Raw genomic sequence first — 54,629 nt, 5'->3', positions numbered from 1 at the left:
TGAGGCTGTGGCGATTCGGGTGCTTCAGTACATCCGAATCAACGGATTGCTGCAGTGCGAGGAGTATGTGCGCGCGATGTTCGGTATCGGAGATGCGCGCAATCGGCCGAAGCTGCTCGCCGAGAGGGTTGCAGCCCGCATGGACAGGCAGAGGCGTTTCCTGGCTGCCGACGGGCCGACGCTCATTGTGGTGCTCGATGAGAGTGCCATCCGTACAGTCGTCGGTGGCCCGGGTGTGATGAGGAGGCAGATGGAGCACCTGCTCTCAGTGCCTGAACAATCGAACATCATCATCCAGGTGGCACCTTTCGGCAGCCCGGTGGCGACGATGCCATCCACCTCGGTGATCCTGCTGCTGATGCCGGACGGGAAGGAGTGGGTGTACTCGGAGAGCTTGTACCGGGGACATTTCAGTGATGATCCGTCAATCGTCGCTGATTCCAGGCGGGACTTCGACGTCCTGCGCGGGGGTGTACTCTCGCTGGGGGACTCTAGCGCCCTGATCGCCGATGCGATGGAGGAGTACCGCTTTGCAGAACGCCGATCTCAAGAAGGCTGCTTGGTGCAAGAGCAGCTACAGCGCGGGCGACGCGGGCGAGTGCATCGAGGTGGCCCTCGGATCTCTTCCGGGCGGCGTCCCGGTGCGTGACTCCAAGGACCCGCGCGGGCCGGTGCTCGTCTTCCCGGCCTCGGCTTGGACGTCTTTCCTCTCCTCCGTCCAGGCCGGTGACTTCCCGGAGTAGTGATCCGCTGACGGGGGCGCATCGCTTTCCGCGTGCGCCTGCCACCGCCCGGAACGCGCCTTCTGGCCAGGCGAAACGTGGATCGGTCCCTACGCTGGGTGTCGGCCCGCCAGCCTCGTCGAAGGACCGCGTATGCGCCGCTCCCGTCTCCTGCTGTCCCTGGCCCTGTCCGCCGTGACCGCCTCCGCCCTCGTCGCCGCCGATGCCGCGCCGGATGGGCAGGACGGGCCGGTCCCGTCGGTCAGCCTGCCGGTGCTCCGCGACCCGCAGGCCCAGCAGAAGCTCCACCGCATGACGGACCCGGTGCAGGACTGGGTGGAGTCCGGCGACCGGGCGGCGGACGGCTACGCCGGGACCGTGATCGACGCGTCGAACCAGCACGCCGACATCTACTGGAAGGGCGAGGCCCCGGCCGAGGTCCGGGCGCTGCTCGACGCGAACGCCGGCCCCGGCTACACCGTCGACGTCCACCAAAGCCCCTACTCCCGTGCCGAGATGCGTGCCGCGATCGACCGGTTCACCGCCGCTGTGGCGCCCGAGACATGGACGTCGATCGGCCCGCAGGAGGACGGCACCGCCATCGCGATCACGTACGTGCCGACGAAGGCGCCCCGGCCGACCGGCGGCGCCACGACCGAGCAGGCGTACTCCCGGACGGCCGCCGAGATCGCCGGGATGCCGGTGACGGCCACCGTCGAGGGCATCCCGGCAGCGCTGTCCGGCAGCCGGCACTCCGACAGCGCGCCGTACTACGCGGGCGCCGAAGTCAACACGGGCAAGGCCTCGTTCTGCTCGACCGCGTTCAGCGGTTGGAAGGACGGGACGAAGGTGCTGCTGACCGCCGCACACTGCGGCAGCGGCCGGTACTACAACGGCACCAGCGGCTACATCGGCGACATGTACGCGATCGGCGACGGTTTGGACGTCGGCATGATCGGGATCAACGGCAACGGCGCCGGCCGGTTCTACGACGGTGCCTGGTCGGACAGCGGCGGTTCGTCGCGACGCACGTACGGGGTCGGACGCAACAACGTGGGGGACCTCGTCTGCCTCAGTGGCGCCCAGTCGGGGTGGAAGTGCGACGTGGAGGTCAAGAAGGTCGATGTCGAGACGACGAACGACGAGGGGACGAAGATCAAGCCGGTGGACGTCGCGGAGTCGAAGGGTGGTGACCGTCGGGCGATCGGCGCGAAGGGTGACAGCGGCGGCCCCGCTCTCGCCAATCCGTCCGGCGCGAACGGCGACATGGAGGCTCGCGGCGTGATCGTGGCCGGAAGGTCGGCGGTCGGCTGCCCGGCTGGATCGACGGCCCACTCGACGACCTGCTACGCGCAGGTGCTCTACGTGCCGATGACGCCGGTGGTGAGCCAGATGGGCTTCTCGATCTCCTGACGGCAGCACGAGCGGGGAGCCCACCCCCGCCGAGGAGGGGTGTCAGTTCCGCGGGTTGAGGCGGCGGGTGGGCTCTGCCGTTGACGGGTCCTCGGGCCAGGGGTGGCGGGGGTAGCGGCCTCTCAGCTCTGCGCGGACGGCGCGGTAGCCGTTGTGCCAGAAGGATGCGAGGTCTCCGGTGACGGCGGCGGGGCGCCCGGCGGGCGACAGCAGGTGGATGGTGAGGGGGACGCGGCCGGCGGCCAGGGCGGGGGTCGCCGTCCAGCCGAAGAGTTCTTGCAACTTGACGGCGAGAAAAGGGCGTTCGGTGCTGTAGTCGACCCGTATCTTCGAGCCGGACGGAACGGTGATGCGTTCGGGGGCCAGTTCGTCCAGGCGGCCTGCCTCTCCGGTGGCCCAGGGGAGCAGGCGTTGCAGGGCGGCGGTCGTATCAATGCGGGCGAGGTCGGCGCGGCGACGGGCGCGGGACAGTTCGGGCTCCAGCCACTCCTCGGCGCGTTCCAGCAGCGCGGCGTCGGAGACGTCCGGCCAGGGTTCGCCGATGGCGGAGTAGAGGAAGGCGAGGCGTTCGCGCAGGCCTGGGGAGGGCCAGGTGAGGAGAGCGGAAACGCCCTCGCGGGCCAGGCCTTCGAGGATGGCCGTCCGGACGAGGGCCCGGTCGGGGCGGTTGAGCGGCTTCTCGGCGAGTTCGATCGCGCCCAGCGACTCGACCCGGCGGGAGACGACCTCGTCGCGACGGGTGTCCCAGTGGACTTCCTCGCGGGATTCGAGCAGCGAGGCGCCGGCGAGCCGGGCGGTGTCCTCGTCCAGTGCCGCAGCGTGCAGGATGCGGGCGGAGTGGGAGCCGGCCGGGCGGTCGGCGGCTGCGATGGCGAGCCACGGCAGTGCGCCGAGCGCAGTACCGGGGGCGAGTTCGGCGGCCGTCCCGGAGGCCATCAGGTACGGGCTGCGCTCGCCGGGGGCGGGGCGCTCTACCCGGGCGCGGGCGATGCGTTCGGGGAAGGCGAGGGCGACGACTAGGCCGGCGGCGGTGGTGTCGGGTAGTTGAGTGGCGGGTTCGGAGCCGGCGGCGCGCAGGAGGCGGCGGACTTCCTCGCGCCAGCGGCCGGCGTACGGGTCGCTGGAGGAGCGGACCGTCCGCCAGACCGCGCCGAGGTCGTCGCCGAGGGCGCGCGGCGGTTCTTCGGAGAGCAGGGCGACGACCTCGGCCGCTCGACGGGCGCCGACGGCAGGGGCGCCGTCGACGAGGGCGCGCCCCAGTCGGGGGTGCAGCCCGGTGCGGGCGAGGCGCACGCCGCGCTGGGTGGCCCGGCCGGCGGTATCGACGGCGCCGAGGGCCTGGAGGGTCTGCCGGGCGGCGGCCATCGCCCCGGCGGGCGGGGCGTCGGGCAGGGCGAGGCCGGTGGCGTCCGGGTCGCCCCAGCAGGCGGCCTGGAGAGCGAACGTGGTGAGGTCGGCGAGGGCGATCTCGGGGGTGGGGAAGCGGGCGGCGAGGGCGTCCTCGGCCTCGTTCCAGCAGCGGTAGACGGTGCCGGGGGCCTCGCGGCCCGCACGGCCGGCGCGCTGGCGGGCGGCGGCGAGCGAGGCGCGGACGGTGACCAGGCCGGCCAGGCCCCGGGCGTGGTCGGTGCGCGGTTCGCGGGCGAGCCCGGCGTCGACGACGATCCGCACGCCGGGCACGGTGAGCGAGGATTCGGCGACGGCGGTGGCGAGCACGACGCGGCGGCCGTCCGAGGGGGTGAGGGCGGCGTCCTGGACGGCCTGCGGGGCGCGGCCGTGGAGTTGCAGGACGTCCGCCGCCACGGTGGACAGCTGCCCGGCGACACGGCTGATCTCGCCGACGCCGGGCAGGAAGCAGAGCACGTCGCCCTCCTGTTCGGCGAGGGCCCGCCGGACGGTGGCGGCGACGTGGTCGAGCAGCGCCGGGTCGACCCGGGTGCCGTGGGCGGGCCGGACGGCGCGCGGCGGCGGCGCCCACACCGTCTCGACCGGGTGGGAGACCCCGTGCGCCTCCACCACCGGCGCGCCGCCGAGGAGTTCGGCCCAGGCCTCGGTGTCGGAGGTGGCCGAGGCGCAGACCAGCCGCAGTTCGGGCCGCAGTGCCGCCCGGACGTCGAGGAGGAACGCGAGCGCGGTGTCGGCGTCCAGGTGCCGTTCGTGGCACTCGTCGAGGACGACCACGTCCACCCCGGGCAACTCCTGGTCGCGCTGGAGCCGTTGCAGCAGCACCCCGGTGGTGACCACCTCGACCACCGTCTCCGGGCCGACGCGACGGTCTCCGCGCACGGTGTAGCCGACCCGCCCGCCGACGGCCTCGCCGAGCAGCCAGGCCATCCGCCGGGCGGCGGCCCGGACGGCGAGCCGGCGCGGTTCGGCGACCAGCACGCGGAGCGTCGGACGCCCGGGATCGAGCAGCCCGGCGAGCGCGAGCGGCACCAGGGTCGTCTTGCCGGTGCCGGGCGGGGCGGCGAGGACGGCGGTGCCGGGCCCGTCCAGCGCGTCGTGCAGGGCGGGCAGGGCGCTGCGGACGGGCAGTTCGCGCCAGGCGGGGTTCAGCGAGCCGGGGTTCGGCAAGGCGTCAGCCCCATTCGGCGAGGCGGGGTTCAGCGAGCCGGGGTTCGGCAAGGCGTCAGCCCCATTCGGCGAGGCGGGGTTCAGCGAGCCGGGGTTCGGCAAGGCGTCAGCCCCGTTCGGCGACGAAGATCGCGGTGCCGGGGATCAGCCGCCCGCGCAGCGGGGACCAGCCGCCCCACTCCTGCTCCAGGCCGGCCGGCCACTCGGGCTCGACCAGGTCGGTCAACCGGAAGCCGGCGCCGACGAGTTCGCGGACCCGGTCGCCGATGGTGCGGTGGTGTTCGACGTAGCTGGCGCGCCCCTGCTCGTCCTCCTCGACGTAGGGGGTGCGGTCGAAGTAGGAGGAGGCGGCGGTGAGGCCCTCGACGCCGGGCTCGTCGGGGAAGGCCCAGCGGATCGGGTGGGTGACGGAGAACACCCAGCGGCCGCCGGGGCGCAGCACCCGGTGCACCTCGCGCATCAGGGCGGAGGTGTCGGCGCTGAACGGGACGGCTCCGTAGGCGGAGCAGGCGAGGTCGAAGGAGGCGTCGGCGAAGGGCAGGACGGCGGCGTCGGCCTGGACGACGGCGACGGGGGTGGCGCCGCGGCCGAGGTCGATCCGGCGGGAGTGCTGGAGTTGGCGGTGGGAGATGTCCAGGGCGACGGGGCGGGCGCCGCGGCCGGCCAGCCAGCGCGAGCACTGGGCGGCGCCGGCGCCGATCTCCAGTACGTCCTTGTCCGCGACCTCGCCGAGGAGGTGGGCGTCGGCCTCGTCGAGGCCTTCGGGGCACCAGGTGAAGCGGTCGTCGCCGAGGAACTCCCCGTGTTCGTCCTGGTACTCGTCGGCGTTGCGGTCCCACCAGTGCCGGCTGGCCCGGCTGCTCTCCCCGGTGCCGGCCGCGCGCCGTACCGCGTCGTCGCCGTCGCCGTCAAGATCATGCAGGTCGGACTGGGGGGTGGTGGCCACGGTGATAATGCCCATCGCGTAGGGTGTGGAGTGCGGAAGCGCCGCTGCCGAGACCGGGCCCGTCAAGGACCCGATCCTGGCGGTGGCATCCGGGGAAGGGCCCCCTTCGGGCGCCACCGCAAGGTGCGCAATCGGAGGATATGGCCTGATCCATACCGGGCTCCACCGTCTTGCCGCTCTTGGCGTTGACCGTGCCTGGCCGTCCCCGTATGCTACAAGTTGCGCTGCGGGCCTGCGCGCCTCAGACGGAGCAGGTCGCGCTCGCATCTGTCGAAGACCCCACGGTCGCAAGACGGACGCCGGATTTCTCGCTGTGCGGGAATGCCGGTGCGCCGTGTTCTTGGCTGTCCGGCTTTCGGTGGGAGCGATACGGGCCCTCCGCGTGGCATTACCTACGACTTTCATGTCCGTACCGGAGCCCTTTTCCTAATGACGAGCCCCACCGACTCCTCCCTCAGCACCACCCCGCAGGTCGCGGTCAACGACATCGGCGACGCCGAGGCGTTCCTCGCCGCCATCGACGAGACCATCAAGTACTTCAACGATGGCGACATCGTCGAGGGCGTCATCGTGAAGGTCGACCGTGACGAGGTCCTCCTCGACATCGGTTACAAGACCGAGGGCGTCATCCCGTCCCGCGAGCTCTCGATCAAGCACGACGTCGACCCGCACGAGGTCGTCGCCGTCGGTGACAACATCGAGGCCCTGGTTCTCCAGAAGGAGGACAAGGAGGGTCGTCTCATCCTGTCCAAGAAGCGCGCTCAGTACGAGCGTGCCTGGGGCACGATCGAGAAGATCAAGGAAGAGGACGGCATCGTCACCGGTACCGTCATCGAGGTTGTCAAGGGTGGTCTCATCCTCGACATCGGCCTCCGTGGCTTCCTGCCGGCCTCGCTCGTCGAGATGCGCCGCGTCCGCGACCTCCAGCCCTACGTGGGCAAGGAGCTCGAGGCCAAGATCATCGAGCTGGACAAGAACCGCAACAACGTGGTCCTGTCCCGCCGTGCCTGGCTGGAGCAGACCCAGAGCGAGGTCCGCCAGACCTTCCTCACCACCCTCCAGAAGGGCCAGGTGCGCTCCGGCGTCGTCTCCTCGATCGTCAACTTCGGTGCCTTCGTGGACCTGGGTGGCGTCGACGGCCTGGTGCACGTCTCCGAGCTCTCCTGGAAGCACATCGACCACCCGTCCGAGGTTGTCGAGGTCGGCCAGGAGGTCACCGTCGAGGTTCTCGACGTTGACATGGACCGCGAGCGCGTCTCCCTGTCGCTGAAGGCGACCCAGGAGGACCCGTGGCAGCAGTTCGCCCGTACCCACCAGATCGGCCAGGTCGTTCCGGGTAAGGTCACCAAGCTGGTTCCGTTCGGTGCGTTCGTCCGCGTGGACGAGGGCATCGAGGGTCTGGTCCACATCTCCGAGCTGGCCGAGCGCCACGTGGAGATCCCGGAGCAGGTCGTCCAGGTCGGCGACGAGATCTTCGTCAAGGTCATCGACATCGACCTCGAGCGTCGTCGCATCAGCCTGTCGCTCAAGCAGGCCAACGAGGCGCTGGGTGCCAACCCGGCCGAGGTCGAGTTCGACCCGACCCTGTACGGCATGGCTGCCTCGTACGACGACCAGGGCAACTACATCTACCCGGAGGGCTTCGACCCCGAGGCGAACGACTGGCTGGCCGGCTTCGAGAAGCAGCGTGAGGAGTGGGAGCGCCAGTACGCCGAGGCGCAGTCCCGCTTCGAGCAGCACCAGGCCCAGGTCATCAAGAGCCGTGAGGCCGACGCCGAGGCCGCTGCCGAGGGTGGCGACGCTGTCGCCGCCGCTGCCGGTGGCTCCTACTCGTCCAGCAGCGACGAGGGCTCCGGCGCTCTCGCCTCGGACGAGGCCCTGGCGGCCCTGCGCGAGAAGCTGGCGGGCGGCCAGAGCTGAAGCTCTGACCCGCTGCCAGTACCTGGCGCATAGCTGAACGGTGGGCCCCACCCGGAGAAATCCGGGTGGGGCCCATTTCGTTTTCCGCCTTTGGCCGGGGCCTTTTGCTTCACGTTCTTTCGTTTTTCGCCTTCACTTATTTGTGGTTTATGTGAAGGAATTATGTGAGATGTGGCTCATTGTCCGTCTATAGGTCGAACACCGGGTTGCACCTACATTGAGGGGAGCTGCCCGAAAGGCCTCCTTCATGCGCAACGCTCCCACCGCTGCCGGCGACCCCGCGGTCCCCGGGCGGCTCGCCGCCCTCGGCCGGTTCTGCTTCCGCCACCGCCGCTGGGTGCTCGGCCTCTGGGCCGTCGTCCTGGTCGTGGGCGTGCTGATCGGCGGCCGGGTCTTCGAAGGAACGGTGGCCGGCGCCTCCTCCGCCACCGCCGAAGCCGACCGGGGCAGCGCGGTGGTCGCCGCGACCGACCCGGCCCGCGGCACCGTCACCGCCGTCGTGGACGGGAAACCGGTCGACGACCCGGCCGTACGGGCCGCCGTCACCAAGGCCACCGCCGACCTCGCCGCCCTCCCCGGCGTCTCCTCCGCGCTCGACGCCTACGGCACCGGCCCGGCACCCGCCGCACTGCGCTCCGCCGACGGCACCGCGAGCCTGGTCACCGTACGGATGGCCGACACCAGCACCTCCGCCCAGACCGACGCCGTCACCCAGCGCCTCGCCGCCCTGAACGGCGAGGCCGGCGCCCACGTCACCGTCGGCGGGGACCTGGTGCTCCAGGACGAGGTCAAGAAGCAGACCGAACAGGACACCCGCTTCGGCGAGATGGTGACGCTGCCGCTCACCCTGGTCGTCATGGTGCTGGTCTTCGGCGGCCTCGCCGCGGCCAGCCTGCCGGTGATCGGCGCGGTCGCCTCGGTGGGCGGCGCGCTGCTGGCCATGTTCGGTTTCAGCCGGATCATGGACATCGACACCAGCGTGCTGCCGATCGCCACCGTGCTCGGGCTCGGACTCTCGATCGACTACGCGCTGCTCATGGTGAACCGCTTCCGGGAGGAACGCGGGCACGGCGCGGGCATCGCCGCCGCCGTCGAACGCACCGCCGCGACCGCCGGGCGCACCGTCGCCTTCTCCGGCCTCACCGTCGCCGTCGCGCTCTCCGGCCTGTTCGTCTTCACCAGCCCGGTGCTCGGCGCGGTCGCCGCCGCGGGGGTGAGCGTGGTCGTGATCGCGGTCGCCGCCGCGCTGACCCTGATCCCCGCGCTGCTCGGCTTCGCCGGCTCCCGGATCAAGGCGCCCGCCGCGCCCGTCCCCGACGAGGGCTTCTTCAGCCGGACCGTCCGCCGGGTCGGCAAGCGGGCGGTGCCGGTCGCGCTCGCCTGCGTCGCCCTGTTGATGGCCGCCGGCGCACCCTTCCTGCACGCCGACATGCGCAACTCCGGCGCCGCCGTGCTGCCCGCCTCCTCGGCCGGGCGGCAGGTCGCCGACGCCGTCGACCAGCGCTTCCCGCAGGCCGCGGCCGCGCCGATCACCGTCGTCGTCGAGGGCGGCGCGCCCGTCGCCCAGGCGTACGCGGACGACATCGTCGCCAAGCTGCCCGGGGTCGCCGGGGTGCGGGCGGTGAACCCGGTGAGCGACTCGGTGTCCACCGTCGACGTGCTCGTCCACGGCGACCCGCAGGGCCACCAGGCCAAGCAGGTCGTCCAGGAACTGCGGGACGACCGCGGCGGGCTGAAGACCTACGTCACCGGCGGTGCGGCCTCGGTCGTCGACTTCAAGGACGAGCTGATGTCGCGGGGCCCCTGGGCGCTCGGACTGGTCGCGGTCGGCACGCTGGTGCTGCTCTTCCTGATGACCGGCTCGGTGGTCATGCCGGTCAAGGCGCTGCTGATGAACCTGCTGTCGCTGGGCGCCTCGCTCGGCGCGCTCACCCTGGTGTTCCAGGACGGCTACTTCAGCGGGCTGCTCGGCTTCAGCCCCACCGGCGGGCTGGAGACCTTCATCCCGGTGCTGGTCTTCGCCTTCGCGTTCGGGCTGTCCATGGACTACGAGGTGTTCCTGCTCGCCCGGATCAAGGAACTGCGGGACAAGGGGCACAGCTGCACCCGGGCGGTGGAGCTCGGGGTCCAGCGAAGTGGCCGGATCATCACCTCGGCGGCGCTGCTGATGGTGATCGTGTTCGCCGGGTTCGCCCTCGGGGACATGCTCATGGTCAAGCAGATGGGCATCGCGCTGGCCGTCGCCGTCGCGGTGGACGCCACCCTGGTGCGCTGCCTGCTGGTGCCCGCCGCGATGAGCCTGTTCGGCGAGTTCAACTGGTGGGCGCCCGCCCCGCTGCGGCGCCTGCACCGGCGCTTCGGGCTGAGCGAGCACGTCGAACTGCCGACCGTCGGCGAGGCGGCTGTCGGCGAGGTGGCTGTCGGCGAGGCGGCCGTGGGCGAGGCGTCCGTCGGCGAGGCGGCCGTCCCGGCCCCGCGTCCGGAGGCCAGGGACCTGGTGGGTTCAGCGCAGTCGGCGCAGTAGGTCGACGCCCGCCCTCAGGGCCAGCCGCTCCTCGGGGGTGAGGCGGGCCTCGATGGCGGTGGCGATCCGCTCCTCCCGGCGGGCGCGCTGCTCCAGCAGGGCGGCGCGGCCCGCTCCGGTCGCGGTGACCAGCAGTTTCCGGCCGTCGGTGGGGTGGGGCTGCTGGGTGACGAGCCCGGCCTCGGTCAGCAGGGCGACGGTGCGGGCCATCGACTGGTGGCGGACGCGCTGGTGTTCGGCGAGTTCGGCGACGGTGCAGGCGCGTTCGTCGCGGACGAGGAGGCCGAGGACGCCGGCCTGGTTCTGCGGCAGCTCGTCGCCCGGGCGCAGGGAGCGGACCAGGTCGCCGATGGCGGCGCGCAGCTCGGCGGCGAGTTCGAGGGTTTCGGGAGCCGGACTGTTCATGGGAGAAGCCTACCGGGAATCTCCACAGCAAAACTGTGCAGTCCTGCTGTATGGTCGGCCGCATGAGGATCACCAAGTTCGGACACGCCTGCGTACGCCTGGAGCACGACGGGACGACCGTCGTCGTCGACCCCGGGGCGTTCACCGACCCCGCCGCGCTGACCGGGGCCGACGCCGTCCTGATCACCCACGAGCACATGGACCACTTCGAGGAGGCCCGGCTGCGCGCCGCCCTGGAGGCCGACCCGGCCCTTCGGGTGTGGACCAACAGCGCGGTGGCCGCCCAACTGGACGGCGTGGCGCAGCGCGTCGCCGTGGTCGGCGAGGGCGACGCCTTCGAGGTCGGCGGGGTCGGGGTGAGTGTGCACGGCGAATGGCACGCGGTCATCCACCAGGACATCCCGCAGGTGAAGAACATCGGCTTCCTCTTCGACGGCCGGCTGTTCCACCCCGGCGACGCCTTCACCGTGCCGCCGCACTCGGTGGACACCCTGCTGCTGCCGCTCGCGGCGCCGTGGAGCAAGGCCGGTGAGGTTGTCGACTACGTCCGGGAGGCGGCCCCGCGCGTGGCGGTGCCGGTGCACGAGGCGACGCTCAGCCCGATCGGGCACATGATCGCCACCCGGCTGCTCGGGCCCGACGGGCCGGGCACCGGCGCGGAGCTGACCGTGCTGGGGGAGGGCGAGAGCCTGGAGCTGGGCTGACGGTGCCGGGGGCCTGGGCCGGGTGGCCGGTCCATGGCGTCGGCGGTCCGGGCGCCGGTAGCCTGACGCCATGCTGAAGATCGGACTGACGGGTGGCATCGGCGCCGGCAAGAGCGAGGTGTCCCGGCTCTTCGCCGCCCACGGCGCGGTGATCGTGGACTCCGACGTGATCGCCCGCGAGGTGGTCGCGCCCGGGACGGACGGTCTGGCGGCCGTGGCCGCCGAGTTCGGGCCGCAGGTGCTGCGCGAGGACGGCGCGCTCGACCGCCCGGCCCTCGGCGCGATCGTGTTCGCCGACCCGGCGCGGCTCCAGGCGCTGAACGCGATCGTCCACCCGCTGGTGCGCGCCCGGTCCGCCGAACTGGAGGCCGCGGCCGCGCCGGACGCGGTGGTGGTGCACGACGTGCCGCTGCTCGCGGAGAACGGCCTCGCCCCGCTGTACGACCTGGTCGTGGTGGTCGACGCGGCCGACGACGTGCGGGTGGAGCGGCTGGTGCGGCTGCGCGGGATGGCCGAGGAGGAGGCCCGGGCCCGGATGGCCGCCCAGGCCTCGCGGGCGGACCGGCTGGCGATCGCCGACGTGGTGATCGACAACGGTGGGCCGCTGGAGGCGCTCGCGCCCCGGGTCGACGAGGTGTGGGCGGAACTGGTGAAGCGCGCCGCCGCTGCCTGAGGTTCAGGCGACGGTCAGCGGTAGGCGGGCCCGGACGGCGAAGCCGCCCTCCGTGGTGGGGCCGGCCTGCAGCGTGCCGCCGAGGTCGTCGGCGCGGGTGCGCATGCCGTCCAGGCCGTGGCCGCCGGAGGGCAGTTGAGGCCCGTCCGGGTCGGCCGCCGTGGCGGGGGAGTTGACGATGTCCAGGCGCAGCCCGTCCGGGTGGACCTCGACGGTGACGGCGACCTCGGCGGCCGGGGCGTGCTTGTGGGCGTTGGTCAGGGCTTCCTGGACGATCCGGTAGGTGGCGTACTGCACGGCCGGTCCGGGGGCGGGCAGTCCTTCGGCGGGGCCGGTGAGGGTGAGGTCGACGGCGAGTCCGGCCTGGCGGGACTCCTCGACCAGGGCGGGCAGTCCGTGCAGTGAGGGGCCCTGGTCGGAGGCCGGGGTGAGGACGCCGAGCAGGCCGCGCAGTTCGGTGAGGGCCTGGAGGCCGAGGGCGCGGATCAGGCCGAGGGTCTCCCGGACGGCCGTCGGGTCGTCGGCGGCCGCGACCTGGCAGGCGCCGGCGTGCAGGGTGATGAGGGAGACGCGGTTGGAGACGACGTCGTGCATCTCCCGGGCGAGCCGGGCACGTTCGGCGGCGGCGGCGCGCTCCTCGGCGTACCGGCGGGCCGCCTCCAGCAGTCGGTTGCGTTCGGCGAGCGCGGCGACGGCGCGGGCGCGCTGGTGGGCGGTGAGGCCGAGGGCGAGCGGGACGGCGCCGAAGACCAACGGGTCCTCGGCCAGGTTGGCGAGGGCGGAGAGGCTGCTGACGTCCCCGAGGTCCATGGGGACGAGCAGGCGCACCCCGGCCAGCGCGGCCAGGACGGCCAGCACCCGGGTGGCGCCGCGCCGTGTGGCCAGCCCGTAGAGGGCGACGGCGAGTGGGAGTTGGCCGCCCAGCAGGGTGACGGCGGCGACGGCCGCCGGGTACCGCCGCCGGACGGCGAGGGCGAGCGCGCCGGCCGCCACCAGGCCCGCGTTGACCGGCGCCGAGGTGGTCGGCCCGATGTCGGGGTCGCCCGCGGCGAGCGGGACGAGCACCAGCAGCACCAGGACGGTCGGGCCGAGTGCGACGACCGGGCCGGGCAGGCGCAGCGGCGGGCCCGGCAGCGGCACCGCGGCGAGGGCGGAGTCCAACTGGTCGGCGGCGTCGGTGTGGTGGGCGGCGTGGGGCTGGTCGGTGGACGGGTGGTGCTGGTGACGGGTGGGGTCCAACCGGCCGGTGGGGCGCCGGAGTCGGGGCCGCTGCTGGGTGGGCTGGCGCATGGGGGCATGCTCGCACACCCCGTCCGGCCCGGGGTGGCGAGCGGGCCGCAGTGGCCGGGAACAGCCTGGAATTCGCCTTCCCCGGAAGGGATCATGGTCGGATGGATGATCGTTTCTCTCCCGAGCCGCCGACCGTCGTCCGGCTGCCGCAGTACACCCGCGCCGACCAGAACGAGATCCTCGGCCCCGGCGACGACCCGTACGGCGTCGCCTACACCGGACTGACCTGGCTCCCCAAGGACATCCACTTCGGCGTCCGGGCCGACGACGGCCGGCTCGTCGCGCACACCGGGCTGCTGCCGCTCCCGCTCACCGTCGGCGGCACCGACCTGACGGCGGTCGGCGTCGGCGGCGTCGCCGTCGCCCCCGACCGGCGCGGCGCCGGCCTCGCGCAGGCCCTGCTCCGGGCCGCCCTCGGCCACGCCCGCACCCTCGGCCACCGCCACGCGCTGCTGTTCTGCCGCCCGCCGCTGGCCGCGTTCTACCGGGGGCTCGGATTCCGCGAGGTCGCGGAGGAGGTGACGGTGGAGCAGCCCGAGGGGCGGCTGGCGGTGATGCCGCTGCGCACCATGTGGGCGCCGCTGGCGGAGGGCGCCGGGTGGCCGGAGGGGCCGGTGCGGTTGCGCTCGCTGCCGATGTGACGTGCCCTGTGGGGGTGGGAGTGGGGGCGGGGGTTGGGCGGGCGCGGGGCCGGGCGGGGTCACTCCGGCCAGGCGGAGTTCTCGATCACGGCGACGAAGTCGGTCCGCTCGAAGTCCGGGTCGAAGTGGGCGAGGACGTCCGCCTTGACATTGCCGAAGGCGGTCTCCGGCTTGGGCGCGACGCCGTCGTGGAAGGCGCGCAGGATGCCGCGCTTGAAGTCCGGGCGCGGATGGGCGGCGACCACCGCGTCCCGGTCGGCGGCGGCGAGGTCCGCGTACCCGATACCGAGCACGTCCAGCTCCACCCCGGCGGTGGTCAGCGCGATCTCCGGCTCCAGGAACTCCGGGATGCCGGGCGTGGTGTGCAGGGCGATCGCCTCCCACACCAGGCGCACCCGCCGCTCGTCCACCCCGTGCCCGCGCAGGAACGCGGCGGCGGCCTCGGCGCCGTCCACCTCGAAGCGCCGACCGGAGGCGTGGTGCTCGGGGCCCAGGCCGAGATCGTGGAACATCGCGGCCAGGTACAGCAGTTCGGGATCGAAGTCGAGCCCCCGGCGGCGGCCCTGGAGGGCGCCGAACAGGTAGACCCGGCGGGAGTGGTGGTACAGCAGCTCGGTGGTGGCGTCCCGGACCAGCTCGGTGGCCTCGGTGGCGAGGCGGCTGTCGGGGATCCGGACTCCGGCGATCTCGGTGGCGGTCATGCGGTGGCCTCCAGAGTGGTGGTGCCCGGGTCGGTGCCCGGGATGGTGGCGGTTCGGTCGGCAGGGGTCGGCGAGCCCGCCGCGTGGGCGACGGCGGCGCCGGCCAGCGCGCGGATCATGGCGTGCGCCCGGGTGCCGTCGCCGGACAGCTCCGGCTGGAACAGCGAGGCGAGGAAGAACGGGTGGTCCGGCAGTTCCAGGACGCGCACCTCGCCCGCGCCGTCCGCGCCGCTGAACCGCAGCCCGTGCGCGCGCAGCCGGTCCAGGTAGTCGGTGTTGAGGCCGTACGCGCAGTGGTAGCGCTCCAGGGTGCGGGTGGTGCCGAGGACGCGCTCGGCGAGCGTGCCAGGGGTGATCGCGACCTCCCCCTCGTGGCCGACCAGGGAGCAGGCCAGCGGCACGATCACCTGCTCGTCCCGCTCCGGGTGCTCCTCGCCGTGGACGGCCCCGCCGAGGCCGCAGACGTTGCGGGCGTACTCCAGCACCGCGTGCTGGAACCCGGCGCAGGTGCCGAGGAAGGGGATGCCGCGCTCGCGGGCGGTCCGGACGGCGGCCAGCGCGCCCGCCTCGCTGCGGTAGGGGCTGCCGGGGAGCAGCCAGACGGCGTCGAAGCCGTCCAGGGCGCCGGGCGCCCCGGCGTCCTCGGTGGGGATCCAGTAGGCGTCCAGGACGAGCTGCTCGCGCTCGGCGAGGGCGTCGAGCAGCCCGGGGATGCGGGCGTGCGAGCGGACGGCGGGGGAGCGGTCGCCGACCAGGGCGATCCGCGGGGTGAGGTAGGTCATGGGGCTATCCTGACCCCGCACCCGAGATCAGCGCCAACGATGATTTCTTACCCATCGATCAGAAGAGTTGATGACTGCCGTGGATCCGCAGCAGCTGCGCACCTTCGTCACCGTCACCCGCCTCGGCTCCTTCTCCGAGGCCGCGCGGGAACTCGGCTACACCCAGTCCGCGGTCTCCCAGCAGATCGCCGCCCTGGAGGCCGACCTCGGGACCGGCCTGCTCAGCCGCCGCCCGGTCGGCCCGACCGAGGCCGGCCTGCGGCTGCTGGAGCACGCGGCGCCCCTGCTGGTCCGACTGGAGGCGGCGCGCGCCGACGTCGCACGCCTGGCCGGCGCCCCGAGCGCTCGGCTGGTGCTCGGCACCACCCCGCTGGCAGTCGGAGCGACCCTGGGGCGCGCACTCGGCGAGGTGCGCCGGGCCCACCCGGCGGCCGACCTCGTCGTCCGGGTCCTCGCCCAGGACGCGCTGCCCGCCCAGGTCGCCACCGGCGAGGTCGACCTCGCCCTGATCGACGGCCTCGCCGCCCCCAGCGACCCGCTGCCGCTGCCCGACGTCGGCCCGCTCACCACCGTCGCCGTCGACGAGCAGCCCGTCGCCGTCGCCCTCCCGGCCGGCCACCCCCTCGCGGGCCGCACCGGCGTCGCGCTCGCCGACCTCTCCGCCGCCCGCTGGCTCGACGCCCCCGACCTCACCCCGACCGCCGCCCGGCTGCGCGCCGCCGCCGGCGTCGACGGCTTCCGCCCCGCCACCCGCTACCGGGGCACCGACGTGCACGGGCTGCTCGCCCTGGTCGCCACCGGACACGGGCTCAGCCTGCTCCCGGCGTCCGTCCTCGCCGGGGCGCCCGGCGTCGCGTCCGTGCCGATCGCCGCCCCGCGGCTGGTGCACCGCACCGAACTGGTGCACGGCAGCCTGCCGGAGGGGCCGGCCGCGCTGCTGGCGCGGCTGCTGTCGGGCACGCCCTGAGCCCGCTCCCCGGATCGCGCCGGGCGCCCGCGGTGTTTGTGGAGGCGCGATCACCGGTCGTTCACGTCCTGGGACTGACGGTGGTCGCATGGGTGGTGCTGTCATGGGCACAGTCGTCCGGCGAGAGGCCGGGCAAGGCCTAGGAGATCTCCCCACATGATGCTCCGTCAGCGTCTCACCGTCGTCGCCGCGGCGGCCGTCCTCGCCGCCGCCGGGCTCGCGGCCGGCACCGCGCAGGCCGCCCCCGCGAAGGGCTCACCCGTCAAGATCCGTCCGCTCGCGGCGAGTTGTTCGCAGGCCTACCTGCCGCTGCCCGACCCGTCCTGCACGCCGGGCGCCTACAACCCGGACGTCACCCAGGCCACCATCGGCCAGACCATCTGCGTCTCCGGCTGGACCTCCACCGTCCGCCCGCCGACCAGCTACACCAACGCGCTGAAGGCGCAGCAGATCGCGCAGTACGGCTACGCGGACACCAACCTGTCCGACTACGAGGAGGACCACTTCGTTCCGCTGGAGCTCGGCGGCGCCCCGCGCGACCCGCGCAACCTCTGGCCCGAGCCCCGCTACGGCAGCCAGACCGCGACCGGCAAGGACGGCGTCGAGACCAAGCTGAAGAACGCGGTCTGCAAGGGCACGGTCGGCCTCGACGACGCCCGCAGCGCCATCGTGACCGACTGGACCACCGCGCTCAGCAGCCTCGGCCTCTGACCCTTTGGTTTTTGTGCTGGTGCGGCGGTCGGTCCGTCCGGTCCCCTGTGCCGGACGGGCCGACCTGCCGTCCGCCCCGTGCGCCGCCTCGGCGGTGCGCGGGGCCGTCTGTGGTGGTTCTGTGGTGGTGGTCGGGGCGTGGCGCCGGGTCAGCGGCCCGAGCGGGCCGAGTGGCCCGGGGCCGGGCCCGCGGTGCTCCCGGGCCGTGTGTGCGCGGCGCCGTCCGCCCGTTCCCGTTGCCCGGTCGCCTCGCGGATGCGGGCACTCGGCATGGCTGTTCCCTTCCCCCGTACGTTCTGCCGCCCGGCCGCCGGCCCGCTGCGCTCCTCTGTTCCGAGGGGCGGTCGGGGTCGGCTGCGTCGACGGCGGTCGAAACTTATGCCACCGGGCCGCCGGGAGCAAAGCGGGATACCGGCGGGTAGGCCGCCTTCCCCGGCCGCTGCGGGGGCGTTGGTGGTGAACGTGTGTGCGGGCGTGTCGGAAGGTATGGCGGGCCCTCGGCGCCCGACCGGTCGGCGGGACGGCGCGCGGTCGCGGATTCCCCCTGCCCGGCGGGGGTTTGCGGGTCGGCCGCAGCCCCGGCCGACCCGCCCGTGCGGGCCCGCGGCCGGTCACGGCGGACGGCCGATGCCAAGGCTTTCCCCCGACCGGATCCGCCGCCCTCCCGCCGGGTGGCCCGCCTGGCCCGGCCCGGCACGGCACGCCCCCGGACCGGTGGCGGATCAGGCGTGGGTGCCGGGGACGCCGAGCTGCTGGGCGAGCCAGGGGAGGGCCTGGGCGAAGGTGGCGGCGCCGGTCTGCCAGGTGTGCTTGCCGGAGCCGACGGCGGTGGTGGTGCGGATGCCGTCCTTCCGGGCGGCGTCGTTCAGGGCCCTGGCGGACTCGATCTGGCCGTGCTCCTCGTCGCCCTGCCCGAAGTAGCCGGAGACGCCCTGGTACTTGGGGTGGTGGGCGAGGACGGTCAGCGGGTCGTGGGCGGCCCAGGCGGCCGCGTCGCCGCCGTACAGCTCCTGGACGGTGTGGTCCTTGTCGCCGGTGGAGGGGCCCTTGTCGCCGGAGAAGTCGCCGAAGTGGGTGAAGACGTTGGGGTGTTCGACGGTGAGGTCGACGGCGCAGGTGCCGCCCATGGACCAGCCGGCCACGCCCCACTTGTGCGGGTCGGTGGCGGCGTTGAAGGTCTTCTGGACGAACAGCGGGACGTCCTTGAGCAGGTGGCTCTCGGAGTTGCCGTGCGGGCCGTCGACGCACTCGGTGTCGACCCGGAAGCCGCCGGTCGCGTCGACGAAGACGAGGATCGGCGCGAAGCCGTTGTGCTTCGCGGCGAAGTCGTCCGCGGTCCTCACGGCGTTGCCGGAGCGGATCCAGTTGTCGGGCGCGGCGAACTCGCCGCCGATCAGCTCCAGCGCCGGCAGCTTCGGCCGGTTCTGGCTGCGGAACCACGCGGGCGGCAGGTAGACGAGCTCCTGGCGGTGGGTGAAGCCGCTGGCCGTGCTCGGGATGTCCACCTGGACGATGCGGCCGGTCTTCGTCTTCCCGTGCAGGGAGCCGAGTTCGGCGAGCGTGATCTGCTCCGGCAGCGGCTGCCCGCTCAGTTCGCCGATCGCGTCGTCGAGGGTCGGGTAGTAGCCGGTGGCGATGTTCACGCTGTTGGCGGCGCAGAACAGAGCGAGCAGCGCGGCCGGCGGCGCGAGCGCCCGGCGCCACCAGCGGGCGCCGCGCCAGCCGAACCCGAGCGCGCTGACCGCCGCGACCGCGATCCCGCCCCACAGCCACACCCCGAACGGGATCGGATCGGTGATCCCGGCGAGCGTGAGCACGCCGACGGCGGCGAGGGCGGTGAGCAGCAGCGCCGTCCCGAGGGCGACCGGGCCCCACTTCAGCCGCCAGGCCCGGTCCCGCCAGCCGAGCGCGGCCAGGAACAGGGTGAGGGCCACGGCCTGGACGGCCCAGGGGAACCAGCCGCCGAGCAGGGAGACGTTCATCTGGCGGAGGCTAGGGGTGCCGGATGAGAAGTCGATGAGAGGCTGGCAGGCCGCTGGAAGGAGCCTGGGAGCGTGAGTCGATGCACTCGGAACGGTGTTGCGGACCGGGCGTGGACGTCAGTCCGGGGGCGGCCCCGTGCTCGGCATGGGGCCGCCCAGGACAGTTGAGGCTAGCGAGCTGCCGGGAGCTCGCCCGCCTGGACGGCGGCGATGAAGGACTGCCAGGCCTCGGGGCTGAAGCTGAGGGCCGGGCCGTGCGGGTCCTTGCTGTCGCGGACCGGGACGACGCCGGTGAAGCCGTCGGCTACTTCGACGCAGTTCTCGTTTGGGTTGCTGGCGGTAGCCTTCGACCAGTTCACCGGCAGTGCAGATGCGACGGGGTAGTGGGTCACTTGAGCTGGTCTCTCTTCTCTCGGATGACGTTGAGGGATTCGTCGAGGCCAAGGGCTGTCGCCATGATCTCGCCGAAGGCTGTTCGGTAGACATCTACGTGCTCCGGCTTCTCCACCCAGTTGCTGGCGAGCATGTCGCTGAGCAGTGCGAGGTCGAGATCTCGTTGCCGAAACTCCAGGAGGGTGAACGGTCCGTTCATGCCGGGGTGAGGTGGGGCGAATGCCGGCATGACCTGGATGCTGATGTTCGGGAGGCCACTCCACTGGATCAACTTGTCGAGCTGATCGGCCATCACGCCCTCTGCCGCCTTCATGGTCAGGGCGGACTCGTGGATGACAGCCCAGAGTTTCAGCGGATTCTCCGCGCGAGTGAGCACTGACTGACGGTTGATTCGCACATCGACACGAGCCTCAACACTGGGTGTCTTGAAGACGCCGCTGGAGATGATGGCGTGTGCATAGCGGCGCGTCTGCAGCAGTCCGGGGATGTAGGCCGACTCATACGACTTGTTGCCGATAGCCGTCTCTTCCAAGCGGATCAGGTCGTGGTAGAGCGGGTTCAGCTGTTCGAGGCCGGCTACCCAGCCGGGCCGATGCCGGTCACGAAGGATCTCGACGAGGACTTCCTTGAGCTCCGGATCGCACTCGTAGAAGTCGAGGAGCTTCTGAACGACATCCGGCTTGAGTTGGACCCGGGCGTTCTCGTAGCGGGACAGCTTCACGAGGTTGACGCCGTCGACTTGGGCGGCCACTTCCTCTGCCGACAGGTTCTTGAGCTCGCGGAGCCTTCTGAGCTCGGCTGCAATGCGGCGGTAGCGCACTGCTGGCACTGCAACTGCCATAGACGTAACCCCTTCAGACCTCTCGGCATCCAGTGTGCATGCCCTGTGTGATGGTTCGCCACCACCCGCGTGAGTCTAGGGGCCGGACCTTGCCCTGAGATCTGAAAGTTTTCATATTTGTCAAGCTCACCTTGCGCCGCGGATGTGATGTGATCCATGCTGTGAGTGATGGAAAGCTAGCCGACCGTGAACGTCCTGTGCGGTCTGCGGGCTTGCTTTCCGATGCATTGCGCCGGGCGCTCGCAGAGTCGGCAGCTCGGCCTTGGATCTTCTCCACTCGCTCCCGAAGGTGGCTTCGCCATGTTCGAATCGCCTGACAATCCCCCCGAGTTCGTGTCCAGCTGCTGGCTGCTGCGCAGTCGGCGGTCGCCGGCGAAGGCCCGGCAGGCGCTCTTGCGGCTCCTCGACTCGACCCCCGCCGGTGAACTCTTCGCGGACTCCGGTCTGTTGGTGGTCTCCGAGCTCGTCACCAATGCCGTCGTGCATGGCACTCCGATCGGCAACCGGCTGTGGCTCTCCCTCTCCCTCATCCCCTCGCGACTGCGCATCGAGGTGCACGACGCGCGCCGTGACCGCGCGCCGCTCCTTCGCCCTGCGTCCGCCGATGACGAGTCCGGGCGGGGCCTTCTCCTCGTCAAGCTCCTGTCCGAGCGCTGGGGTTGCTGCCCGCGCGTGCCCATCGGCAAGATCGTGTGGTCGGAGATCGGTTCCGCTGCCGCCTCCTCCGCCCCCGTGGAGCGTGTGGCGTGAACGAGGACCGCCTGGTCACCGCCGAGATCACCGGCGGTCTGATGCCGCCGACGATCTACGCCCTCCTCCCCAAGGCGCTCGACGCCCTCTGGCGTTCCCTCCAGTTCCAGCCCATGAGCCGTCCCCAGTGGCTGTGGTTCGAGCGCTACCTCACAGGCCCGTCCGCGGACCGCTTCGTCGCCGGCTACCTCGCCAGTGCGGGCCCGCTCGACCTCCCTGTCGTTCTCCCCGACTCCCTCCACCACCTGCGTCTCGGCTGGACGCCCCCCGGAGGCGAATGGTGAGCCGTCGCGCGACGGGCCGGCCCTGCCGCTCCTCCCGGCGTGCTGCGTGCTAGCTTTGAACGCGTTCAAATAAGTGGGCGCAAGGGGGAGCCGTGGCCGTGGTGCCGGGGAGTGCGAGGGTGCTGGCGGGGCTGGCGGCCGCGGTGTGCCTGCTCCCGCTGGCGCTCGTGGCGGTGGCGTTCGGCCTGGGCGGCTCGTTCTCGTTCCTGCACGTGATCGCGCTGGTCAGCGCTGCGGCCGCCGCCGTGCCGGTGTGCTACCGGGAGCTCGGCCCGTTCCGGATCGCCTGTGCGGCGGCGGGCGCGGTGGTGGCGGTCGCCTCGGTGCCGCTGCTGTTCGTGGGCATCTGGTTCGTGATCGGGTTCGGCGCGTGGCTCATGCTGGCGGCCTTCCTGTTCCTGCCGGTCGCCGCGATCCCCGCGCTGGTGGCCGCGTTCCAGCGCGCCCGCGGCCCCGAGTACGGCCAGACGGCGGCCGTACTCGGGTGGACCGTGGGGGTGCTGTCGCTGCTGGGCTGGTCGCTGGTCGCGCTCTACGCGGTGATGGGGCGCTGAACTCCCGGACGGCCCGCCGTCGTCAGCCGGCGAACCGCTCGCGCAGGGCCGCCAGGCCGGCCGTGAACACCCCGTGGAGGCGGTCGGCGGAGTCCTTGCGGTGCTCGGCCTCGACGTCGTACGTGGCGCTCCACTCCACGAAGCTGGCGTCGAGCGCGGTGACCGGGGTGACCCGCAGCGTAGCCCGGTAGCCGTACAGCTCGAACGCCCCTTCGGGGAAGCTGTAGGTGTAGCTGCGGGCGTCCTCGTCGTAGGCGAGCAGCGTCTCGCGCAGCGCCGCGCCGTCGATCTCGAACACCCGGACCGACCCGATCGCGTTGCCCGTCAGCTCGTTGCCGAGGCTGCTGGCCGGCAGGCCCGGGTGCCAGCCGCCGAGGTTGTGGAAGTCCCCCAGCAGCTCCCACACCTGTTCGGCCGGAGCCTCCACGACCGTGCTGACCTTCGTACCCGCCATCGTCATCGCCTTTCGCCGGCCTTCGTACGGACGGACACCATCCTCGGGCCGGCGTACGGGTGATGCCAGGGGGCCTGGCGATGAGCGCGGGATGTTCACCTTCCCGGCGCGGCCGCTTCGAGGTCGTCGACGGTGCCGGACATGACGGTGCGCAGGTGGCGGGTGAGGTGGTCGGTCGGCCAGTCCCACCAGGCGAGGGCGAGCAGGCGGGCGATGTCCGCCTCGGCGTAGCGGGTGCGGATGAGCTTGGCCGGGTTGCCGCCGACGATCCCGTAGTCGGGGACGTCGTCGACGACGACGGCGCCGGAGGCGATGATCGCGCCGTGGCCGATGCGCACGCCGGGCATCACCATGGCGCCGTAGCCGATCCAGACGTCGTTGCCGACCACCGTGTCCCCGCGGCCGGCGAGGCCGGTGACCAGGTCGAAGTGCTCGGCCCAGCTTCCGCCCATGATGGGGAACGGGAAGGTCGAGGGGCCGTCCATGCGGTGGTTCGCCCCGTTCATGATGAACCGGACCCCCGTACCCAGCGCGCAGAACTTCCCGATGACCAGCCGCTCCGGGCCGTAGTGGTAGAGCACGTTGCGCGTCTCGAACGCGGTCGCGTCGTCCGGGTCGTCGTAGTAGGAGTAGTCGCCGACGTCGATCAGCGGGGACGTCACCAACGGCTTGAGGAGCACCACGCGCGGCTGCCCGGCCACCGGGTGGAGAGTCGAAGGGTCCGGCGGGACGGAACTCATGGCGGTGCCACTCCTGATCGTCAGGTGTGAAGAGCGGAAAGGACATTGATCATCCCACGGGCTAGGATCGCGGCCCATGGATGCGAGCACCCGAACCGACCTGATCGCCGTCCCGCCCGGCCGCGTCACGCTGTCGGACCGCCGTACGCAGCGGAGCTGGACCGTCGAGCTCGCCCCCTACGAGCTGGCGGCCTGTCCGGTCACCCGCGAGCAGTACGGCGCCGGGGCCGGCGACCGGCTCCCCGCCGACAGCGTCTCCTGGTACGACGCCGTCCGCTACTGCAACGAACTGTCCCGGCGGGACGGGCTGGCGCCGGCCTACCGGCTCGACGGCGAGTCCGCCACCTGGGACCGCGCCGCCGACGGCTACCGGCTGCCCACCGAGGCCGAGTGGGAGCACGCCTGCCGCGCCGGAACGGACGGCCCCCGCTACGGGCCGCTCGACGAGATCGCGTGGCACCGCGGCAACTCGGACGAGCGCCCGCACCCGGTGGGCGGCCTGCGCCCCAACGGCTTCGGCCTGTACGACCTGCTCGGCAACGTGTGGGAGTGGTGCTGGGACGTGTACGACGCCGAGGTGTACGGCGGCTACCGCGTGCTGCGCGGCGGCGGCTGGTTCGACGAGCACTGGAGCTGCCGCGCCTCCGTCCGCCGCCGCAGCCACCCCACCCTGCGGATCGACGACGTCGGCTTCCGGCTCGCCCGGTCGATCACCGCCTGAAGGCGCGCGCCGTGGGGAACCCGGGCCCGGTCACGGACCGTTGGGCCCTGCATGAACGATGCACCGGTGTCCCTCAGACCGATCGGCGAAGCCGACCTCGCCCCGCTCGAAGCACTGCTGAACGACCCCAGGGCGTCGGGCCCGTTCCAGTGGTTCGGGTGGCGCGACCCCGGGCGGACCCGGCGTCTCTGGGCGGAGAACGGCCTGCTGGCGCCCGAGCAGTCGATGCTCGCGGTGCTGTCCGGGGGCGAGTTCGCCGGGTTCGTCGCCTGGCGGCAGGTCGGCCGGCCGGACCTGGCGCCGTACTGGAACCTCGGCATCATGATCCGCCCGGAGGCGCGCGGCCGGGGCATCGGCACGCGGGCCCAACAACTGCTGGTGGACTACCTGTTCGCCCACACCGTGGTGATGCGGCTGGAGGCGGACACCGAGGACACCAACCTCGCCGAGCAGCGCGCGCTGGAGAAGTGCGGCTTCGTCCGTGAGGGCGTCCAGCGCAGCATGGGCTTCCGGGATGGCCAGTGGCGTGACGTGGTCCGCTACAGCCTGCTGCGCACCGACCCCCGGCCGCTTTCCGACCGGACCTAGGCGATCCCGAACCACTCCTCCGCGAGGGCGTCCAGCGTCCGCGCGGAGGGCTTCAACTCCCGCAGGTACCACGGCAGGTGGCTGTACGCGTGGAGCAGCGTGTACGCCATCAGCAGGCGCGGGTCGAAGCCGCGCCCGTAACCGGCGAGGAGGCGGCCGAGCAGGCGGCGGTCGGCGCGGGTGGTGAACAGGCCGACGGCGACGAGGTCGTAGGCCGGGTCGCCGACCATGGCGGGTTCGAAGTCGAGCAGGCCGGTCAGGCGCCAGCCGTCGGCCGGGTCGACGAGCAGGTGCTCGCGCATGAACTCGGTGTGCAGCAGGGCGCGTTGCGGCGCCCGGGGCAGCGGCGCGGCGGCCAGGAAGTCCGGGATCTGCTCCAGCCAGGCTTCGGGCAGGCCGCGTTCGCGCTGGCGGGCCACCGCCCCGGCCCGCTGGCGGCCCAGGAAGGCGTCCCAGTCGCCGGGGCCGAGGGTGTCGGCGAGCGGTCCGGGGTCGAGGGCGTGCAGGGCGGCCAGGGCCCGGCCGCAGTCGTGGGCGATCCGCTCCCGGTCGGCCTGCGGGATCCGCGGCCAGGCGGGGGCCAGGCCCTCGCCGGACAGCCGTGACATCAGCACGTAGCGCCAGCCGTTGACGTGGGCGCCGGCGGCCCGTACCTCGGGGGTGGGGATCGGCAGGGCGCCCTGGAGGCGGGTGAGGACGCGCTCCTCGGTGACGCCGCCCTCGGCGCCGGAGGCGGGGAACAGCTTGAGGACGCGTGTGTCGCCCACCGCGTAGACCGGGACGGACCCTTCCGCGAAGCGCTCCAACGGCAGCCCGGCGAGTCCCAGTTCGGCGCAGAGCGCCTCGGCTCCGGGGCGCAGCACCGCCTCGTCGCGCACGATCGCGTCCCACTGTTCTTCCGTCTCCACCACCGGCAGCATGGGCGCACGGTAGGCAGGCTGGCGCCGCTGCGGCAAAGGCTTTTCAGCGGTTCAGCCGTTCAGCGGTTCAGTGGGGCCCGCAGGCGTCGGTGGCGGCGGGGGAGAGGGGTTCCGGGCCGCCGGCCGGGTCGCGGGTGAGGAGGTAGCGGGCGCCGGGGCCGGTGTCGGCGGCGCGGTCGGCGGCGTTGTAGAGGGAGCAGCGGGAGAGGGAGAGGCAGCCGCAGCCGATGCAGCCGGTCAGTTTGGCCTTGAGGCGCTGGAGCTCGGCGATCTGCTCGTCGATGCGGCTCTGCCAGGATTCGGCGACCCGGTCCCACTCGGCGCCGCTGGGGGCGGGGCGCTCGGGGAGCCGGTCGAGGGCGACGCGGGCCTCGTCGAGGGAGAGTCCGACGCGCTGGGCGGCGCGGACGAAGGCGATCCGGCGCAGCGTGCCGCGGGGGTAGCGGCGCTGGCCGCCGGCGGTGCGGGTGGCGTGGATGAGGCCGAGGCTCTCGTAGTAGCGCAGGGCGGAGGCGGCGAGGCCGCTGCGGCGGCCGAGTTGGCCGATGGTGAGCAGGTCGTCGCGGTGCGGGCCGGGTGCTCGGCCGTGGTCCGGGGTCGCGGTCATGGGCACCCACTCTAGCCGCTTGACCTCAAGTCGACTTTAAGTTGCACCATCGTGGTCATGACGACGAACGCAACCGCGGACCTCGCGGAAACCACCCGCTTCGAGGACCTGTCGGCGCTGATGGGCCTGATGACCGGCGACGAGAAGCACGGCCCGGCCGCCACCTCCACCCTGGACGCGCTTTGGGTGCTGTACGACCGGGTCCTGCGGGTGAGCCCGGAGCGGGCCGGGGCGCAGGACCGGGACCGCTTCCTGCTCTCCAAGGGCCACGGCCCGATGGCGTACTACGCGGTGCTCGCGGCCAAGGGCTTCATCGACCCCGGGGTGCTGCCGAGCTTCGGCGGCTACGACTCTCCGCTCGGCCACCACCCGGACCGGATGCTCGTCCCCGGGGTGGAGATCGCCTCCGGCTCGCTCGGGCACGGCCTGCCGCTGGGCGTCGGCACGGCGCTCGGGCTGCGGGCGCAGGGCCTGACCGACCCGGCGGTGTGGGTGCTGGTCGGCGACGCCGAGTTCGACGAGGGCTCCAACCACGAGGCGGTGGCCTTCGCCGGTGCGTACGGGCTGGAGCGGCTGCACGTGGTGGTGATCGACAACTCCTCGGCCACGCACGGCTGGCACGGCGGCATCGCGGCCCGGTTCGCGGCCGAGGGCTGGTCCACCGCGACGGTGGACGGCCGCGACCACGAGGCGCTGTACCGCGCCTACACCGCCGAGCACCCGGGCCGCCCGCACGTGGTGGTCGCCCGGGTCGAGCCCAAGGACTCCTGAGCCCGAGGCCTCCTGGGCCCGAGACGTCCTGGGCCCGAGAACCCTTGAGCCCGCGAACCCCCACGCAAGCGCCAAGCCAGCACGCACGCGCCAACCAGCACGAACCGAAAGGCACTTCACCGATGGACACCATGCGCGACCGCTTCATCGACGTCACCAGCCGCCTGCTGGACGAGGACCCCCGGCTGGCCGTGGTGCTCGCCGACATCACCGCGGCCGCCTTCGCCCCGGCCCAGCAGCGCCACCCGGACCGGGTGGTCAACGTCGGCATCCGCGAGCAGCTGCTGATCGGCGCGGCCGGCGGCCTGGCGCTGACCGGGATGCGTCCGATCGCCCACACCTTCGCCAGCTTCCTGATCGAACGGCCTTTTGAGCAGGTCAAGTTGGACCTCGTCCACCAGGGCGTCGGCGCCGTCCTGGTGAGCGCGGCCGGCTCCTACGACTGGCCGGCCGGCGGCCGCACCCACATGTCCCCGGGCGACGTCGCCCTGCTGGACACCCTGCCGGACTGGACGGTCCACGTGCCGGGCCACCCGGACGAGGCCGAGCAGCTGCTGCGCCACGCCGTCACGGACGGCGACCGCAACGTCTACGTCCGCCTCTCGGCGCACCAGAACACGCAGGCCCTGCCGGTCGAGGCGGGCCGGTTCACCACTGTGCGGCAGGGCTCGCGCGGCGTGGTCCTCGCGGTCGGGCCGATGCTGGACGCGGTGCTCGCGGCCACCGAGGGCCTGGACGCCACCGTGCTGTACGCGGCGACGGTGCGCCCCTTCGACGCGGCCGGGCTGCGGGCGGCAGCGGGGGAGCGGGCGGACGTGGTGCTGGTGGAGCCGTACCTGGCGGGCACCTCGGCGAACGAGGCGCACGCCGCCCTGGCCGACCGCCCGCACCGGGTGCTGGGCCTGGGCGTGCCGCGCGAGGAGCACCGGCACTACGGCTCGATCCCGGAGCACCTGGCCGCCTACGGCTTGGACGCGGCCTCGCTGCGGGAGCGGATCGGCACCTTCCTCTGGTGACGCGCGTGGCGGGTCAGACCGCGCCGACCGCCACCGCGTCGACCGCCACCGCGACGATGGCCACCGCGTCCGCCCCCAGCCGTACCGCCGTCCCGTCCAGTGCCGCCGTCCCGAAGGCCGCGACCAGTTCGCGCCCGGTCCCGTCCAGTGGCAGGGCGGCTTCGGTGGGGCCGAGGTTGACGGCGATCCGGTACGGTCCCCGGTGCACCACCAGCCAGCGCGCCGCCTCGTCGTAGGCCACCCGTACCGCGCCGAGGCCGGGGTCGGACAGCTCCGGCCGGTCGCGGCGCAGCCGGATCAACGTCCGGTGCCAGGTGAGGAGTTCGGCGTGCGGGGCGCGCCGGGGTTCGGTCCAGTCGAGGACGGAGCGCAGGATGGTGGCGGGCTCCTGCGGGTCGGGGACGGACTCGGCGGCCCAGCCGTGGTCGGTGAACTCCCGGCGCCTGCCCTGCCGGACGGCCTCGGCGAGCTGCGGGTCGGTGTGGTCGGTGAAGTACTGCCAGGGGGTGGCCGCGCCCCACTCCTCGCCCATGAACAGCATCGGGGTGAACGGCGAGGTGAGCACCAGCGCGGCGCCGCAGGCGAGCCGGCCGGTGGTGAGGCAGGTGGAGATGCGGTCCCCGAGGGCCCGGTTGCCGATCTGGTCGTGGGTCTGGAGGTAGCCGAGCAGCCGGTGTCCGCCGTCCGGCGGGAAGGGGCGGCCGTGGCCGCGGCCGCGGAAGCCGGACCAGGTGCCGTCGTGGAAGAAGCCGCGGGTGAGCGTCTTGGCGAGGGCGGCGAGCGGGTGGCGCGCGAAGTCGCCGTAGTAGCCCTGGGATTCGCCGGTGAGCGCGCAGTGCAGGGCGTGGTGGAAGTCGTCGCTCCACTGCGCGGTGAGGCCCTGGCCGCCGGCCGCGCGCGGGGCGGTGGTGTGCGGGGTGTTGAGGTCGGATTCGGCGATCAGGAACAGCGGGCGGTTGGTCGCGACGGCCAACTTCTCGACCTGGTGGGACAGTTCCTCCAGGAAGTGGACGGCCCGGTCGTCTGCGAGGGCGTGCACGGCGTCCAGCCGCAGGCCGTCGATCCGGTAGTCGCGCAGCCAGCCGAGCGCGCTGCCGATCAGGTAGCGGCGCACCTCGTCGGAGCCGGGGGCGTCCAGGTTGACGGCCGCCCCCCACGGCGTGTGGTGCCGGTCGGTGAAGTACGGGCCGTACGCGGGAAGGTGGTTGCCGGAGGGGCCGAGGTGGTTGTGGACGACGTCCAGCACCACGCCGAGGCCCTTGCGGTGGGCGGCGTCGACGAAGCGCTTCAGCCCTTCGGGCCCGCCGTACGGCTCGTGCACGGCCCACGGCGAGACCCCGTCGTAGCCCCAGCCGTGCCGGCCGGGGAACGGGCAGACCGGCATCAGTTCGACGAAGTCGACGCCCAACTCGACGAGGTGGTCGAGGTGTTCGGCGGCGGCGTCGAAGGTGCCGCGGGGGGTGAAGGTGCCGATGTGCAGCTCGTACAGTACGGCTCCGGGCAGCGCGCGGCCGCGCCAGCCGGTCTGCGACCAGCGGAACGCGGCGTGGTCGACCGGGCGGCTGGGTCCGTCGGGCCCGTGCGGCTGCCAGGGGGAGCGCGGGTCGGGCAGCGGCGGCCCGCCGTCGAGGCGGAAGGCGTAGTCGCCGGCCGGGGCGCCGCCGGTCCACCAGCCCGGGCGCTGCGGGCACCGGGCCAGCGGATGGGCGGAGCCGTCGACCTCGACCTCGACCCGGTCGGTGGCCAGGGGCGCCCACACCTCGTAGATCCGCACGCTCAGCTCCTCCTCGTCAGCAGCGCCACCGGCCGGTCCGCCAGCAGCCGCGCGACGGGCACCGGGCCCGCCGGGTGGGCCCGCAGCGTCAGCTGGTCCGTCCAGGGCCCGCCCTCGGGCAGCTCCAGGACGGTGCCGCGCCAGCCGCCGGCGCGCTCCAGCCCGTACGGGAGCCGGGTGACGGCGGTGACCACGTCGGCGCCGCGGGCGAAGGCCAGCAGGTGGTCGGCGGCGGGGCCGGCGGCGCTCAGCGGCCGGTAGGGCCCGAGCGGGCGGTCGCGCCGCAGGTGCAGCGCCGCCCTGGTGAGGTGCAGCTTCTCGCGGGCGAGGTCGCCGGGGCGCGGGGCGGCCGCGTCGGTGAGCCGGACGGCGAGCGCGCCGAGGTCCACCACGCCCCGGTTGTCCGGGTCGACGAGGGTGTACAGCGGCTCCTCGCTGCCCTGGTAGAGGTCGGGCACGCCCGGGACGGTGAGGTGCAGCAGCGCGGCGGCGAGGGTGTTGGCGCGGGCGTACGGGGCGAGGGCGTGCACCAGGCCCTCGATCCGGGGCAGCAGTCCGGGGTTGGTGTGGACGGCGCGGGCGCGCGCGGTGAGCGCCTGCTCGAAGCGGGCGTCGGGGGTGGTCCAGGAGGTGTGCAGCTTGGCCTCGCGGGCGGCCTTGAGGAGGGCGGCGACGAGCCGGTCGGGGTCGATCGGCCAGGCGGCGACGAGGGTGTGCCAGAGCAGCCAGTCGCCGTCGCGGGTACCGGGGTCGGGGCCGCTTTCGCCGTCGTGGCGGCCTTCGCGGTCGTGATCGCCGCGGGGGCCGGGCCCGGCGGCGGTGGACCAGGCGGCGGCCTCGGCGGCCCAGGCCTCGGGCTGCTCGGCGAGGACGGCGAGCCGGGCGCGGGCGTCGGCGCTGCGCTTGGTGTCGTGGGTGGACAGCACGGTCATGCTGTGCGGCCAGGCGCGCTCCAGGTAGCGGCACCAGTCGTGGAACCGGGCCGGGGGCAGCCCCGGCCGGCCGGGCTCGCCGCCGACCTCGTTGAGGCCGGGCAGCGCGTTCCACCGGTAGAAGGCGGTGTCCTCGACGCCCTTGGCGGCGACGGCGGCGGCGGTCTGCGCGAAGCGCTCGCAGAACTCGTCCTTCTGCGGCCCGCTCCCCAGCTCCCCGAGGGCCAGGGCGGCGACCAGCCGGTCCGTCGGGTCGGCCGAGCCGCCCAGCGCCGCGCGCAGCTGCTCGGCGGAGGCCGGCGGCACCGGCTCCCCGGGCCGGGCGTACGGCCGGTACGCCGGGTAGCCGGTGAACAGCCGCCGCAGCGCCGCGCGCAGCTGCCAGGGCGCGTGGTCGGAGTGCGCGGGCTCGGCGGCGCCGATCCGCAGCGCGATCCGCACCAGCCGGTCGACCTCGGCGGCCAGCTCGCCGTGCGGCGCGGTCATGTCGGCCCGCCCGCGCCGGGCGGCGGCGACCGCCGGGTGGGGGTCGGCGCAGGGTTGGCCGTCCGGCGCGGAGCCGGTCAGGAACGCCGCGTACGCCCCGGCCAGCCGGCAGGCGCCCGCGTGGTCGGTGAGCACGCCGTCGATGCGGCGCAGCGCGTCGTAGCCGGTCGTCCCGGCGACCGGCCAGTCCGCGGGCAGCCGCTCGTCGCCGGTGAGGATCTTCTCGACGACGGTGTACGCCCCGCCGGTGGCGCCGGCGAGGCGGCGCAGGTAGCCGCGCGGGTCGGCGAGCCCGTCGGGGTGGTCGATCCGGAAGCCGTCGACGACGCCGTCGGCGTGCAGCCGCAGCAGGGTGGCGTGGGTGGCGGCGAACACCTCGGGCTCCTCGACCCGGACGGCGATCAGCTCGTTGACGGTGAAGAAGCGCCGGTAGTTCAGTTCGGTGCGGGCCAGCCGCCACCAGGCGAGCCGGTACCACTGGCGGGCGAGCAGCTCGTCGAGCGGCAGCCCCGAGGTGCCGGGCCGCAGCGGCAGCTCGTGGTCGTGGTAGCGCAGCACCTCGCCGTCCACCACCAGCTGGTCCAGCACGGCGCCAAGTCGGTCGCCGAGCAGCGGCAGCAGCACCCGGCCGCGCGCGGGGGCGTCGACGGGGCCCGGCTGGGCCGCCCAGTCGATGTCGAACCAGCGCGCGTACGGCGAGTCGGGGCCCTCGCGCAGCACCTGCCACAGCGGCTGGTTGAGCCGCTCGGGGACGGGCACCGCCATGTGGTTGGGCACCACGTCGACGAGCAGCCGCAGGCCGTGCCGGTGGGCGGCGGCGGCCAGCGCGCGCAGGGCGGCCTCGCCGCCGAGCTGCTCGCTGACCCGGCCGTGGTCGACGGTGTCGTAGCCGTGGGTGGAGCCGGGGGCGGCCTCCAGCAGCGGGGACAGGTGCAGGTGGGAGACGCCGAGGGCGGCGAGGTAGGGAACGGCGGCGGCGGCGTCGTGGAGGGTGAAGCCGGGTTGCAGCTGGAGGCGGTAGCTGGCCGTGGGGGCCGTGGCGGTAGCGGTGGCGGATGAGGGGGAGGCGGCGGCCGGGCGGGGCGGTGCGGGCTCGGCGGCGGAGGTCATAGGTCCATGAGTACCCGGGGGAGCCCGCCGCCAAGACCCGCTGCTGGTCCGAACAGGTGAGCGCGGGGTGTCAGGCCGGCCGCTGGAGCACCATCAGCGAGCGGTCGGTGAGCCACAGCGCGTCCCCGGCCTTGACCCGCGCGCCCGCGCCCGGGGCGGGCAGCCGGGCCTGCGCGGTGTCGACCACGACCTGCCATTCCTGCCCGTGGTCGGCGGGCAGGGTGAACTCCAGCGGCTCGAAGTGCGCGTTGAACATCAGCAGGAAGGAGTCGTCGACGATCCGCCCGCCGCGCCGGTCCGGCTCGGAGATGGCGTAGCCGTTGAGGAAGACGGTCAGCGACTTGGCGTAGCTGGCGCCCCAGTTGCGCTTGGTCATCTCCTCCCCGCCGGGGGTGAACCAGGCGATGTCGGTGAGGTCGTCGTAGCCGCCCGAGTCGTAGCCGCCCGAGAGGTGGCCGCCCGAGGGGTGACGGCCGGAGGCGTGACCGCCGGAGGGGCGGCCGCCGGCGGCGAGCGTCCCCGGCCCGGGGCGCCCGGGGACCGGCCGCCCGTGGAAGAAGCGCCGCCGCCGGAACACCGGGTGGTCGCGGCGCAGCCAGATCATCCCCTGGGTGAACTCCAGCAGCCGCGCCTCGGGCCCGTCGCCGTCCGGCCAGTGCACCCAGGTGAGTTCGTTGTCCTGGCAGTAGGCGTTGTTGTTGCCCTGCTGGGTGCGGCCGAGTTCGTCGCCGTGGGAGAGCATCGGCACGCCCTGGGAGAGCATCAGGGTGGCGATGAGGTTGCGCTGCTGGCGGGCTCTGAGCTCCTCGACGGCCGGGTCGGCGCCGGGGCCCTCGACGCCGCAGTTCCAGGAGCGGTTGAAGGACTCGCCGTCGCGGTTGTCCTCGCCGTTGGCCTCGTTGTGCTTGTCGTTGTAGGAGACGAGGTCGCGCAGGGTGAAACCGTCGTGGCAGGTCACGAAGTTGATGGAGGCGATGGGGCGGCGGCCGTCGTCCTGGTAGAGGTCGGAGGAGCCGGTGAGCCGGGAGCCGAACTCGGCGAGGGCGGCGGTCTCGCCGCGCCACAGGTCGCGCACGGTGTCCCGGTACATGCCGTTCCACTCGGTCCACAGCGGCGGGAAGTTGCCGACCTGGTAGCCGCCCTCGCCGAGGTCCCAGGGTTCGGCGATCAGCTTGGCCTGGGAGACCACCGGGTCCTGCTGGACGAGGTCGAAGAAGGAGGAGAGCCGGTCGACCTCGTGGAACTGCCGGGCCAGGGTGGCGGCGAGGTCGAAGCGGAAGCCGTCGACGTGCATCTCGGTGACCCAGTAGCGCAGCGAGTCCATGATCAGCTGGAGCACGTGCGGGCTGCGCATCAGCAGGCTGTTGCCGGTGCCGGTGGTGTCCTCGTAGAAGCGCTGGTCCCGGGCGAGGCGGTAGTAGGAGACGTTGTCCAGCCCGCGCAGGGACAGCGTCGGCCCGAGGTGGTTGCCCTCGGCGGTGTGGTTGTAGACGACGTCCAGGATCACCTCGATCCCGGCCGCGTGCAGCGCCTTGACCATCGACTTGAACTCCTGCACCTGCTGGCCCCGATCGCCGCTGGAGGCGTAGGAGGAGTGCGGGGCGAAGAAGCCGATGGTGTTGTAGCCCCAGTAGTTGGACAGGCCCAGGTCGCGCAGCCGGTGGTCGCGGACGAACTGGTGCACCGGCATCAGCTCGATCGCGGTGACGCCGAGCTTGGCCAGGTGCTCGATCACCGCCGGGTGGGCCAGGCCCGCGTAGGTGCCGCGGATCTCCTCGGGGATGCCCGGGTGCAGCCGGGTGAGGCCCTTGACGTGCGCCTCGTAGATGACGGTGCGGTGGTAGTCGGTGCGCGGCGGGTGGTCGGTGCCCCAGTCGAAGTACGGGTTGATCACGACCGAGTGCATGGTGTGCGGGGCGGAGTCGAGGTCGTTGCGGCGCTCGGGCGCGCCGAAGTGGTAGCCGTAGACGGCCTCGTCCCAGTCGATGTGCCCGCTCATCGCCTTGGCGTACGGGTCCAGCAGCAGTTTGGCGCTGTTGTGGCGCTGGCCGAGGCCGGGGTTGTACGGGCCGTGGACGCGGAAGCCGTAGCGTTGGCCGGGCTGGACGCCGGGGAGGTAGGCGTGCCGGACGAAGGCGTCCGTCTCGCGCAGTTCGACGGCCGTCTCCGAGCCGTCCTCGTCGATCAGGCACAGCTCGATCCGGTCGGCACTCTCGGAGAACACCGCGAAGTTGGTGCCGGCCCCGTCGTAGGTGGCGCCGAGGGGGTAGGGCTTACCGGGCCAGACCTGCATGAGTCCTCAACTTCCTTGCACTCAAGGGAAACTGACGTGTAGTCCGATAGCGCGCCCGGACCCGGACGCTCTCTTCCCGGCCGGGCGGCCGGGCATGTGCGGCGCTCGCGCGCCGTGACGCACGGCACAGTGCGCATACTCCCCGAGCCTTCCCCCGGCGGCCGGGACATGTGCGGCCGGTTCGCCCGAACGGGTGTCCAGCCGGCATTCCTGTGATAAGCGGGGCCTGTGGCGGGTGGGGCTTGCGATGGGCGCGGGTCTGTGAAGGGTGGGCCTGGTGGTGGTGCCGGGCCCCGGGGGCCATCCGGCTGCGCACCGCTCGCGGCGGGCAGTACCCTTGATCGTCCGGCCGCCCCCGGGCCGGTGGCGCTCCATCAGCCGCGCAGGGGCGGAGCGTAGAGCAGCAGACCAGGTGAGGTGGCGCATGGTGTTCCCCGCCGGCGGTCGCGGCCCGGGGCCCGACGGCCCCGACCGGGGCGGCGCCCGCAGCGAGGCGCCCACGGTCGTCATGCGCCCCACCCTGTCCGGCCGCCCCCTGGTGCCCGCCCAGGGCGGCCCGGTCGAGATCCCCGCCCTCGCCTGGTCCGCCGCCGAATGGGAGGACGCCTACCAGCGGGTCCGGCTGTCCGGCCGCGCCTACGTCTGGCTCAACCTCGTCGAGCAGCGGCTGCGCTCCCTCGTCGACGAGGTGCTGCACCCCATCTACGCCCCCGCCCACGGCGAGGACTGGGTAACCGCCGCCGCCGGCCCCGCCGGCGAGGAGTGGGCGCACCGGGCCGGAGCCGTCCGCGAGGTCAGCCGCCGCAAGGGCTACCTGCTCGACCCGGCCGACGACGACCCGCTGGTCTTCCTCACCCTGCCCCAGCTGCGCGAGCTGATGGTCCAGCACTGGCCCTGCTTCGAGCCCTACCTGTCCGACCGGCGCGAGATCGAACTCGCCCTGGACGAACTGGAGGTGGCCCGGCACGTGGTCTCCCGCAACCGGGTGCTCACCCAGACCGTCCTCGCCCAGACCGAACGCGCCGCCGCCCGCCTGCTCGCCGTCCTGGACGGCGGCGCCGGCGGCGTGCCCGCCGACGTCGTCGAGTCGCTGGTGGCCGGCCGGTACGCGGACGTCGTCGCCGTGCACGCCGACCGCGTCCGCCTCCAGCGCGACCTGCCCGTCGAGGACCTGCTGGACGGCGCCCGGCGCCTGGACGCGCTCGGCATCGGCCTCGGCATGCTCTGCCAGAACTACACCGGCAAGCGGCTGGTGCGCCTGGCCGGCGACGGCTGCCGGGTCCGCCTGCTCTTCCTCAACCCGGCGAGCAGCGCCGTCCGCCGTCGCGAACGCGAACTCGGCCTCGGGCGCGGTGAGTTGTCGCGCTCCATCGAGATGAACATCATGCACGTGCGCCGGGTGCGGGCCCGGCTGCGCGACCAGGGCGGCTTCGAGATCCGGGTCTTCGACGAGACCCCGCGCTTCACCGCCTACCTCGTCGAGGGCCCCCGCCCGACCGGCCAGGTCGGCGGCCGCCGCCAGAGCCGCGACCTCGGCGTCATCCAGCCCTACCTGCGCCGCGCCCGGGGCATGGAGTCCCCGGCCCTGGTGCTGCGCGGCGGCGCCGGCCAGCAGCCCGGCGGCAGCGAACAGGGCCTGCTGGAGGTCTACCGCGAGGAGTTCGAGGGCGCCTGGGGCGACTCCCGGCCGGTGTCCTGAACCCGCACCCCCCGTTCCTGATGGATCGTCAATTACCCCTCTCCACCCCCGGGTGGAGACCCGGAACTCCATCCGTGCGGCGGCGACACCCCCGGGCCGAGCCGCGCAAGCTGGAGACGGGGTCGCGGCCGCACGAGCGGCGCGACGACGTCGAGGGGAGTGCGCCGTGGTGTACGGAACGAAGCGCGGGACAAAGCGCGGGACAGTGCGCGGAGCAGCATGGGGGGCCGCGCGCGGAAGGCTGCGCGAAGGGCCCGGGGCGGGGCTGCGCGGAAGACGGCCGGGAAAGGCCCGCCGAACCGTCCCCCCGCGCTGGCCGCTCGCACTGGCCGGTGTGGCGGCGGCCCTGCTGGGCCTGCTGCCGGCCGTCCCCGCCGAGGCCCGGGAGACGGGCGGCTGCCGTACGGCGACCTCCGTCGGCCGCCTGCAAGGGGTGTCCCAGGACGGCCGGTGCGCCTACCTGGGCGTCCCGTACGCGGCGCCGCCCACCGGCGAGCGCCGGTTCCGCCCGCCGCAGCCGGCCGCGCCCTGGCCCGCAACGCTGCGCGCCACCCGGGCCCGCCCCGGCTGCCCGCAGGACCTGAGCGCGGGCGGCGGCGGCACCGAGGACTGCCTGTACCTCAACGTGTGGTCGGCGCACGGCGGCGGCGCCCGCAAACCCGTCATGGTCTTCCTGCACGGCGGCGCGGACGAACTCGGCGCCGCCGGCCAGCCCGTCTTCGACGGCGGCCTGCTGGCCGAACGCGGCGACGCCGTCGTGGTGAACCTGGACTACCGGCTCGGCATCCTGGGCTGGACGGAACTCGGCGCGCTCGACCCGTCCTACGCCGGCTCGGGCAACAACGGGCTGCGCGACGAGAGCGCCGCGCTGGCCTGGGTGCGCCGGCACATCGGCGCCTTCGGCGGCGACCCGGGCAACGTCACCGTCTTCGGCCAGTCGGCCGGCGCGATCTCGATCAGCGCCCTGCTGGCCGGCGACCACCCCGAGCAGCTCTTCCAGCGCGCCATCGTCGAGAGCGGGCCCGGCTACCTGGTGCACACCGCGGCCGCCGCGCGGGCCACCGCCGCAAAGGTCTTCGCCACCGGCGGCATCCACACCGTCGCGGACCTCGACCGGCTGAGCACCCCACAGGTCCTCGACCTCCAGGAACAGGTCCAGCACGGGCTCTCCGGACTGTCCTCCGCGGTCTTCTTCGGCCCCTCCATCGACGGGGCGCTGGTACCCGGCCCGGTCGTCGAACGGATCGCCGCCGGCAGCGCCCGCGACGTCGACGTGATGACCGGCACCACCGAGAACGAGACCGACTACTGGGCGCTGTTCGACCCCACGCTGCCCGACCTCCCGCTGAGCGCCTACCGCACCCTGCCCCCGGTGCTCGCCGACCGCAAACAGCAGATGTACGACCGGTACGCCGCCGACCGCCCCGGGGCCACCGAGGGCCGGGTGGTGAACGCGATGCTCACCGACCAGACCGAGCGGATCCCCACCCTGCGCCTGGCCGAGGCCCAGTCCCGCTGGCGGCCCACCTACGTCTACCAGTTCGACTGGCACGTGCCCTACGTCCCCGGCCTGCCCGCCGCCCAGAACCTGGGCGCCATGCACACCCTGGAACTGCCCTTCGTCTTCGGCGGCCTGGATCTCGGCGCGATCCCGCGCGGCGCGCAGACCGTCGCCGCCCAGCGGCCCGAACTCACCCGGCTGTCCGCGCGGATGGCCGACGCCTGGGCCTCCTTCGCCCGCCAGGGCGACCCGGGCTGGCCGTCCTACACCGCCGACGCGCGGGCCACCCGGATCTGGGACCTGAACCCCGGCGTCCAGTACGCCCCGCACGACGACGAACGCGCCCTCTGGGACGACTACTCCTTCCCCGCACTGGACCTCGGCACCCGCTAGCCGCCCCCGCCTTCCCGCCTTCCCGCCTTCCCGCCGGCCCGTCGGAGCAGGGGGCCGGGCCACCGCCCGGCCCCTCGGCGCGCCCCGCCCCGGCGTCCGGCCCCCGAAACCCGCTGGCCAGGCCGGTGCGGCCGCTGCCACACTGCGGGCCGTGAACAGCCTCCCCGCCTGGACCCTGCGCCCCGCCACCGCCGCCGACGTCGAACCCGTCGCCGAACTCAAGGCCGTCGTGCTGCGCGCCGACCTCGAACGCCTCGGCCGCTACGACGACGACCGGGTCCGCCGGCGCCTGCGGGCGGGCTTCTCCAGCCGCCACAGCTCCGTCATCCTCGTCGACGGCGCCTTCGCCGGCTCCGTCACCGTCCGCCCCGCCGAGCAGGGCGGCCGCTGGATCGAGCACTTCTACCTCGCCCCCGCCCACCAGGGCCGCGGCCTCGGCAGCGCCGTCCTGCGCCACCTCCTCGCCCAGGCCGACGCCGCCGGCGAGCCCGTGCGCCTCGACGTCCTCCAGGGCAGCCCCGCCCGCCGCCTCTACGAGCGCCACGGCTTCGTCCTCGACCACGAGGACCCGATCGACGTCTACCTGGTCCGCGAGCCCGCCGCCTGAACCGGGCCCGCCGCCCGAACCGGGCCCGCCCCAGCGGTCAGGGCTGGTCGGAGCAGGGGCGGCCGTGGTAGTCATAGCCCCCGTGATGATCATGGGGGATGACGGGGCCGTACTGCGCCTCGAACAACTGCACCGCACCTACGGGACCGGGCCGGAGGCCGTCCACGCGCTCAGGGGAGTGGACGTCGACTTCGCCCGCGGCACCTTCACCGCCGTCATGGGCCCCTCCGGCTCCGGCAAGAGCACCCTGCTCCAGTGCGCCGCCGGGCTCGACCGGCCCGACGGCGGCCGGGTCGTCCTCGACGGGGCCGACCTCGCCGCACTCACCGAGAGCCGGCTGACCGTCCTGCGGCGCGAGAAGCTCGGCTTCGTCTTCCAGGCCTTCAACCTGGTCGGCTCGCTGACCGCCGAACAGAACGTCGGCCTGCCGCTGCGCCTGGCCGGGCGCCGCCCCGACCGCGCCGACGTCCACCGCGCCCTCGCCCAGGTCGGCCTCGGCGAACGCACCGGACACCTGCCCTCCCAGCTCTCCGGCGGCCAGCAGCAGCGCGTCGCCATCGCCCGCGCCCTGATCACCCGCCCGCAGGTGCTCTTCGCCGACGAACCCACCGGCGCCCTCGACAGCGCCAGCAGCCGCGACGTCCTCGCCCTGCTGCGCGAACTCGTCGACCGCGACGGCCAGAGCACCGTCATGGTCACCCACGACCCGGTCGCCGCCTCCTACGCCGACCGCGTGCTCTTCCTCGCCGACGGCCGCCTCGTCGCCGACCTCGACCACCCCACCGCCCCGCAGATCGCCGAGCGGATGACCGCCCTGGAGACGGCGGCATGAACGAGCGGAGCGAGTTCATCATCGAGAGGTGCGCGTGGGCGAATGCCCCCGCCGAGCGCAGCGAGGTGGGCGCATGAGATCCCTCGTTACTTTGCTGCCCGTCGCCGCCGCCGCACTGCGCCGCCGCAAGGCCGCCTTCGCCGGCTCCTACCTCGCCCTGACCCTCGGCGTCACCCTGGTCGCCACCACCGGCACCCTGCTCGACAACACCGCCGGCGACGACTCCCCGCTCGGCGCGCCCTCCCTCCACAAGGTGCTCCTGTTCAGCGCCGCGATGGCCGCCTTCGTCGCCGTCTTCGTCGTCGCCGGCACCTTCGCCTTCGCCGTCGCCCAGCGCCGCCAGGAGATCGCGATGCTGCGCGCCGTCGGCGCCACCCCCCGCCAGGTCGTCGGGCTGATCACCGGCGAGGCCGCCGTCGTCGCCCTCGCCGCCGCCGTCACCGGCTGCCTGCTCGCCCTGCCCGGCGCGCCCGCCCTCGCCGCCTGGCTGGTCGCCCGCGGCGCCGCCCCGGACGGCTTCGCGGCGCACCCGGCCCCCGCCCCGCTGCTCACCGCCGCCGCCGTCGGCCTGCTCGTCGCCCTGCTCGGCGCCGTCACCGCCGCCCTGCGCGCCGGCCGGGTCCGGGCCGTCGAGGCACTCGGCGACGCCGCCGTCGACCGCACGGTCATGACGCCCGTGCGCTGGGCCTGCGCCCTCGCCGGACTGCTCGCCCTGGCCGGCACCGTCGGCTACTACCTGGCCGCCCCGACCATGCCCGCCGCCCCCGGCGACCAGCCGGCCGACCCGCAGCTCGCCTCCCAGTGGGTCCTCGGCGCCGACCTGCTGACGATCACCGCCCTCGCCCTGTTCGCCCCGCTGATCGTCCCGCCCCTGGTCCGGGCGCTCAGCGCGCCACTGGCCCGCGCCGTCGGCGCTGCACCCCTGCTCGCCCGGCAGAACGCGCTCACCGCCGTCCGCCGCACCGTCTCCACCGCCACCCCCGCCTTCCTCACCATCGCCCTCACCGGCACCGTCATCGGCTCCACCGCCGCCTTCGCCGACGCCATGACCGCCCAGAACCGGGCCACCACCGCCGCCCGGTACGTGCTGCGCCCCGGCGCCACCCCGCTGCCCGACGACGCCGCACACCGGCTCACCGCCGACCGGCCCGGCCTGCGCGCCACCGCCACCACCCCCACCGTGGTCACCGGCCTCGGCGCCGCCCCCGCCGACTTCGCCGACCCCGGCGAGGACTCACCCGCCTCCGCCCCCTCCGCCGCCACCGTCGTCGACGGCGACCTCGCCACCGCCTGGACCCTGCCCGTCGTCCAGGGCACCGCCGCCGACCTGCACGGGCCCACCCTCGCCGCCTCCACCGACCAGGCCCGCGGCCACGGCTGGACCCTCGGCGACCAGGTCCACCTGCGCCTCGCCGACGGCACCGTCACCACCCTGCGCCTCGCCCTCGTCTACCGCACCCAGCTGGGCCTCGACGAGATCCTGCTCAGCGGCGACGCCACCACCGCCCACCTGGGCGGCGCCCACCCCGGCGCCGTCCACCTCTCCGCCGAACCCCCGGCCGCCGACCGGCTCGGCGGCGAACTCACCGACGCCCGCGCCCTGGGCCCCGACCCCGGCGCCCACTACGCGTGGATCGCCACCACGACCATCCTCGGCCCCGCCCTGCTGTACGCGCTCATCGCGATCGCCAACACCATGGTGATGTCCGCCGCCGACCGCCGACGCGACTTCACCGTCCTGCGGCTGGCCGGCACCCTGCGCCGCCAGGTGCTGCACATGGTCGCCCTGGAAGCCGTCCTGGTCGTCGCCACCGCCGCCGTCCTGGCCCTCGCCGTCACCGCCCTCACCCAGTACGGCACCACCGCCCTGCTCAACCACCGCATCCTGGCCGGCCAGGCCGCCATCGACCCGCACCTGCCCTGGCTCCCGCTCGGCGCCGCCGCGGCCGTCTGCCTCGCCCTGGCCGTCGCCGCCAGCGTGCTGCCCAGCCGGATCGCCCTCGCCCGCGCCCGGTGACGTTCGCCCGGTGACCTTCGCCCGGTGACGGTCTCCTGGTGACGTTCGCTCAGCGGCCCTCACCCGGGTGACCCTCGCCCGGGTGAGGGGAGTAGGCCGGACGGATGGTGACCGGCGGTCGGGCGCGGCGCTCACCCGAGCACCGGGCCCGACCGCTTGTTAGCGTCCCGTCCATGATCGACAGCCCGCACTCCACCGGCTCCGAACACCCCCGCGCCACCCGCCGCGGCCTGCTGCGCACCGCCCTCGGCGCCACCACCGCCGGAGCCCTCACCCTCACCGGCGCCCGCCCCGCCCAGGCCGCGCCCCGCCCCGCCACCCGGCGCATCGACTTCCACGGCCGCCACCAGGCCGGCATCACCAACCCGCCCCCCGGCTACGGCACCTTCCTCGCCCTCGACGTCAAGGCCCGCGACCGCAAGGCCCTCGAAACCCTCCTGCGCACCCTCACCGACCGCATCCGCTTCCTCACCACCGGCGGCACCCCGCCCGACCTCGGCCCCGCCACCGCCCCCTCCGACAGCGGCACCCTCGGCCCCGACCTGCCCACCGACGACCTCACCGTCACCGTCGCCGTCGGCGCCTCCCTCTTCGACACCCGCTACGGCCTCACCCGCCACCGCCCCCGCCGGCTCACCGCCATGCGCCCCTTCCCCGTCGACGCGCTGCGCCCCGCCGAATGCCACGGCGACCTCTCGCTCCAGATCTGCGCCGAGAACCGCGACACCGTCCAGCACACCATCCGCGACCTGCTGCGCAGCACCCACGGCCTGATCCGCCCGCGCTGGCAGCTCGATGGCTTCCAGAACCGCTCCCGCCCCACCGGCGCCGCCCGCAACCTGCTCGGCTTCAAGGACGGCATCGAGAACCCCGACACCGCGAACGCCCGCGAACTGGACGCCCTCGTCTGGGTTGGTGAGGGCGGCGACGAACCGCGCTGGGCCGCCGGCGGCAGCTACCAGGTCATCCGCGCCATCCGCACCCTCGTCGCCGGCTGGGACGAGGTGCCGCTCCAGCAGCAGGAACGCCTGATCGGCCGGCGCAAGAACGACGGCGCCCCGCTCGGCGCCGCCGGCGAGACCGACACCCCCGACTACCGCAACGACCCCGACGGCGCCGTCATCCCCCTCGACTCCCACATCCGCCTCGCCAACCCCCGCACCGACGGCACCCGCGACAGCCGCATCCTGCGCCGCGCCTTCAACTACGACCGCGGCCTCGACCCCGACGGCGAACCCGACCTCGGCCTCGCCTTCTGCTGCTACCAGCAGGACGTGGCCCGCCAGTTCGAAGCCGTCCAGACCCGCCTCAACGCCGAACCCCTCGCCCGCCACCTCCGCCCCACCGGCGGCGGCTACTTCTACGTCCTCCCCGGCGCCCACGACACCACCGACTGGCTCGGCCGCACCCTCCTCACCACCACCTGAACGCCCGTGTTCGCCCCGGTCCGCCCGAGCGGACCGGGGCGAACACGTGACGCACCCTCAGTACTCCCACGGGTTCAGCACGATCGCACCGGTCCGGGCGAGATGCTTGACGTTCCGGCTGGCCAGCGTCCAACCGTTCGCGATGGCAGTGGCCGCGATCAGCGCGTCGGGCGGATCGATGTTCGTCCCGGCGCTCTTGAGCCGGCGGTGGACAGCGAGGTACGCGGCGGCCTCCCGTTCACCGATGGCCGCGATCCGGCCCCGGTACTCCACCCGCATGCCCTCCAGGACATGCTCGAACACGGCTCGGCGTAGCGGATCGGACGTGGCCGCGACCCCAGCCTCGACTTCCGCGACGGTGATGACGCTGAGGCAGAGCGCCGTCGCAGGGACGGAGCGGGCCCATTCGACGACGGCGGGGGCCGGCTTCGGCCGCGTGGTGAGCTCGGCGACCACGTTGGTGTCCAGCAGATAGATCACTCGGTGCCCGCCGCGTCGTCGTAGGAGCGGGACCCGAACTCCAGCCCTTCGAAGGGCGTCGACAGGAGTTGGTCGAGGAAACCGTCGTTCCCCAGCGTCGCCCAGCGGTGCAGTATCGCCGGCAGCGCGTCGATGTCGGTGTCGGCGAGCTCGGCGTCGAAGTGCTTGACCTGCTCCTCGGGGAGGGACCCGCGGATCTCTCTGATCGTCCGCAACGGGTGGGGCTCGTCGGGCCGGTGAGGGGGCACGGGCAGATCCGGGGAGGTACTCATGGTCGGCTCCTTCGCTCAGGTCCGAGGACCAGACTAGGGCGCCGAGCAGCGGGATCAGCTCCCCCAGCGGCCGGGTTGTCGGTGGGGCGGGTGATGATGGGGGCTGTTTCGAGAGGCAGGACGGAAGGACACCCCCTTATGAGCTGGTGGCAGCAGCCACTGGTCGGCTTCGACCTGGAGACCACGGGCACCGACCCGGCCGTGGACCGCATCGTCACGGCCGCGCTCGTGGACACCGTCGGGGCCCGCCGGGTGGGGGCCGTGCACTGGCTGCTCGACCCCGGGGTCCCGATCCCGGCCGAGGCGGAGGCGATCCACGGCATCGGCGACGACCTGGCCCGCGGCAAGGGCCGGCCGGCCAAGGAGGCGGTGGAGGAGATAGCCGGCGCGCTCTGCGAGCGGCTCGCCGCAGGGCGCCCGGTGGTCGCGTTCAACGCGCCGTTCGACCTGTCGCTGCTCGACGCCGAGCTGCGCCGGTACGGGCTGGTGCCGCTCGCCGAGCGCCTCGGCGCCCCGGTCGGGCCGGTGCTGGACGCGCTGGTCGTCGACCGGGCGGTGGACAAGTACCGCAAGGGCTCGCGCACCCTGCAGCGGGTCTGCGAGGTGTACGGCGTCGAGCTGACGGACGCGCACGAGGCGGGCAGCGACGCGCTGGCGGCCGTCCGGGTCGCCGTCGCCCTCGCCGAGCGCTACCGGGCCGAGGTCGGCGACGTCGCGCCGGCCGAGCTGCACGGGCGCCAGATCGGCTGGTACCGGGAGTGGGCGGAGGGCTTGCAGGCGTGGCTGCGCCGCGGCAAGGACCCGCAGGCCGTGGTCGACCCGCGGTGGCCGATGAGGTAGCCGCCCCCGAGGTGGCCGGTGAGTCGGCTATTCGGCGGGCCAGTCGAAGGTGTAGCCCTGGGCGACCAGCCAGGGCAGCAGCTGCTTGAGCGCGGCCACGCTCTGGGTGCGGTCGCCGCCGCCGTCGTGCATCAGGATCACGCCGCCGGGCTTGAGCTGCTTCTGCACGGTGGAGACGATGGCGGGCACGCCCGGGCGGGACCAGTCGCGCGGGTCGACGGACCAGCCGAGCGAGGACATGCCGAGGCTCGCGGTGATCTGCTCGTTGTCGGCGTTGAAGCCGCCGCCGGGGGCGCGGAACCAGTCGACCCGGGTGCCGGGGCCGCCGGCCTTGACGATCATGTCCCTGGCGGCGGAGATCTCGTAGACGGCCTTGTCGTGGGGGAGCTTCGCGAACGGCTGCGGGTGGTGGACGCTGTGGTCGCAGAGCCGGTGGCCGGCCGCGAGGACGCGCTTGACCAGGGCCGGGTTGGCGGCGGCGTTCTGGCCGATCTCGCAGAAGGTGGCCTTGGCGTGGTACTGGGCGAGCAGGTCGAGGATCTGGCCGGTGGCGGGGCCGGGGCCGTCGTCGAAGGTGAGCGCCACGGTGCGGCCGCCGGAGGCGGTGGAGCCGATGACGGTGCCCGGCTTGACCGGCGCGGGCGGCGGCGCGGGGGTGCCCGCGGGCGTGGTCGCGGGCGTGGTCGCGACGGCCGTGGTGGTGACCGGGGTGCTCGGCGTGCCGCCGTGGGGCGCGGCGCTCGTCCCGGCCGGCGCCTGGGGCGTGTGCGGCTTCGGGACGGCCGGCGGGGCGGCGGAGGCGGGTGCGCCGTCGGAGTCGGGGGTGGGCGCGACGGTGGCGACGGGCCCGTCGGTCGGCCGGCCGTCGGTCGGCGCGAGGGTGATCGGGGGCTGGGTGCTGACGCCGGCCGTCGGCTGGAGGGCTCCGCTGGCGGTGCCGCACGCGGCCAGTCCCAGGGCGGCGGCCGCCACGACGCAGCCTGCGACCAGCCGACGGCGGGCCGTGAGCGCGGTACGGGTCGGGGGGGAGGGCCGGCGGGTGGCGGAGTGGGGCATGGCGGCGGCTCCTGTGGTGCAGAGGGGTGCAGAGGACGGGCGCCGATCCCTCGGTCAGGATGACTGTCCGATAGGACGCCGAGCGTACGTGCCCCGGTTGCGGAGCGGACCGCAGCGCCGTAGGAGTCTTCTCACACGCGCCCGGTTGGCGCCCCCGCGGCCCGCCGGGTATCCCGGGGGCCGTGCCGGGGGCGTCCCGGTACTTCAGGAGCCGTCACTTCGGAAGCTCGACGCCCCAGGAGCCCGACGCCTCAGAACGGGTACCAGCGCACCTCGGTGGCGCCCTCCCGCAGTGAGGCGACCCGGCGCCGGAACTCCGCCAGCGCGGCCGGGTTGCCGGGTACCTGCTGGGCGACCCAGGAGGCGCTGGCGGTCTCCCGGGCCCCGCGCAGCACCGCGAAGCCGGGCCAGGCGCGCACGTCCCAGCCGTACGCCTCGACGAAGGCCCGGTACTCCTCGCCGGGTACGCCGTACCGGTCGTGGCTGAGCGCGAGGACCACCAGGTCGTGTTCGCGCAGGTCGTGCGAGACGTTCTCCAGGTCGAGCAGGACGGGCCCGTCCGGGCCGACGTGGACGTTGCGGGGCAGCGCGTCGCCGTGGATCACGCCGGGGTGCAGGTGCGGGGCGAGGTCGGGCAGGGCGGCGGCGAAGCCGTCGCGGCGGTGGCGCAGGAAGGCGACGTCGGCCGGGTCGACGTGGCCCTCGGCGGAGGCCAGCCAGCGTTCGACGGGGGCCAGCAGGTCGCGGTGGGCGAGGGGGAAGGGCGGCAGCGGCAGCCGGTGCAGGGTGCGCAGCAGCGGGGCGAGGTCGGCGGGGCGGGCGGGGCGGACGGCGGGGGCGAGCCGGTGCCAGAAGGTGACGGGGTGCCCGTGGGCGAGCTGGGGCTCGGCTTCCACCGCGTCGTACGGGCGGACCACCGGGACGTCCTGGGCGGCGAGCCAGTGGGCGACGGCGAGTTCGTGCCGCGCCCGTTCGTACAGTTCGGGGCCGCGGCCGACCTTGGCGACGACGGCAGGGTCGCCGAGGTCGAAGACGGCGTTCTCGCCGAGTGCGAGCAGCCGGGCGTCGCCGGGGCCGGGCAGTCCGGCGGACTCGCAGGCGTGGGCGAGCAGCAGCCGGGCGCGGCCTTCGTCGAAGGGGATCATGGCGGTGCTCCGTTGGGGCGGCGTTCATCCGGAGGCCTCCGGACGGTGATCATCATGACGGACCGGGGTGGGGTTTTCCCTACCTTCCTACCCTGACATCTCCTCCTAGGGGGTAGGGGGAGAGATCCACCCTGAGGGGGAGCTGTCTCCACCCGGAGCACGAGGTCAAGGGTGGTGCGCCCGGGGGAAACTGGGCCGGGGCCGCTGAGCGGCGGCCCCGACGGGGGTTGGACCACGGGGGCTCCTTGCCGGTCGGCAAGCAAGTGCTCGTAGGATGACGCCCAGACCTACTTACCTGCCGACCGGCTAGGGAGCGCCGCCGCGCGTCTCCCACCGGTCCAGCCGTCGCCCGGCGTCCCGTCCCCCAAGGGCTGCGGTGAACCATGCCCAGGAGGCATCGAGCATGTTCCACCGACTAGGACAATTCGTCGTACGCCGCGCGTGGTGGGTGATCATCGCGTGGGTGATCGGAATGATCGCCGTCATCATGACCGCGCCGAAGGTCAGCTCGCAGACCGACGAAGCCGCGTTCCTCCCCAAGCACTACGAGTCCATCCAGGCCGCACAGGTGCAGGAGCGGGCCTTCCCGGCCGCCTTCACCCCGGGCGCGCTCGCACTCTTCGAGCGCAACGACGGCGCCGCGTTCACCGACGCGGACAAGGCCGCGATGGGCAAGCTCGTCCAGGACCTGACGGCCAAGAAGATCGACGGCGTCGAGAAGATCATCCCGCCGTCCGACCAGCTGGGCATATCCCCGGACCACAAGTACGCGATGGCCATGATCGCCGTCGACAAGTCGAAGCAGCAGGACCAGAACAAGACCGCGGACATCGCCAAGGCCATCCGTGACGACGGCAAGGCGCTGGCCTCCGGCACCGACCTGAAGTTCCAGCTCGGCGGCCCCGCCGCCCAGGCGCTCGACCAGAAGGAAGCCTCCGGCTCGGCCGAGGGCATCATCACCATGGCCACGGTGCTGCTGGTCATCGTGATCGTCGGCATCATCTTCCGCGGCATCCTGGCCGGCCTGCTGCCGGTCCTGGTCTCGCTGATGATCGCGCTGCCCGCCTCCATCGGCCTGATCAACTACGCGACCGACATCTTCGACCTCAAGAGCACACCCATCCTGATGGCGATCCTGATCGTCGTCGTGCTCGGCGTCGGCACCGACTACTTCCTGTTCCTCGCCTTCCGCTACCGCGAGCGGCTGCGGGCCGGCGACGACCGCAACGCCGCCGTCGCCAACGCGGTCGGCCGGGTCGGCGAGGCGATCGCCTCCGCCGCCGGCGCCGTCACCATCGCCTTCGCCGCGCTGATCCTCTCCAGCCTCGGCATGTTCCAGGCGCTCGGCCCCGCGCTGGCGATCGCGGTCGTGGTCACCGCCCTGGCCTCGATCACCCTGGCCCCCGCACTGCTCGCGGTCATCCCCGCCCGCGCCGTCTTCTGGCCCGGCAAGAAGTGGACGAACGAGCCGAGCACCGCGCGCTTCACCGCGCTCGGCCGGATCGTCCAGAAGCGCCCGGCACTGGCCGCCGTCGCCTCCGGCGGCGTACTGGTCGCCCTGTCCGTGGGCGCGCTCGGCTACAACGGCAACTTCGACATGGCCGGCAGCTCCATGCCCAAGGACAAGGAGTCGATGGTCGTCCAGGACACGATGGCCAAGGGCTTCTCCGCCGGTGCCGCCGACCCGAGCCAGGTCTACCTGAGCAGCACCGACGGCAAGAAGCTCGACCCGGCCTCCTTCCCGGCCTACGCCGACAAGCTGCAGGGCGTCGTCGGGGTCTCCAAGGTCTACCTGCCGAGCGCCGACGCCAAGAGCATCAGCGCCGACGGCGCCACCGCCCAGTTCACCGTCATGCTCAAGGACGCCCCGGCCAGCAACGAGGCGATCGACGCGGTGACCGAGCTGCGCACCGTCGCCCACGCGCAGGCCCCGGCCGGCAGCGAGGCCAAGGTCGGCGGCCTCACCTCGGTGTTCAAGGACATCAACCTGGCGATGACCCACGACTACAAGCTGGTCTTCCCGATCGCCGGGCTGCTGATCCTGCTCATCCTGGCCCTCCAGCTGCGCAGCGTGGTCGCCCCCTGGTACCTGATGGCCTCGGTCGGCCTCGGCTTCAGCGCCACGCTGGGCGCCACCACGCTGATCTTCCAGAAGATCGGCAACGAGACCGGCCTGATGTTCATGATGCCGATCCTCATCTACCTCTTCGTGGTGGCGATCGGGACGGACTACAACATCCTGATCATCGCCCGTCTGCGCGAGGAGGCCCGCGCGGGCCGCAGCCCGCGCGAGGCGGCCCGCGAGGCGCTGCGCCACGCAGGCCCGACCGTCGCCGCGGCCGGCTTCATCCTGGCGGCCTCGTTCGGGACGTTCATGCTCGCCGGCAACACCTTCATGATGGAGTTCGGCTTCGCCATGGCCTTCGGCATCGTGCTGGCGGCCTTCGTGATGGCGATGTTCTTCACCCCGGCGCTCACCGCGCTGATCGGCAACCGGGCCTGGTGGCCCGGCCACGGCGCCGACCCCGACCCCGAGCATGGCCACGGCGGGGGCCACGGTGCCGGCCCGGCGCCGGCGGCGGACGCGTACGGCGTGCCGGAGCCGGCCGGACGGCGCTGATCGCTTCGTTCGGACACGGGCGACGCCCGACCGACGCGCCAAACAGGCGGCGTCCCGCTTCGGCGGGGCGCCGCTTGCCCCCTTTTCCTGGCCGCCAAACGTGATCTGTCGAGCACAAAAGTCCCCGGTCAATCGGGGTGTCGCCGTGCTACAGTCGACCCAGTTGCAGTTTTGGTTCCCATGAACGTATGTGTGCGCCTGCTGGTTCCAACCAACAGGCGCATTTGTTTTGTCCGGTGTTTCAGTCTCCGGATGGGGATCGCGGCTACTCCGGGGTTCACGCGGTGTGAATCCCTGATGCCCCAGTTTTTGAGGAGACGGTTATGGCTACCGGCACCGTGAAGTGGTTCAACAGCGAAAAGGGCTTCGGCTTCATCGAGCAGGCCGAGGGCGGCCCGGACGTGTTCGCCCACTACTCGAACATCGTGGCGAACGGCTTCCGTGAGCTCGTCGAGGGCCAGCAGGTCGAGTTCGACGTCACCCAGGGCCAGAAGGGCCCGCAGGCCGAGAACATCCGCGTCATCTGACGTCAGCCTCCACGCTGACTCGCGATCTCGCGAAGCGGGGGCCCGTACCACACGGTGCGGGCCCCCGCGCATGCCGCCGTACGGCCGGGGCGGCGAATTTCCTACCGACGGCCGACCAGCCCCCACCCGGGGCTGCCGACCGACGTATGGAGACTTCGTGACCACCCCTGCCCGCCCGCCGCGTGACCGCGCCGCCCGCACCACCGACCAGGCCCGCCGCGGCGAGAACCCGCGCCGCAGCGCCGGCGCCGGCCGTGCCGAGAACACCGGCCGTGGCGAGAACGCCGGCCGCACCGGCGCCGGAGACCGCGCCCGCCGCGGCGAGAACCCGCGCGCCACCGGCGACGCCGAGCGCGCCCGCAAGCCGCGCGGCCGCACCGGCGCCCCCAAGAACACCCGCGCCGCCGCCGTGCCCGAGGCCGCCGAATTCACCGTCGTCGAGGGCACCCCGGCCCGGCCCCCGGCGGACACCTTCGCCGAGCTGGACCTGCCCAAGGGCATCCTCAGCACGCTCACCCGCGAAGGCGTCATCGCGCCGTTCCCGATCCAGGGCGCCACCCTGCCCGACTCGATCGCCGGCCGCGACGTGCTCGGCCGCGGCCGCACCGGCTCCGGCAAGACCCTCGCCTTCGGCCTGCCGCTGCTCGCCCGCACCGCCGGGCGCCGCGCCGTCGCCCGCTACCCGCTGGCGCTCGTCCTGGTGCCCACCCGCGAGCTCGCCCAGCAGGTCACCGACGCGCTCACCCCCTACGCGACCGCCGTCAACCTGCGGATCACCACCGTCGTCGGCGGCATGTCGATCAACCGCCAGGCCAACGCCGTCCGCCGTGGCACCGAGGTCCTGGTCGCCACCCCCGGCCGGCTCGACGACCTGATCGGCCGTGGTGACGTCAACCTGTCCGACGTCGCCATCACCGTCCTCGACGAGGCCGACCAGATGGCCGACATGGGCTTCCTCCCGCAGGTCAGCAAGCTGCTGGAGCAGGTCGCCGAGGGCGGGCAGCGGATGCTGTTCTCCGCGACCCTGGACCGCAACGTCGACCGCCTGGTCAAGCGCTTCCTCACCGACCCGGTCACCCACTCGGTCGACCCGTCGGCCGGCGCGGTCACCACCATGGACCACCACGTCCTCCAGCTGGACCAGGCCGACAAGGCGTCCACCACCGCGCACATCGCCTCCCGCGACGGGCGCGTGATCATGTTCGTGCACACCAAGCACGGCGCCGACCGCCTCGCCAAGCAGCTGCTCGCCACCGGCGTCCGGGCCGCGGCCCTGCACGGCGGCAAGTCCCAGCCGCAGCGCAACCGGGTCCTCGACCAGTTCCGCGACGGCCACGTCACCGCGCTGATCGCCACCAACGTCGCCGCCCGCGGCATCCACATCGAAGGCCTCGACCTGGTCGTCAACGTCGACCCGCCGGTCGACCACAAGGACTACCTGCACCGCGGCGGCCGCACCGCCCGGGCCGGCGAGTCCGGCACCGTCGTCACCCTCGTCCTGCCCGAGCAGCGCCGCGAGGTCAACCGGCTGATGACGGTCGCGGGCATCCGCCCCACCGTCACCAAGGTCCGCCCCGGCGACGCCGACCTCGCCAAGATCACCGGCGCCCGCACCCCCAGCGGCGTCGCGGTCGCCGTCGCCGTCCCCGCGCCCGCCGAGGCCCCCGCCGCCAAGGCCGACGCCAAGTCCGGCAACCCGCGCCGCCGCCCCGGTAAGCGCTCCGCGCTGCCCGCCGACGTCGACATGAACGGCAACCCGCGCCGCCCCCGCCCCAAGCAGCGCATGGGCGGCGCCGCCGCCCAGGGCGACCGCCCCCAGGCGGCCGGCTTCATCGGCCGCTCCTCCGGCCGCGCCAAGCCCGGCAGCGGCGCCAAGTCCGGCTCCAACTACGGCACCGGCCGCCAGCGCCGCGCCTTCGACTAACCCCCGGCGAACCACCGACGGCCCGGCCCCCTCACACCGAGGGGGCCGGGCCGTTTCGTCGTCGGGCCACCGGCGTGGCGGCCAGGGGAGGTGTACACCCCGGACGCGGTTTCGTAGCGGTTCCCGGCGCCGATGGGTGCGCACGGTCCGGCCGTGCGCACCCATCGGCGCTTCCGCGCGCCGTCACCCGTAGGTGTGGTGGCGGCTGGCCTTGCCCGTGAGGTCGGTGACACGGTGCCCACGGGGAAGCCGCCGGGGTGCCGGTGTCGTGAGCGGAGGGGCGGATGGCCGACAAGGACGCGGGGCTCAAGGCGGTCGCCGAGCACTACGGGACACACGGGCTGACCGAGGACGAGATCATGAGCGCCGAGCCGGCCGAGCCGCCGGCGGCGGAGTCGGTGATGATCACCACCTCGCTGCGGCTGCCCGAGCCGGTGATGGACGAGGTGCGGCGCCGGGCACGGGAGCGGGGGCTGAAACCGACGGCCATCATGCGGGAGTGGATCGAGGCCGCCGTCGCCGACCTGGAGCAGCCGGTGCCGCCGAGTGTGGTCATCGCGGCGGCTGCGCGGTACCAGCTGCGGGAGCGTGCGGCCCGTAGTGCCCTGCACTTCGAGCGGGCGCGGCACTGGGAGGCGGTCGGACAGGCCGAGCGTCTTCACCAGGCGGAGAAGGCGGCTCGGTGACGGCCGCGCCGGGGCCCGCTCCGGCTCAGGCGCTGAGGGCCGGGGCGACGGCTGCTGCCAGGCGGGCCTCGTCGTAGCGTTCCAGGAGGAGGGCGGCCAGTTCGGGGGCGGGGCCCAGGACGTCGGCGACGGCGTCCGCTCCGGCGGCCGCGTCGGCGATGCGGTCGGGCAGGAGGCCAGGGGCCAGCAGGTAGGGGGAGACGGCGGTGCGGGCGGCGCCCGCGGCGCGCAGGGCGGCCAGGGCGTCGGGCACGCGCGGGCCGGTGGCGGAGGCGTAGGCCACCTCGACGGCGGCCCAGCCGCGGCTGCGGCGCCACGCGGCGGCCACCGCGCGGGTGGCGGCGTCGGCGGCCGGGTCGGAGGAGCCGGCCGCCGCGAGCACCACGCCGGTGCGGGCCCGGACGGCGGCCGAGCGCACGTCCACCCCGGCCTCGGCGAGGCGGCGGTCCAGGGCGGCGAGCAGCAGCGGCGACGGGCCCAGGACGGCGGCGACGGGCAGGGCCGCGCCCGCCGTGCGCAGGGCGGCCGGGATGTCGTGCTTGGCGTGGTAGGCCCGGTTGAGCAGCAGCGGGACGGCCACCGCGTCGTCGAGCCGCCCGACGACCTGCGGGATGCGCGGCGCGCAGTGGTCCAGGTAGGCGGTGGTGACGTCCAGCCCGGGGCGCAGCGCCCGCACCTCCTGGACCAGTGCGGCCACGGTCGCGGCGTGCCGCGGGTCGCGGCTGCCGTGGGCGATCAGCAGGAGGGCGGGCATCGGCGTCGGCCTTACTTGGCGGCGGCCAGCAGGCCGCGGTTGCGCAGCACCCGGCGTTCGACCGGGGTGAAGACGAGCAGTTCGATGGCGATGCCGACGAACAGGATCAGGATGATGCCGAGCAGCACCCCGGACATGTCGGAGAACTCGCGCTGGTCCTCCAGGAACCGGCCCAGGCCCCGGCCGAGGTCGGGGGAGGAGGCGACGAGTTCTGCGGCCATCAGGGAGCGCCAGGAGAACGCCCAGCCCTGCTTGAGGCCGGCCAGGTAGCCGGGCAGCGCGGCGGGGATGAGGACGTGCCGGGCGCCGGTGAGGCCGGTGGCGCCGATGGTGCGTCCGGCGCGCAGGAACAGCGGCGGCACCTGGTCGATGCCGGCGATCAGGCCGTTGGCGATGGAGGGGACGGCGCCGAGCAGGATGACCGCGTACATCATCCGGTCGTTGATGCCGAGCCAGATGACCGCGGCCGGCACCCAGGCGACCGAGGGCAGCGACTGGAGGCCCTGGAGGACCGTGCCGATGGCGGTGCGCACCGGCCGGACGCGGGCGACGACCAGCCCGATCGGGGTGCCGATGACGACGGCGAGCAGGAAGCCGGACAGGCCGCGCCAGACGCTGGTCCAGATGATCGAGAACAGCGTGCCCTGGTACCAGAGGTCCTGGGCGGAGTGCCACACGTCGGTCGGGCTGGGCAGCTTGTAGGCGGAGGTGAGGTGCAGGCTGTACGCCCCCTGCCACAGGGCGAGCACCACGAGGACGCCGATCAGCGGCGGCAGGGCCTTGGTCCGCAGTGCCTGGCCGAGCGAGCCGCGCTGGGCGGAGACGGCGTCGAGGGCGTCCAGGCCGGCGCCGACACCGGCGGTGTCCGTGGCGGCGGCCTTGTCGGTCTTGTCGGCCTTCTCCAGGACCGGGGTGCTGTCAGTGCTGGCCATGGCGACGGATCTCCCCACGCAGTTCTTCGGTGATCTCGATGGACAGGTCGGCGACGCCGGCGGATTCGATGCGGCGCGGCTGCGGCAGGTCGATCCGCCACTCGCGGGCGACCCGGCCGGGGCGGGAGGAGAGCAGGACGACGCGCTGGGCCAGGCGCACGGCCTCGCGCACGTTGTGGGTGACGAACAGGACGGACAGCTGCCGCTCGGCCCAGATCCGGGTGATCTCGTCGTGCAGCACGTCGCGGGTGATGGCGTCGAGCGCGGCGAACGGCTCGTCCATCAGCAGCACCTGGCTGCCCTGGGCCAGCGCGCGGGCCATCGCGACGCGCTGGCGCATGCCGCCGGACAGCTCGTGCACGCGCTTGCCGTACGAGCCCTTGAGGCGGACGAGTTCGAGCAGGCGCTCGGCTTCGGCGCGGCGCTCGGCGCGGGGGACGCCGGCCAGCTTGAGGGCGAGTTCGATGTTGCGGCCGGCGGTGAGCCAGGGGAACAGCGCGTGCTCCTGGAACATCAGCGCGGGCCGGCCGCCCGGCACCTCGATGGCGCCGGCGGTGGGCTGGTCGAGGCCGGCGACCAGGTTGAGCAGGGTGGACTTGCCGCAGCCCGAGGCGCCGAGCAGGGTGACGAACTCGCCGGGCGCGACGTCGAGGGTGATGTCGTCCAGGACGTGGGTCTGCGCGCCCGGGCGGCCGAAGGACTTGTGCACGTGCGAGATCCGGACGGCG

General features: G+C 73.7%; 51 protein-coding genes (1 of these 51 running past the window's edge). 28 read left to right on the top strand and 23 right to left on the bottom strand.

What is annotated here, in order from left to right; genetic code table 11:
• From ACFVHI_RS11060 to ACFVHI_RS11050, 3 genes are all read left to right on the top strand, one after another.
• Positions 1-649: the 3' portion of a helix-turn-helix domain-containing protein gene (locus ACFVHI_RS11060; protein WP_380337945.1), read on the top strand. Its footprint begins 305 nt before the window's first position; only the last 649 of its 954 coding nucleotides appear in the window; the start codon falls outside the window, past its left edge; the stop codon is at positions 647-649.
• Positions 609-743 (top strand): DUF397 domain-containing protein, encoded by a 135-nt coding sequence (locus ACFVHI_RS11055; protein WP_380337942.1) that lies wholly within the window; start codon positions 609-611, stop codon positions 741-743. The genes ACFVHI_RS11060 and ACFVHI_RS11055 overlap by 41 nt, the downstream gene beginning before the upstream one ends.
• A gap of 132 nt (positions 744-875) precedes the next feature.
• Complete coding sequence (locus tag ACFVHI_RS11050; RefSeq protein WP_380337941.1) at positions 876-2,135, top strand: hypothetical protein; 1,260 nt, start codon at positions 876-878, stop codon at positions 2,133-2,135.
• Positions 2,136-2,177: 42 nt separating this feature from the next.
• Here ACFVHI_RS11050 and hrpB read toward each other — a convergent pair whose 3' ends face one another.
• Positions 2,178-4,709, bottom strand: coding sequence for an ATP-dependent helicase HrpB (hrpB, locus tag ACFVHI_RS11045; protein WP_380337938.1), 2,532 nt, complete (start codon positions 4,707-4,709; stop codon positions 2,178-2,180).
• A 106-nt stretch (positions 4,710-4,815) separates the two neighbouring features.
• Entirely contained in the window at positions 4,816-5,670 is an 855-nt protein-coding gene (locus ACFVHI_RS11040) for a class I SAM-dependent methyltransferase (protein ID WP_380337935.1), read from the bottom strand.
• A 414-nt stretch (positions 5,671-6,084) separates the two neighbouring features.
• Here ACFVHI_RS11040 and rpsA point away from each other — a divergent pair, with 414 nt between their 5' ends.
• Positions 6,085-7,575: a 30S ribosomal protein S1 gene (gene rpsA / locus ACFVHI_RS11035; protein WP_063347134.1), complete on the top strand. Its 1,491-nt coding sequence runs from the start codon at positions 6,085-6,087 to the stop codon at positions 7,573-7,575.
• Between the two features lie 247 nt (positions 7,576-7,822).
• The gene (locus ACFVHI_RS11030) at positions 7,823-10,099 is read left to right on the top strand and encodes an MMPL family transporter (protein WP_380337931.1); all 2,277 of its coding nucleotides are present in this window, start codon (positions 7,823-7,825) and stop codon (positions 10,097-10,099) included.
• Here ACFVHI_RS11030 and ACFVHI_RS11025 read toward each other — a convergent pair.
• Complete coding sequence (locus ACFVHI_RS11025; protein ID WP_063347132.1) at positions 10,079-10,504, bottom strand: MarR family winged helix-turn-helix transcriptional regulator; 426 nt, start codon at positions 10,502-10,504, stop codon at positions 10,079-10,081. The two genes, ACFVHI_RS11030 and ACFVHI_RS11025, sit on opposite strands and share 21 nt — an antisense overlap.
• 62 nt (positions 10,505-10,566) lie before the next feature.
• Here ACFVHI_RS11025 and ACFVHI_RS11020 point away from each other — a divergent pair, with 62 nt between their 5' ends.
• Together ACFVHI_RS11020 and coaE are read left to right on the top strand one after the other, a co-directional pair.
• On the top strand, positions 10,567-11,208 hold the full coding sequence (locus tag ACFVHI_RS11020) for an MBL fold metallo-hydrolase (RefSeq protein WP_380337928.1): 642 nt from the start codon (positions 10,567-10,569) through the stop codon (positions 11,206-11,208).
• Between the two features lie 70 nt (positions 11,209-11,278).
• Entirely contained in the window at positions 11,279-11,881 is a 603-nt protein-coding gene (gene coaE / locus ACFVHI_RS11015; protein ID WP_380337925.1) for a dephospho-CoA kinase, read from the top strand.
• A 3-nt stretch (positions 11,882-11,884) separates the two neighbouring features.
• Here the strand turns inward: coaE and ACFVHI_RS11010 are convergent, their stop codons facing one another.
• Positions 11,885-13,171: a sensor histidine kinase gene (locus tag ACFVHI_RS11010; RefSeq protein ID WP_380337922.1), complete on the bottom strand. Its 1,287-nt coding sequence runs from the start codon at positions 13,169-13,171 to the stop codon at positions 11,885-11,887.
• A gap of 101 nt (positions 13,172-13,272) precedes the next feature.
• Here ACFVHI_RS11010 and ACFVHI_RS11005 point away from each other — a divergent pair, with 101 nt between their 5' ends.
• The gene (locus ACFVHI_RS11005) at positions 13,273-13,812 is read left to right on the top strand and encodes a GNAT family N-acetyltransferase (RefSeq protein WP_380337920.1); all 540 of its coding nucleotides are present in this window, start codon (positions 13,273-13,275) and stop codon (positions 13,810-13,812) included.
• 59 nt (positions 13,813-13,871) lie between these two features.
• Here ACFVHI_RS11005 and ACFVHI_RS11000 read toward each other — a convergent pair whose 3' ends face one another.
• Both ACFVHI_RS11000 and ACFVHI_RS10995 read right to left on the bottom strand, forming a co-directional pair.
• Positions 13,872-14,513, bottom strand: a complete 642-nt coding sequence (locus tag ACFVHI_RS11000) for an HD domain-containing protein (RefSeq protein ID WP_380337918.1) — start codon at positions 14,511-14,513, stop codon at positions 13,872-13,874.
• Entirely contained in the window at positions 14,510-15,295 is a 786-nt protein-coding gene (locus ACFVHI_RS10995) for a hypothetical protein (RefSeq protein ID WP_380337915.1), read from the bottom strand. Before ACFVHI_RS10995 ends, ACFVHI_RS11000 begins: the two co-directional genes overlap by 4 nt.
• A gap of 70 nt (positions 15,296-15,365) precedes the next feature.
• On the opposite strand from ACFVHI_RS10995, the gene ACFVHI_RS10990 reads away from it, so the two are divergent.
• Together ACFVHI_RS10990 and ACFVHI_RS10985 are read left to right on the top strand one after the other, a co-directional pair.
• Positions 15,366-16,262 carry a LysR family transcriptional regulator gene (locus ACFVHI_RS10990; protein WP_380337913.1) on the top strand — a complete coding sequence of 299 codons (897 nt, stop codon included), beginning with the start codon at positions 15,366-15,368 and terminating at the stop codon, positions 16,260-16,262.
• 156 nt (positions 16,263-16,418) lie between these two features.
• Positions 16,419-16,973 (top strand): hypothetical protein, encoded by a 555-nt coding sequence (locus tag ACFVHI_RS10985; protein ID WP_380337910.1) that lies wholly within the window; start codon positions 16,419-16,421, stop codon positions 16,971-16,973.
• Between the two features lie 722 nt (positions 16,974-17,695).
• On the opposite strand, the gene ACFVHI_RS10980 is transcribed toward ACFVHI_RS10985, so the two are convergent.
• From ACFVHI_RS10980 to ACFVHI_RS10970, 3 genes are all read right to left on the bottom strand, one after another.
• Positions 17,696-18,955, bottom strand: a complete 1,260-nt coding sequence (locus ACFVHI_RS10980; RefSeq protein WP_380337907.1) for an alpha/beta hydrolase — start codon at positions 18,953-18,955, stop codon at positions 17,696-17,698.
• Between the two features lie 170 nt (positions 18,956-19,125).
• Entirely contained in the window at positions 19,126-19,314 is a 189-nt protein-coding gene (locus ACFVHI_RS10975; RefSeq protein ID WP_380337904.1) for a DUF397 domain-containing protein, read from the bottom strand.
• Between the two features lie 29 nt (positions 19,315-19,343).
• A complete protein-coding gene (locus ACFVHI_RS10970) occupies positions 19,344-20,189 on the bottom strand; it encodes a helix-turn-helix domain-containing protein (protein ID WP_380337902.1) in 846 nt (281 codons plus the stop codon).
• A gap of 300 nt (positions 20,190-20,489) precedes the next feature.
• Between ACFVHI_RS10970 and ACFVHI_RS10965 the strand changes: the two genes are divergently transcribed.
• The 3 genes from ACFVHI_RS10965 (at position 20,490) to ACFVHI_RS10955 (ending at position 21,777) form a co-directional block, all read left to right on the top strand.
• Entirely contained in the window at positions 20,490-20,939 is a 450-nt protein-coding gene (locus ACFVHI_RS10965) for an ATP-binding protein (RefSeq protein ID WP_380337900.1), read from the top strand.
• Positions 20,936-21,223 carry a hypothetical protein gene (locus tag ACFVHI_RS10960; protein ID WP_063347121.1) on the top strand — a complete coding sequence of 96 codons (288 nt, stop codon included), beginning with the start codon at positions 20,936-20,938 and terminating at the stop codon, positions 21,221-21,223. Before ACFVHI_RS10965 ends, ACFVHI_RS10960 begins: the two co-directional genes overlap by 4 nt.
• Positions 21,224-21,315: 92 nt before the next feature.
• The gene (locus ACFVHI_RS10955) at positions 21,316-21,777 is read left to right on the top strand and encodes a hypothetical protein (protein WP_371516531.1); all 462 of its coding nucleotides are present in this window, start codon (positions 21,316-21,318) and stop codon (positions 21,775-21,777) included.
• A 22-nt stretch (positions 21,778-21,799) separates the two neighbouring features.
• Here ACFVHI_RS10955 and ACFVHI_RS10950 read toward each other — a convergent pair whose 3' ends face one another.
• Together ACFVHI_RS10950 and ACFVHI_RS10945 are read right to left on the bottom strand one after the other, a co-directional pair.
• Complete coding sequence (locus ACFVHI_RS10950; protein ID WP_380337896.1) at positions 21,800-22,231, bottom strand: SRPBCC family protein; 432 nt, start codon at positions 22,229-22,231, stop codon at positions 21,800-21,802.
• A gap of 95 nt (positions 22,232-22,326) precedes the next feature.
• Positions 22,327-22,971, bottom strand: a complete 645-nt coding sequence (locus ACFVHI_RS10945; protein WP_063347118.1) for a CatB-related O-acetyltransferase — start codon at positions 22,969-22,971, stop codon at positions 22,327-22,329.
• 76 nt (positions 22,972-23,047) lie between these two features.
• Here ACFVHI_RS10945 and ACFVHI_RS10940 point away from each other — a divergent pair, with 76 nt between their 5' ends.
• Complete coding sequence (locus tag ACFVHI_RS10940; RefSeq protein WP_380337893.1) at positions 23,048-23,692, top strand: formylglycine-generating enzyme family protein; 645 nt, start codon at positions 23,048-23,050, stop codon at positions 23,690-23,692.
• Between the two features lie 66 nt (positions 23,693-23,758).
• On the top strand, positions 23,759-24,280 hold the full coding sequence (locus tag ACFVHI_RS10935; protein ID WP_380337890.1) for a GNAT family N-acetyltransferase: 522 nt from the start codon (positions 23,759-23,761) through the stop codon (positions 24,278-24,280).
• On the opposite strand, the gene ACFVHI_RS10930 is transcribed toward ACFVHI_RS10935, so the two are convergent.
• On the bottom strand, positions 24,277-25,200 hold the full coding sequence (locus ACFVHI_RS10930; protein WP_380337888.1) for a phosphotransferase family protein: 924 nt from the start codon (positions 25,198-25,200) through the stop codon (positions 24,277-24,279). The genes ACFVHI_RS10935 and ACFVHI_RS10930 overlap by 4 nt on opposite strands.
• Positions 25,201-25,267: 67 nt before the next feature.
• Positions 25,268-25,807, bottom strand: a complete 540-nt coding sequence (gene soxR, locus ACFVHI_RS10925) for a redox-sensitive transcriptional activator SoxR (protein WP_063347115.1) — start codon at positions 25,805-25,807, stop codon at positions 25,268-25,270.
• A gap of 57 nt (positions 25,808-25,864) precedes the next feature.
• On the opposite strand from soxR, the gene ACFVHI_RS10920 reads away from it, so the two are divergent.
• Together ACFVHI_RS10920 and ACFVHI_RS10915 are read left to right on the top strand one after the other, a co-directional pair.
• Positions 25,865-26,578, top strand: a complete 714-nt coding sequence (locus tag ACFVHI_RS10920) for a transketolase (RefSeq protein ID WP_363368655.1) — start codon at positions 25,865-25,867, stop codon at positions 26,576-26,578.
• A 122-nt stretch (positions 26,579-26,700) separates the two neighbouring features.
• A complete protein-coding gene (locus ACFVHI_RS10915) occupies positions 26,701-27,594 on the top strand; it encodes a transketolase family protein (RefSeq protein ID WP_380337884.1) in 894 nt (297 codons plus the stop codon).
• Positions 27,595-27,607: 13 nt separating this feature from the next.
• On the opposite strand, the gene treZ is transcribed toward ACFVHI_RS10915, so the two are convergent.
• The 3 genes from treZ to glgX all read right to left on the bottom strand — a co-directional run bounded on the left by treZ (position 27,608) and on the right by glgX (position 34,189).
• Positions 27,608-29,362 carry a malto-oligosyltrehalose trehalohydrolase gene (treZ, locus tag ACFVHI_RS10910; protein WP_380338036.1) on the bottom strand — a complete coding sequence of 585 codons (1,755 nt, stop codon included), beginning with the start codon at positions 29,360-29,362 and terminating at the stop codon, positions 27,608-27,610.
• Between the two features lie 8 nt (positions 29,363-29,370).
• A complete protein-coding gene (gene treY, locus ACFVHI_RS10905; RefSeq protein WP_380337881.1) occupies positions 29,371-31,896 on the bottom strand; it encodes a malto-oligosyltrehalose synthase in 2,526 nt (841 codons plus the stop codon).
• Positions 31,897-31,966: 70 nt separating this feature from the next.
• Complete coding sequence (gene glgX, locus ACFVHI_RS10900) at positions 31,967-34,189, bottom strand: glycogen debranching protein GlgX (protein ID WP_380337878.1); 2,223 nt, start codon at positions 34,187-34,189, stop codon at positions 31,967-31,969.
• Positions 34,190-34,613: 424 nt separating this feature from the next.
• Between glgX and ACFVHI_RS10895 the strand changes: the two genes are divergently transcribed.
• The 6 genes from ACFVHI_RS10895 to efeB all read left to right on the top strand — a co-directional run bounded on the left by ACFVHI_RS10895 (position 34,614) and on the right by efeB (position 42,665).
• Complete coding sequence (locus ACFVHI_RS10895; protein WP_063347111.1) at positions 34,614-35,888, top strand: SAV2148 family HEPN domain-containing protein; 1,275 nt, start codon at positions 34,614-34,616, stop codon at positions 35,886-35,888.
• Between the two features lie 334 nt (positions 35,889-36,222).
• Positions 36,223-37,782: a carboxylesterase/lipase family protein gene (locus ACFVHI_RS10890; RefSeq protein WP_380337874.1), complete on the top strand. Its 1,560-nt coding sequence runs from the start codon at positions 36,223-36,225 to the stop codon at positions 37,780-37,782.
• Between the two features lie 151 nt (positions 37,783-37,933).
• On the top strand, positions 37,934-38,389 hold the full coding sequence (locus tag ACFVHI_RS10885; RefSeq protein WP_380337872.1) for a GNAT family N-acetyltransferase: 456 nt from the start codon (positions 37,934-37,936) through the stop codon (positions 38,387-38,389).
• A 91-nt stretch (positions 38,390-38,480) separates the two neighbouring features.
• A complete protein-coding gene (locus tag ACFVHI_RS10880) occupies positions 38,481-39,221 on the top strand; it encodes an ABC transporter ATP-binding protein (RefSeq protein ID WP_063351026.1) in 741 nt (246 codons plus the stop codon).
• A 73-nt stretch (positions 39,222-39,294) separates the two neighbouring features.
• Positions 39,295-41,238, top strand: coding sequence for an FtsX-like permease family protein (locus tag ACFVHI_RS10875; protein WP_380337869.1), 1,944 nt, complete (start codon positions 39,295-39,297; stop codon positions 41,236-41,238).
• A gap of 173 nt (positions 41,239-41,411) precedes the next feature.
• Positions 41,412-42,665, top strand: coding sequence for an iron uptake transporter deferrochelatase/peroxidase subunit (gene efeB, locus ACFVHI_RS10870; protein WP_063347108.1), 1,254 nt, complete (start codon positions 41,412-41,414; stop codon positions 42,663-42,665).
• Between the two features lie 57 nt (positions 42,666-42,722).
• Here efeB and ACFVHI_RS10865 read toward each other — a convergent pair whose 3' ends face one another.
• A complete protein-coding gene (locus tag ACFVHI_RS10865) occupies positions 42,723-43,145 on the bottom strand; it encodes a type II toxin-antitoxin system VapC family toxin (protein WP_380337866.1) in 423 nt (140 codons plus the stop codon).
• Positions 43,142-43,417, bottom strand: a complete 276-nt coding sequence (locus ACFVHI_RS10860) for a hypothetical protein (RefSeq protein WP_380337863.1) — start codon at positions 43,415-43,417, stop codon at positions 43,142-43,144. The genes ACFVHI_RS10865 and ACFVHI_RS10860 overlap by 4 nt, the downstream gene beginning before the upstream one ends.
• 138 nt (positions 43,418-43,555) lie before the next feature.
• Here ACFVHI_RS10860 and ACFVHI_RS10855 point away from each other — a divergent pair, with 138 nt between their 5' ends.
• A complete protein-coding gene (locus tag ACFVHI_RS10855) occupies positions 43,556-44,257 on the top strand; it encodes an exonuclease domain-containing protein (protein WP_063347107.1) in 702 nt (233 codons plus the stop codon).
• A gap of 27 nt (positions 44,258-44,284) precedes the next feature.
• Here ACFVHI_RS10855 and ACFVHI_RS10850 read toward each other — a convergent pair whose 3' ends face one another.
• Positions 44,285-45,313 (bottom strand): polysaccharide deacetylase family protein, encoded by a 1,029-nt coding sequence (locus ACFVHI_RS10850; RefSeq protein WP_380337860.1) that lies wholly within the window; start codon positions 45,311-45,313, stop codon positions 44,285-44,287.
• A gap of 251 nt (positions 45,314-45,564) precedes the next feature.
• The gene (locus ACFVHI_RS10845; protein WP_063347106.1) at positions 45,565-46,458 is read right to left on the bottom strand and encodes a phosphotransferase enzyme family protein; all 894 of its coding nucleotides are present in this window, start codon (positions 46,456-46,458) and stop codon (positions 45,565-45,567) included.
• Positions 46,459-46,861: 403 nt separating this feature from the next.
• Between ACFVHI_RS10845 and ACFVHI_RS10840 the strand changes: the two genes are divergently transcribed.
• From ACFVHI_RS10840 to ACFVHI_RS10825, 4 genes are all read left to right on the top strand, one after another.
• A complete protein-coding gene (locus tag ACFVHI_RS10840; protein ID WP_063347105.1) occupies positions 46,862-49,078 on the top strand; it encodes an MMPL family transporter in 2,217 nt (738 codons plus the stop codon).
• Between the two features lie 323 nt (positions 49,079-49,401).
• Positions 49,402-49,605, top strand: a complete 204-nt coding sequence (locus ACFVHI_RS10835) for a cold-shock protein (protein ID WP_063347104.1) — start codon at positions 49,402-49,404, stop codon at positions 49,603-49,605.
• 157 nt (positions 49,606-49,762) lie between these two features.
• Positions 49,763-51,529 (top strand): DEAD/DEAH box helicase, encoded by a 1,767-nt coding sequence (locus ACFVHI_RS10830; protein ID WP_380337854.1) that lies wholly within the window; start codon positions 49,763-49,765, stop codon positions 51,527-51,529.
• A gap of 284 nt (positions 51,530-51,813) precedes the next feature.
• Complete coding sequence (locus tag ACFVHI_RS10825) at positions 51,814-52,215, top strand: hypothetical protein (protein ID WP_380337852.1); 402 nt, start codon at positions 51,814-51,816, stop codon at positions 52,213-52,215.
• A 25-nt stretch (positions 52,216-52,240) separates the two neighbouring features.
• Here ACFVHI_RS10825 and ACFVHI_RS10820 read toward each other — a convergent pair whose 3' ends face one another.
• The 3 genes from ACFVHI_RS10820 to ACFVHI_RS10810 all read right to left on the bottom strand — a co-directional run.
• Positions 52,241-52,969: a sirohydrochlorin chelatase gene (locus ACFVHI_RS10820; protein ID WP_380337850.1), complete on the bottom strand. Its 729-nt coding sequence runs from the start codon at positions 52,967-52,969 to the stop codon at positions 52,241-52,243.
• An 11-nt stretch (positions 52,970-52,980) separates the two neighbouring features.
• Positions 52,981-53,901, bottom strand: coding sequence for an ABC transporter permease (locus ACFVHI_RS10815; RefSeq protein ID WP_380337848.1), 921 nt, complete (start codon positions 53,899-53,901; stop codon positions 52,981-52,983).
• A partial coding sequence (locus ACFVHI_RS10810; RefSeq protein WP_380337846.1) for an ABC transporter ATP-binding protein occupies positions 53,888-54,629 on the bottom strand: 742 nt, incomplete at its 5' end. The genes ACFVHI_RS10815 and ACFVHI_RS10810, both read right to left, overlap by 14 nt.

Origin of the sequence: Kitasatospora sp. NPDC127121, assembly GCF_042677305.1 — a bacterium.
GTDB lineage: Bacteria > Actinomycetota > Actinomycetes > Streptomycetales > Streptomycetaceae > Kitasatospora.
This window is presented reverse-complemented; position numbering and strand designations above follow the sequence as displayed.

Excerpts from the sequence above, each read along its gene's own strand:
- ACFVHI_RS11050 (WP_380337941.1), top strand. The coding sequence starts at position 876 with ATGCGCCGCTCCCGTCTCCTGCTGTCCCTGGCCCTGTCCGCCGTGACC.
- ACFVHI_RS11040 (WP_380337935.1), bottom strand. The coding sequence starts at position 5,670 with ATGGGCATTATCACCGTGGCCACCACCCCCCAGTCCGACCTGCATGAT.
- rpsA (WP_063347134.1), top strand. The coding sequence starts at position 6,085 with ATGACGAGCCCCACCGACTCCTCCCTCAGCACCACCCCGCAGGTCGCG.
- ACFVHI_RS11030 (WP_380337931.1), top strand. The coding sequence starts at position 7,823 with ATGCGCAACGCTCCCACCGCTGCCGGCGACCCCGCGGTCCCCGGGCGG.
- ACFVHI_RS11025 (WP_063347132.1), bottom strand. The coding sequence starts at position 10,504 with ATGAACAGTCCGGCTCCCGAAACCCTCGAACTCGCCGCCGAGCTGCGC.
- ACFVHI_RS11020 (WP_380337928.1), top strand. The coding sequence starts at position 10,567 with ATGAGGATCACCAAGTTCGGACACGCCTGCGTACGCCTGGAGCACGAC.
- coaE (WP_380337925.1), top strand. The coding sequence starts at position 11,279 with ATGCTGAAGATCGGACTGACGGGTGGCATCGGCGCCGGCAAGAGCGAG.
- ACFVHI_RS11010 (WP_380337922.1), bottom strand. The coding sequence starts at position 13,171 with ATGCGCCAGCCCACCCAGCAGCGGCCCCGACTCCGGCGCCCCACCGGC.
- ACFVHI_RS11005 (WP_380337920.1), top strand. The coding sequence starts at position 13,273 with ATGGATGATCGTTTCTCTCCCGAGCCGCCGACCGTCGTCCGGCTGCCG.
- ACFVHI_RS11000 (WP_380337918.1), bottom strand. The coding sequence starts at position 14,513 with ATGACCGCCACCGAGATCGCCGGAGTCCGGATCCCCGACAGCCGCCTC.
- ACFVHI_RS10995 (WP_380337915.1), bottom strand. The coding sequence starts at position 15,295 with ATGACCTACCTCACCCCGCGGATCGCCCTGGTCGGCGACCGCTCCCCC.
- ACFVHI_RS10990 (WP_380337913.1), top strand. The coding sequence starts at position 15,366 with ATGACTGCCGTGGATCCGCAGCAGCTGCGCACCTTCGTCACCGTCACC.
- ACFVHI_RS10985 (WP_380337910.1), top strand. The coding sequence starts at position 16,419 with ATGATGCTCCGTCAGCGTCTCACCGTCGTCGCCGCGGCGGCCGTCCTC.
- ACFVHI_RS10980 (WP_380337907.1), bottom strand. The coding sequence starts at position 18,955 with ATGAACGTCTCCCTGCTCGGCGGCTGGTTCCCCTGGGCCGTCCAGGCC.
- ACFVHI_RS10970 (WP_380337902.1), bottom strand. The coding sequence starts at position 20,189 with ATGGCAGTTGCAGTGCCAGCAGTGCGCTACCGCCGCATTGCAGCCGAG.
- ACFVHI_RS10965 (WP_380337900.1), top strand. The coding sequence starts at position 20,490 with ATGTTCGAATCGCCTGACAATCCCCCCGAGTTCGTGTCCAGCTGCTGG.
- ACFVHI_RS10950 (WP_380337896.1), bottom strand. The coding sequence starts at position 22,231 with ATGGCGGGTACGAAGGTCAGCACGGTCGTGGAGGCTCCGGCCGAACAG.
- ACFVHI_RS10945 (WP_063347118.1), bottom strand. The coding sequence starts at position 22,971 with ATGAGTTCCGTCCCGCCGGACCCTTCGACTCTCCACCCGGTGGCCGGG.
- ACFVHI_RS10940 (WP_380337893.1), top strand. The coding sequence starts at position 23,048 with ATGGATGCGAGCACCCGAACCGACCTGATCGCCGTCCCGCCCGGCCGC.
- ACFVHI_RS10930 (WP_380337888.1), bottom strand. The coding sequence starts at position 25,200 with ATGCTGCCGGTGGTGGAGACGGAAGAACAGTGGGACGCGATCGTGCGC.
- soxR (WP_063347115.1), bottom strand. The coding sequence starts at position 25,807 with ATGACCGCGACCCCGGACCACGGCCGAGCACCCGGCCCGCACCGCGAC.
- ACFVHI_RS10920 (WP_363368655.1), top strand. The coding sequence starts at position 25,865 with ATGACGACGAACGCAACCGCGGACCTCGCGGAAACCACCCGCTTCGAG.
- ACFVHI_RS10915 (WP_380337884.1), top strand. The coding sequence starts at position 26,701 with ATGGACACCATGCGCGACCGCTTCATCGACGTCACCAGCCGCCTGCTG.
- treY (WP_380337881.1), bottom strand. The coding sequence starts at position 31,896 with ATGACCTCCGCCGCCGAGCCCGCACCGCCCCGCCCGGCCGCCGCCTCC.
- glgX (WP_380337878.1), bottom strand. The coding sequence starts at position 34,189 with ATGCAGGTCTGGCCCGGTAAGCCCTACCCCCTCGGCGCCACCTACGAC.
- ACFVHI_RS10895 (WP_063347111.1), top strand. The coding sequence starts at position 34,614 with ATGGTGTTCCCCGCCGGCGGTCGCGGCCCGGGGCCCGACGGCCCCGAC.
- ACFVHI_RS10880 (WP_063351026.1), top strand. The coding sequence starts at position 38,481 with ATGGGGGATGACGGGGCCGTACTGCGCCTCGAACAACTGCACCGCACC.
- ACFVHI_RS10875 (WP_380337869.1), top strand. The coding sequence starts at position 39,295 with ATGAGATCCCTCGTTACTTTGCTGCCCGTCGCCGCCGCCGCACTGCGC.
- efeB (WP_063347108.1), top strand. The coding sequence starts at position 41,412 with ATGATCGACAGCCCGCACTCCACCGGCTCCGAACACCCCCGCGCCACC.
- ACFVHI_RS10860 (WP_380337863.1), bottom strand. The coding sequence starts at position 43,417 with ATGAGTACCTCCCCGGATCTGCCCGTGCCCCCTCACCGGCCCGACGAG.
- ACFVHI_RS10855 (WP_063347107.1), top strand. The coding sequence starts at position 43,556 with ATGAGCTGGTGGCAGCAGCCACTGGTCGGCTTCGACCTGGAGACCACG.
- ACFVHI_RS10850 (WP_380337860.1), bottom strand. The coding sequence starts at position 45,313 with ATGCCCCACTCCGCCACCCGCCGGCCCTCCCCCCCGACCCGTACCGCG.
- ACFVHI_RS10845 (WP_063347106.1), bottom strand. The coding sequence starts at position 46,458 with ATGATCCCCTTCGACGAAGGCCGCGCCCGGCTGCTGCTCGCCCACGCC.
- ACFVHI_RS10840 (WP_063347105.1), top strand. The coding sequence starts at position 46,862 with ATGTTCCACCGACTAGGACAATTCGTCGTACGCCGCGCGTGGTGGGTG.
- ACFVHI_RS10835 (WP_063347104.1), top strand. The coding sequence starts at position 49,402 with ATGGCTACCGGCACCGTGAAGTGGTTCAACAGCGAAAAGGGCTTCGGC.
- ACFVHI_RS10825 (WP_380337852.1), top strand. The coding sequence starts at position 51,814 with ATGGCCGACAAGGACGCGGGGCTCAAGGCGGTCGCCGAGCACTACGGG.
- ACFVHI_RS10820 (WP_380337850.1), bottom strand. The coding sequence starts at position 52,969 with ATGCCCGCCCTCCTGCTGATCGCCCACGGCAGCCGCGACCCGCGGCAC.
- ACFVHI_RS10815 (WP_380337848.1), bottom strand. The coding sequence starts at position 53,901 with ATGGCCAGCACTGACAGCACCCCGGTCCTGGAGAAGGCCGACAAGACC.